This is a genomic window from Paenibacillus cymbidii (genome assembly GCF_004764705.1).
Classification (GTDB): Bacteria; Bacillota; Bacilli; order Paenibacillales; family NBRC-103111; genus Paenibacillus_AN; species Paenibacillus_AN cymbidii.
This window is the reverse complement of record NZ_SHLX01000038.1, coordinates 1-57,671: the sequence shown is the minus strand read 5'-3', so window position 1 is coordinate 57,671 and position 57,671 is coordinate 1. Positions and strand designations below refer to the sequence as shown.

Annotated in this window: 46 protein-coding genes and 3 pseudogenes (1 of these 49 running past the window's edge); 17 read left to right on the top strand and 32 right to left on the bottom strand. The window is 61.6% G+C overall.

From position 1 onward, the window contains the following. Positions 1-182, top strand: the final stretch of a protein-coding gene (locus EXY20_RS33660; RefSeq protein WP_135556817.1) for a phytanoyl-CoA dioxygenase family protein. It extends 583 nt beyond the left edge of the window; only the last 182 of its 765 coding nucleotides appear in the window; the start codon falls outside the window, past its left edge; its stop codon occupies positions 180-182. Between the two features lie 243 nt (positions 183-425). Here the strand turns inward: EXY20_RS33660 and EXY20_RS33655 are convergent, their stop codons facing one another. The 15 genes from EXY20_RS33655 to EXY20_RS33585 all read right to left on the bottom strand — a co-directional run bounded on the left by EXY20_RS33655 (position 426) and on the right by EXY20_RS33585 (position 17,214). Further along, a complete protein-coding gene (locus EXY20_RS33655; RefSeq protein WP_135556816.1) occupies positions 426-1,271 on the bottom strand; it encodes a sugar phosphate isomerase/epimerase family protein in 846 nt (281 codons plus the stop codon). 28 nt (positions 1,272-1,299) lie between these two features. Next, the gene (locus tag EXY20_RS33650; RefSeq protein ID WP_135556815.1) at positions 1,300-2,049 is read right to left on the bottom strand and encodes a phytanoyl-CoA dioxygenase family protein; all 750 of its coding nucleotides are present in this window, start codon (positions 2,047-2,049) and stop codon (positions 1,300-1,302) included. A gap of 6 nt (positions 2,050-2,055) precedes the next feature. Next, positions 2,056-3,420 (bottom strand): sialidase family protein, encoded by a 1,365-nt coding sequence (locus tag EXY20_RS33645; RefSeq protein WP_135556814.1) that lies wholly within the window; start codon positions 3,418-3,420, stop codon positions 2,056-2,058. 17 nt (positions 3,421-3,437) lie between these two features. Next, complete coding sequence (locus EXY20_RS33640) at positions 3,438-5,024, bottom strand: extracellular solute-binding protein (protein ID WP_135556813.1); 1,587 nt, start codon at positions 5,022-5,024, stop codon at positions 3,438-3,440. A gap of 127 nt (positions 5,025-5,151) precedes the next feature. Then, the gene (locus EXY20_RS33635) at positions 5,152-6,882 is read right to left on the bottom strand and encodes a sensor histidine kinase (protein WP_135556812.1); all 1,731 of its coding nucleotides are present in this window, start codon (positions 6,880-6,882) and stop codon (positions 5,152-5,154) included. Continuing rightward, entirely contained in the window at positions 6,879-8,447 is a 1,569-nt protein-coding gene (locus tag EXY20_RS33630; protein ID WP_135556811.1) for a response regulator, read from the bottom strand. Before EXY20_RS33630 ends, EXY20_RS33635 begins: the two co-directional genes overlap by 4 nt. Positions 8,448-8,456: 9 nt before the next feature. Continuing rightward, positions 8,457-9,326: a carbohydrate ABC transporter permease gene (locus tag EXY20_RS33625; protein ID WP_167859706.1), complete on the bottom strand. Its 870-nt coding sequence runs from the start codon at positions 9,324-9,326 to the stop codon at positions 8,457-8,459. Positions 9,327-9,340: 14 nt separating this feature from the next. Further along, complete coding sequence (locus EXY20_RS33620; protein WP_235886326.1) at positions 9,341-10,246, bottom strand: ABC transporter permease; 906 nt, start codon at positions 10,244-10,246, stop codon at positions 9,341-9,343. Between the two features lie 474 nt (positions 10,247-10,720). Continuing rightward, the gene (locus tag EXY20_RS33615; protein WP_135556809.1) at positions 10,721-11,524 is read right to left on the bottom strand and encodes a spermidine synthase; all 804 of its coding nucleotides are present in this window, start codon (positions 11,522-11,524) and stop codon (positions 10,721-10,723) included. A 41-nt stretch (positions 11,525-11,565) separates the two neighbouring features. Continuing rightward, on the bottom strand, positions 11,566-12,447 hold the full coding sequence (locus EXY20_RS33610) for a phytanoyl-CoA dioxygenase family protein (RefSeq protein ID WP_135556808.1): 882 nt from the start codon (positions 12,445-12,447) through the stop codon (positions 11,566-11,568). Between the two features lie 113 nt (positions 12,448-12,560). Then, positions 12,561-13,340, bottom strand: a complete 780-nt coding sequence (locus EXY20_RS33605) for a helix-turn-helix domain-containing protein (protein WP_135556807.1) — start codon at positions 13,338-13,340, stop codon at positions 12,561-12,563. Between the two features lie 36 nt (positions 13,341-13,376). Further along, entirely contained in the window at positions 13,377-14,003 is a 627-nt protein-coding gene (locus EXY20_RS33600; protein ID WP_135556806.1) for a DUF2997 domain-containing protein, read from the bottom strand. Positions 14,004-14,018: 15 nt separating this feature from the next. Further along, positions 14,019-15,638 (bottom strand): AAA family ATPase, encoded by a 1,620-nt coding sequence (locus tag EXY20_RS33595; protein WP_135556805.1) that lies wholly within the window; start codon positions 15,636-15,638, stop codon positions 14,019-14,021. Beyond that, entirely contained in the window at positions 15,625-16,227 is a 603-nt protein-coding gene (locus EXY20_RS33590; RefSeq protein WP_135556804.1) for a 4Fe-4S single cluster domain-containing protein, read from the bottom strand. The genes EXY20_RS33595 and EXY20_RS33590 overlap by 14 nt, the downstream gene beginning before the upstream one ends. Positions 16,228-16,263: 36 nt before the next feature. After that, positions 16,264-17,214, bottom strand: a complete 951-nt coding sequence (locus tag EXY20_RS33585; protein WP_135556803.1) for a hypothetical protein — start codon at positions 17,212-17,214, stop codon at positions 16,264-16,266. A 459-nt stretch (positions 17,215-17,673) separates the two neighbouring features. Between EXY20_RS33585 and EXY20_RS40545 the strand changes: the two genes are divergently transcribed. After that, positions 17,674-18,315: a 3D domain-containing protein gene (locus EXY20_RS40545; RefSeq protein WP_135556802.1), complete on the top strand. Its 642-nt coding sequence runs from the start codon at positions 17,674-17,676 to the stop codon at positions 18,313-18,315. Positions 18,316-18,497: 182 nt separating this feature from the next. Continuing rightward, positions 18,498-19,196: an ABC transporter ATP-binding protein gene (locus tag EXY20_RS33575; protein ID WP_135556834.1), complete on the top strand. Its 699-nt coding sequence runs from the start codon at positions 18,498-18,500 to the stop codon at positions 19,194-19,196. A gap of 16 nt (positions 19,197-19,212) precedes the next feature. Here EXY20_RS33575 and EXY20_RS33570 read toward each other — a convergent pair whose 3' ends face one another. After that, entirely contained in the window at positions 19,213-21,126 is a 1,914-nt protein-coding gene (locus tag EXY20_RS33570) for a M56 family metallopeptidase (RefSeq protein ID WP_135556801.1), read from the bottom strand. Further along, on the bottom strand, positions 21,113-21,496 hold the full coding sequence (locus EXY20_RS33565) for a BlaI/MecI/CopY family transcriptional regulator (RefSeq protein WP_135556800.1): 384 nt from the start codon (positions 21,494-21,496) through the stop codon (positions 21,113-21,115). Before EXY20_RS33565 ends, EXY20_RS33570 begins: the two co-directional genes overlap by 14 nt. Before the next feature lie 246 nt (positions 21,497-21,742). Between EXY20_RS33565 and EXY20_RS33560 the strand changes: the two genes are divergently transcribed. The 4 genes from EXY20_RS33560 to EXY20_RS33545 all read left to right on the top strand — a co-directional run bounded on the left by EXY20_RS33560 (position 21,743) and on the right by EXY20_RS33545 (position 27,838). Then, positions 21,743-22,969, top strand: coding sequence for an ABC transporter permease (locus EXY20_RS33560; protein WP_167859705.1), 1,227 nt, complete (start codon positions 21,743-21,745; stop codon positions 22,967-22,969). Between the two features lie 37 nt (positions 22,970-23,006). Next, on the top strand, positions 23,007-24,206 hold the full coding sequence (locus EXY20_RS33555; RefSeq protein WP_207671375.1) for an acetoin utilization protein AcuC: 1,200 nt from the start codon (positions 23,007-23,009) through the stop codon (positions 24,204-24,206). Between the two features lie 17 nt (positions 24,207-24,223). Next, entirely contained in the window at positions 24,224-24,856 is a 633-nt protein-coding gene (locus tag EXY20_RS33550; protein ID WP_135556797.1) for a GNAT family N-acetyltransferase, read from the top strand. Positions 24,857-25,126: 270 nt separating this feature from the next. Continuing rightward, a complete protein-coding gene (locus EXY20_RS33545; protein WP_135556796.1) occupies positions 25,127-27,838 on the top strand; it encodes an MGH1-like glycoside hydrolase domain-containing protein in 2,712 nt (903 codons plus the stop codon). Between the two features lie 104 nt (positions 27,839-27,942). On the opposite strand, the gene EXY20_RS33540 is transcribed toward EXY20_RS33545, so the two are convergent. The 7 genes and pseudogenes from EXY20_RS33540 to EXY20_RS33515 all read right to left on the bottom strand — a co-directional run bounded on the left by EXY20_RS33540 (position 27,943) and on the right by EXY20_RS33515 (position 36,233). Further along, positions 27,943-28,491, bottom strand: coding sequence for an NADPH-dependent FMN reductase (locus EXY20_RS33540; protein WP_135556795.1), 549 nt, complete (start codon positions 28,489-28,491; stop codon positions 27,943-27,945). 980 nt (positions 28,492-29,471) lie between these two features. Next, complete coding sequence (locus tag EXY20_RS33535; protein WP_135556794.1) at positions 29,472-31,829, bottom strand: DUF5050 domain-containing protein; 2,358 nt, start codon at positions 31,827-31,829, stop codon at positions 29,472-29,474. A gap of 103 nt (positions 31,830-31,932) precedes the next feature. Beyond that, positions 31,933-32,283: a DMT family transporter gene (locus EXY20_RS33530; protein WP_135556793.1), complete on the bottom strand. Its 351-nt coding sequence runs from the start codon at positions 32,281-32,283 to the stop codon at positions 31,933-31,935. A 2-nt stretch (positions 32,284-32,285) separates the two neighbouring features. Then, positions 32,286-32,615 carry a DMT family transporter gene (locus EXY20_RS33525; protein WP_135556792.1) on the bottom strand — a complete coding sequence of 110 codons (330 nt, stop codon included), beginning with the start codon at positions 32,613-32,615 and terminating at the stop codon, positions 32,286-32,288. A gap of 12 nt (positions 32,616-32,627) precedes the next feature. Continuing rightward, positions 32,628-32,807: pseudogene (locus EXY20_RS40760) on the bottom strand (hypothetical protein); the annotation flags it as partial. An 87-nt stretch (positions 32,808-32,894) separates the two neighbouring features. After that, positions 32,895-33,172: pseudogene (locus EXY20_RS40755) on the bottom strand (TetR/AcrR family transcriptional regulator); the annotation flags it as partial. A gap of 103 nt (positions 33,173-33,275) precedes the next feature. Next, positions 33,276-36,233 carry a fibronectin type III domain-containing protein gene (locus tag EXY20_RS33515; RefSeq protein WP_167859704.1) on the bottom strand — a complete coding sequence of 986 codons (2,958 nt, stop codon included), beginning with the start codon at positions 36,231-36,233 and terminating at the stop codon, positions 33,276-33,278. 544 nt (positions 36,234-36,777) lie between these two features. Here EXY20_RS33515 and EXY20_RS33510 point away from each other — a divergent pair. Then, complete coding sequence (locus tag EXY20_RS33510; RefSeq protein ID WP_135556789.1) at positions 36,778-37,335, top strand: GNAT family N-acetyltransferase; 558 nt, start codon at positions 36,778-36,780, stop codon at positions 37,333-37,335. An 89-nt stretch (positions 37,336-37,424) separates the two neighbouring features. On the opposite strand, the gene EXY20_RS33505 is transcribed toward EXY20_RS33510, so the two are convergent. From EXY20_RS33505 to EXY20_RS33470, 8 genes are all read right to left on the bottom strand, one after another. Then, a complete protein-coding gene (locus EXY20_RS33505; protein ID WP_135556788.1) occupies positions 37,425-37,742 on the bottom strand; it encodes an acetyl-CoA acetyltransferase in 318 nt (105 codons plus the stop codon). A 119-nt stretch (positions 37,743-37,861) separates the two neighbouring features. Then, entirely contained in the window at positions 37,862-38,200 is a 339-nt protein-coding gene (locus tag EXY20_RS33500; protein ID WP_135556787.1) for a hypothetical protein, read from the bottom strand. 166 nt (positions 38,201-38,366) lie between these two features. Beyond that, a complete protein-coding gene (locus tag EXY20_RS33495; RefSeq protein WP_135556786.1) occupies positions 38,367-39,317 on the bottom strand; it encodes a phosphotransferase in 951 nt (316 codons plus the stop codon). Between the two features lie 74 nt (positions 39,318-39,391). Beyond that, positions 39,392-40,360 (bottom strand): SPL family radical SAM protein, encoded by a 969-nt coding sequence (locus EXY20_RS33490; protein ID WP_135556785.1) that lies wholly within the window; start codon positions 40,358-40,360, stop codon positions 39,392-39,394. A 112-nt stretch (positions 40,361-40,472) separates the two neighbouring features. Continuing rightward, entirely contained in the window at positions 40,473-41,291 is an 819-nt protein-coding gene (locus tag EXY20_RS33485) for an arylamine N-acetyltransferase family protein (protein WP_135556784.1), read from the bottom strand. Between the two features lie 31 nt (positions 41,292-41,322). Continuing rightward, positions 41,323-41,796: a DUF2269 family protein gene (locus EXY20_RS33480; protein ID WP_135556783.1), complete on the bottom strand. Its 474-nt coding sequence runs from the start codon at positions 41,794-41,796 to the stop codon at positions 41,323-41,325. Positions 41,797-41,927: 131 nt separating this feature from the next. After that, on the bottom strand, positions 41,928-43,127 hold the full coding sequence (locus tag EXY20_RS33475; protein WP_135556782.1) for a LuxR C-terminal-related transcriptional regulator: 1,200 nt from the start codon (positions 43,125-43,127) through the stop codon (positions 41,928-41,930). A gap of 9 nt (positions 43,128-43,136) precedes the next feature. Next, positions 43,137-43,601, bottom strand: coding sequence for a hypothetical protein (locus EXY20_RS33470; RefSeq protein ID WP_135556781.1), 465 nt, complete (start codon positions 43,599-43,601; stop codon positions 43,137-43,139). Positions 43,602-44,018: 417 nt separating this feature from the next. Between EXY20_RS33470 and EXY20_RS33465 the strand changes: the two genes are divergently transcribed. From EXY20_RS33465 to EXY20_RS33425, 9 genes and pseudogenes are all read left to right on the top strand, one after another. Continuing rightward, positions 44,019-46,409 carry an ATP-binding protein gene (locus EXY20_RS33465; RefSeq protein WP_167859703.1) on the top strand — a complete coding sequence of 797 codons (2,391 nt, stop codon included), beginning with the start codon at positions 44,019-44,021 and terminating at the stop codon, positions 46,407-46,409. A gap of 147 nt (positions 46,410-46,556) precedes the next feature. Then, entirely contained in the window at positions 46,557-47,135 is a 579-nt protein-coding gene (locus EXY20_RS33460; protein ID WP_235886324.1) for a DUF4255 domain-containing protein, read from the top strand. 8 nt (positions 47,136-47,143) lie between these two features. Further along, positions 47,144-47,935, top strand: a complete 792-nt coding sequence (locus EXY20_RS33455; protein ID WP_135556780.1) for a hypothetical protein — start codon at positions 47,144-47,146, stop codon at positions 47,933-47,935. Positions 47,936-48,102: 167 nt separating this feature from the next. Then, on the top strand, positions 48,103-49,848 hold the full coding sequence (locus tag EXY20_RS33450) for a phage tail sheath family protein (protein ID WP_135556779.1): 1,746 nt from the start codon (positions 48,103-48,105) through the stop codon (positions 49,846-49,848). A 28-nt stretch (positions 49,849-49,876) separates the two neighbouring features. After that, positions 49,877-50,311 carry a phage tail protein gene (locus EXY20_RS33445; RefSeq protein WP_135556778.1) on the top strand — a complete coding sequence of 145 codons (435 nt, stop codon included), beginning with the start codon at positions 49,877-49,879 and terminating at the stop codon, positions 50,309-50,311. Positions 50,312-50,622: 311 nt separating this feature from the next. Further along, positions 50,623-51,000 (top strand): phage tail assembly protein, encoded by a 378-nt coding sequence (locus EXY20_RS33440; RefSeq protein ID WP_135556777.1) that lies wholly within the window; start codon positions 50,623-50,625, stop codon positions 50,998-51,000. Further along, positions 50,997-51,200, top strand: coding sequence for a DUF6760 family protein (locus tag EXY20_RS40540; protein WP_135556776.1), 204 nt, complete (start codon positions 50,997-50,999; stop codon positions 51,198-51,200). The genes EXY20_RS33440 and EXY20_RS40540 overlap by 4 nt, the downstream gene beginning before the upstream one ends. 30 nt (positions 51,201-51,230) lie before the next feature. Continuing rightward, entirely contained in the window at positions 51,231-51,680 is a 450-nt protein-coding gene (locus EXY20_RS33430) for a phage tail protein (protein WP_135556775.1), read from the top strand. Positions 51,681-51,888: 208 nt separating this feature from the next. After that, positions 51,889-57,671, top strand: a pseudogene (locus EXY20_RS33425) (hypothetical protein); the annotation flags it as partial.

Sequence of the window (57,671 nt, the reverse complement as noted above, 5' to 3'; positions counted from 1 at the left end):
TCCATTACCTGACGATCCATGGCTCGCATGTGAACCGCAGTTCGCGGCCACGACGCAACGTGTTGTTCCAATACCGCGATCCGGCCGATCCGCCGCTATACGACATCAATGTCAAGTGGGAACACAGTCCGATGGTATGCGGCTATAATCCGACGTTCCGCGAATACCCCGGCGCGCATTGACCGCGAACAGGAAGCCCGCAATGCGTTCAGGCGCATTGCGGGATAGGGCGGAACGCCCCGTCACCTCGAACTCGTCGTTCATCATAGGCCACTCGGCTGTACACATTTATTGGCTTCCTCCCGTCTGCAGACGAAACGGGCCGCCGCCGCGCGCCGATATCCACGCCAGGCGGCAGCCCGTCTCACAACCGTCGTTGCGTTTCCTTTTTCCTGCAAAGTCCCTTCGTTTGAAAGGCGCCGGCGTCAATTCTGCAGCGAGCTGATGATCAACTCCGCCGTTTTGCGCGCGCCGCCGATTTCGTCCTCGTCCAATTTCGGGATGCTTTCGATTCCCCATGCGCCGTCGTACCCGCTATCGACCAGCATGTTAATAAAATGCGGGATGTGCTGGGTCAGCTCCTGACCGTCGTCGGCGAACGCAAACGTCTTGACGTGGGTAAGTCGGGCGTAGCGGCAACAACGAACCCAGCCTTCCGCCTGGCGTCCGGGCAGCCAGTTGTACGAATCGAGCAGCAAGCCGAGCCCGGGCGTTGCTTCGAGAACGCGCACAAGCACCTGAGGGTCGGTCATCAGGCCGTAATGATTTTCCACCAGCACCTCAATGCCGCAAGCGGATGCCCGCTCGATCAGATGACGGTAGGCGGAGCTGATAAAGATCAATATCTCTTCCGTCAACTCGCGGAAATTGCCCGTATCGAAGCGCAGCTGCGCGGCGCCGAGCCGCTGCGCAATGTCGATCCAGCGATAGGCGACTTCCCTGCTTTTGTCGCGTTCCTCCGCAAGCTCCTTGTACATCGGCACGCCATCCACCGCGATGCAGCCAAATGGCAGGCCGGCCTCGTCCGCAGCTTGTTTGACCTTGGCCAAATAGTCCTCGTCCGCGGCGCTGAGCGGGTAAGGCTCGGCCGGTCCCGGTGCGGCGAGGTAAGCTTTGTCCCCCTCCTTGAGCGGGGCGAGATGCGCATTCCACGGATCGAGCTGCGTGCAGCCAAGCTCCTTGCAATCGCGAATATAGCCGAACATGTCCTGCTTGCCGCTCGCCAGCAGGCGATGAAAACTGAACGAACAAATGCCAATCTTGGTCACCACATGCACCTTCCTCGCTATTGTTCCGCCGCTACCAGCTGACGGCGCTGCCCCTTAGCACCGGCATGTTCTCCGCCGGCTCCTTCTTGCGGCCTTCGCCGAGCGGCACGGCCAGCGCATCCATGAAATGGATCGCCAGCGCGCGCCGATGCGTCCCGCTCGTATTCGCCAGCGTGCGATGCGGGGTCAGCCCATGGTGGAACATACACTGGCCCGCCTTCAGCTCGACCGGCACCGCGCCGGTTTCGTCCATGCCGACGATTTCCGCGCCGTTCGTTTTCTTGTTGGAGTAATGCTCCAGCAACGTGTGCTGCCGCCCCGGCACCACCCACATGCAGCCGTTGTCGACGGTGGCGTCGTCAAGCGCCAGCCAGCAGCTGACGACGGCGTCGGGACGGTCGACCATAAAATAGAAGTCGTCCTGATGCCACTCGATGACGCCGCCGGTATGGGGCGGTTTGTACAGCCCCTGAAACAGCACGAGGCGGATGTTCGGACCGATCAAGCTTTCCACGATGTCCAGCAGACGGGGGTCGCGCATCAGCTTGTTGAAGAGCGGATGGTGCAGGTGGGCGGAACGGATCTGGAACACCTCGGTCTGCCGCCCGTCCGCCGTTTCGCCATGGCGGGCCGACACGAGCCTGCGCTCCTCGCGCATTTTCTCCAGCGACGCCATGTACGCTTCCTGCAGCGCGATCACCTCGCCCGGCTCCAACAACCGGCCGTACTTCAAATACCCGTCACGCTTGTATGCCTCCAGCGACTCTTGATCCAGCTTCATTCGCGGTCAATCTCCTTTCGTCCGCTTCCGCACGAGCGGAGCGTACAGGCTGGGCCCTTCCGGCGGTTTCAGCTCCGTCAGCCACTCGTCCGCGATATGCCGCCCGAGCAAAAAGTGCTTGCGGTCGGGATACCACAGCATGCGACGCCCGCTCTGTTCGGTCAAACTCGTATACGTCGCCACTTCGACGCGGAACGGCTTGCCGTGATTGTGCTCGCCGTTGCGGCTCGCGCCGATCGCCACGCCGCCGGACTCGCACAGCAGCTTCGGGCCGCTGAACCAGATCGGCTGATGTGCCTCCGCCCGGTATTCCCCAACGGCGATGTACGCCTGGTGCCGGTTGAGGTTGGAGTCGCCCGGCCACGCGCCGCCGTTCGTGCGGCCGTCCGTGTTGTGGTACAGCAGCAGGAACCGTCCGTCCTCCAGCGCATAGACCGGCCCCGGCGAAACGGGATGCAGCACTTCGGCGCCGCCGTCCTCGTAGCGGAGCGGCTCCGGCTGCCGCCACGTCTCGCCGTCGTCGGCGGATACGCTGTACCAGATGCGCCCGGTCAGCGTGCGGAAGACACAGAACAGCCTGCCGTCCGGCAGCAGCACGAGGCTCGGCTCCTGCGCGAAGCTGCCCCCGTTCCCGCCCGGCGTCGGCACGCGCACGCCGTCGTCGCCCTGCGCCAGCCAAACGAGGCGCAAATCGCGCGGATGCGGGCCTTCCTCGATATTGTCGAAACGGACGAACTCGCACTGTGTCTCCTGATCGAGCCAGCCGATGCCGGTGTTTGCCTTGCGCACCGATTTGCTGGCATGGCGGGTCAGGCCGACGATCTGGCGTCCCCGCGCATCGCGGATCGGCTTCTGCCAGAAGATGAAATTGGGCGGCACCTCGGGATCGGGATGGTCCCGATTCGTCCGGTTGAACGGCACGATGCCGCCGTCCGACCACGTATGGCCGTTGTCATCGGAATATTTGCACTGCAGCACGCCGGTAATTGCCGGATGCGTATCGACAACGCCGGTGAACTTCGTGCAGAAGCAATAAATTCTGCCGCTGCGGCTGACGACGGGGAACCCCCAGCTGGCGATATGCCCGTCGTCCCGCGGACCGGCGATCTCCTGCGGCGCGCTCCAGGTCGTGCCGCCGTCGCCGCTGCGCGCCAGCGCGATATGCTGGTTCGTTCCGCCTTCGGCGGCGCCTTGCGTCCACATCGCCAGCAGCTCGCCGCCGTACGGCGCCTCGAACACGAGGAAGTGCTCGTTGTCCGCGTCGTCGCCGTCCGGTTGCTGCGGCAAGTAGACGCATACGTCCGGATGCGTGCGCTTCCATTCGTCCGAGTAGCTGAGTTGTTGCTCGTTACTGCCGGCTGCCGTATTCACGCGCGATCCTCCCAGCCTTATTTGAGGTTTTTGCCCGGATCGGATTTGTCCGTCTGAATGTCGTTGACTTCCTTGATCACCTGATCGCCGCCGGACGATTTCCACTTGGCGACCGTTTCGTCGAACAGCTTGTCGATGTCGACCTTCGAATCGAGCAAAATTTTGGTGAAGCCTTCCTGCCAGATCGCGTCGAGCTGAGCGCCTTTCTCCAGCAAGGTCGGGAACGCATAGTTCGGCCGCATATAGTCGAAGTTGATGTTTTTGGCGTACAGCTCCATTTTCTTAAGGATGGTGGCGGCGTCCTCCGGCGAAGCGTTGCCGGACCAGCGGCTCGGGCTTTGCAGCCATTGCTGCGAACGAACGAGCAGCAGACCGGTGACGGAATCGTAGTTTTTGTCGATTTTGTCCGCTGTAAATGTTTTGATCACGCCGTTTGTTTTTTCATAGTTTTTGCCCTCGACGCCGAAGTTAAAGTAATCGGAGCCGTCGGTCACCTGGTATTCGATGTATTTTAGCGCCGCTTCCGGATTTTTCGTCTTTTTGCTGATCTGAATGTTGTAGCTGTTCAGCGGGATGGCGCCCATGTTGATTTTCAGCGGCTTGCCCTGGTGCGTGATCGGATCGAGAATCGCCGATTTGTCCTTCAGGTTCGGATCGGCCTGAGGCTGCCACCAGCAGCCGGGACGGCACGCCAGCACGCCGATTTTGCCCGCCTTGAACTTGTCGAGCCCGCCTGTCTTGCCGATCGGGTAGTCCGGATCGAGCAGCCCTTCCTCGCGCAGCGAACGGACGAATTTCAGCGTTTCCTTCATTACCGGCTGAATCAGGCCGTACTCGAGCTTGTTCGGATCGCTTGCCGACGGATACCAGCCCCACTTCGCCCCGAACAGCGACGTAAACAGGTTGATGTCCTTGATGTTCATATTGGCGAAGGCGAAAGGAATCGAACCGTCGCCGCCCGGTTTCTTGTCGCGGAACGCCTTCAGCACGTCGACCAGCTCATCCAGCGTTTTCGGCTGCTGTTTGCCGACGGCCTGCAGCCAGTCGGTGCGAACGAGGAGGCCGTCGCCGACGATTTCGCCGGGATTCGGAATGCCGTATATTTTGCCGTCGTCCTGGCTCCGCATCAGGCTCCACATATAGTCGCTGTAGGCGGCTTTCAGCTTGGGGAATTTCGGCAAATAATCGTCGAGCGCGAGGAACAGCCCCGTCTTGATCAGCGCGTTGTCCTGTCCCTTCATCGGAAAGCCGAACACCATGACGTCCGGTACGTCGCCGCCGGCGATTTTCACTTGCAGCTTGGCGTCATAATCGGCTACCGGAGGCAGCTCGTACTCCAGGTTGACCTTGATGTTCTTCTCGATCAGCCGTTCGAGCTCGGAATCGGGCCGGTAAATATGCCCCGCGGCCAGCCCTTTGTAAACTTTGATCGTCGGCCAATCCTTCGGGTCGTCCGATACCGGTTTGGCGTTAGCGGATGCGCCCGCGGAAGCCGTCGGTTGTGCGCTTCCTCCGGCAGCCTCCTTCTCTTTGCCGCTGCAGCCCGCCAGCAGCACGATGACCATCAATCCCGCATACGCCGCCATTTGTACCTTGCGCAACATGCAATGACCTCCTTGTATAGGTAGTTGTCGGCGGAGCCGGCCGTCCCCGCACTACCGAAAGTATAGCCTGCCGCCGGAACGGGTCGTAACAAGGCATTCTTAAGGTTTGGCAATGCATTATTATTCGTTACTTGCCCTCGGCCAGAATCGGATGTCGCAGCGTTACCTTCCAGCCGCCCGTCTCCCGCGGGCGAATGCTCAGTCCGTAACGCGCGCCAAAAGAGAGCCGCAGCCGCCGGTCCACATTGTACAAGCCGATGCCGCCTTCGCCTTGCTCCTGTTTCGGCGGCGCGATGACGACGTCCCCGCCTTCCGGCAGGGCGGGACCGTTGTCTTCGACGGTGCAGACAAGATCGTCGCCGTCGCGCGTAACGGCGACGAACAGCTTGCCGCTGCCGTCGCGCAGCTTGTTCAGCCCGTGCTTGACGCCGTTCTCGGCCAGCGGCTGGATCGTCAGCTTCAGAAACGGCAGATGCAGCACATTGGGCTGGACAAAATAAACGACCTGGAAATTGTCGTTATGGCGTAGCAGCTCAATGTTCAAATAGTTGCGGACATGTTCGATTTCCCGCTCGACCGTCGTCAGCTCCTCGTTGTTGTTGATGCTGAACCGCAGCAGATTGCCGAGCGCCGACACCATGCCGACGATCGACGCCTCGCTCGCTTTTTCCGCCTTCCACTTGATCGAATCGAGCGTGTTGTACAGGAAGTGCGGATTGATCTGGCTGACGAGCGACTGCATCTCCAGCTTGCGCTTCCGCTCCTCGACTTGCTTCGTATGCGCGATCAGCTCCTCCATACCGGTAATCATCGTATTGTAGCCGCGTACGAGCTGGCCGATTTCGTCGCGCCGCTTGCGGAAGTTCAGGCAGCGCTCCAAGACGCCGTTCTGCATCCTCCGCATCAGCTCGCTGATATGGCGGATCGGCATCGTAAAGTTGCGGATAATGACCGCGAACAGCAACGATACGATGACGATCCCGGCGGCCACGATAATGCCCATATAGACGCGAATGTCCTCGATCGGCCCGATAAAATCGGCTGCCGGAAGCATCGCGACCAGCTTCCAGTCGTATTTGCCAAGCGGTACGGACAGCATGTAATACGATCCGTCCGCGGTCAGACCGGGCGTCTCCGCCCCGTTCCCGGCAAAATAGCGGTCGATCCGCGCCGTCTGCGGCTCGTCGGCGGAGGACAGCAGCAGCTGATGGCGCTCGTTGACGACGGACAGCTGCAGATTGGCGTATTCCGGCGGGATGACCAGCTGGTTTTTGATCATCAGCCGGGGGACGGTGACGAACATCACGCCGATTGTCCGCAGCCCCGGGTACAGTCGAATCGGCCGCACGAAGGCGATATCGCTCTGCGGGGAAGCGTAGGAGCGGAGCGCCTCGACATGCCAGAACCCGCGCCCTTCCATGCGCAGCGCCTGCTCGAACCAGGAGGCGGCGTACCCGTTCAGGGTGGCGTAGTTCGGGTAACGGGCGATGTCGACCGGATATATTTTCAGCTCGTAGTCGGTGGCGAACGTGGCCGTCAGCGTCGTCATCCGCTGGATAAAATCAAGCTCGGCCAGCCGGTCCGCCGGCGGCGGCTGCAGCAGCAGCCCACGCGCCGCCTCCGAGGCGATGACCTGCTCCGACAGCGCTTCGATGCCGTCGACAACGGCGTCGATTCGCGTTTTGTTGTAGTGCATGTTTTCGTTCAGAAAGGCCTGGGTCACTTTCTCCAGCTGCGAGCCGGCGCGGTTGAACGACAAATAGCCCACCAGCACGGAGGGCAGCGACACGGCGAGCAGCAGCAGAAGCAGCAGCTTGACGTACAGGGACGGGGTTCGGAGCCGTTGGAATCGGCTCATTTGCCGTACCGGAATTGCTTCGGCGTGACGCCGACCCGTTTTTTGAACACCTTGCCAAAATGCTGCAAGTCCTGATACCCGACTTCATCGGCGATTTCGTATATTTTTTTGCTCGACTCGCGCAACTGTTTTTTCGCCTCCTCCATCCGCATTTCCGTCGTGTAGTCGAGAAAATTTTGCCCGGTCACCTTCTTGAACAGGTGGCTGAACCAGACGGGGTGAATGTACAATTCGTCGGCCACGTCCTGCAGCGTCAGATTGCGGCGGAAATGGGCGGCGATGTGCCGTTTGGCCTTTTCGATCAGGAAGTGGTTGATGCTGCTTTTCTGGTCGGCGATGCTGCGGCTGAGCGCCACAAAATGCCGCTCCACCGCTTCCTTGAGCTCGTCCGGCAGCGCCGCCTTCTCCAGCGCTTCCCATACGGCAAGGAAGGAAATGTCATGCTTCACGCCGTACGTTTGTTCCAGCGCGTTGTGCACCTGCAGCATCCACTCCAGGCATACCTGCGCCAGCTGCCGCACGTTGGCCACGCCCGGGGCCAGCATGTGGCGGTCGATGCAGGCGCCGATCGCCGGCCGCAGCCGCTCGTCGTCGCCGGCATAGATGAGCCCGGCCACGCTCGCTTCCGTTTGGGCCGCCGGCCGGCCTTGCGGGTCGAGCGCTTCGTCGTCGGCGTACGCTACGGCGAGCTTGTTGAACAACGCCACCTTCAGCGCCCGCTGCGCCTGCCGGTACGCGCCGGCCAGCGCCTGCACCGAATACGTCGTTGCGCTTGCGCCGAAGGCGATATCGATTTTCTGGTACGTCAGCGTGTTGCTGCGGATGTCGCGGACGATCGCTTCGAGCTGCTTGCATTCGGCGATGACGATCCAGATCAGGCGGGCGTCGCTGACAAGATAGCTGCACGAGTAGGCCGCAAGCGTATCCGCCGCCACGTTGCCGACGGCAAAATGGCGCAGCGCCGCCTCCTCCTCGGAAGCCGGTGGCTCCGACGGGGCGAAAGCGGCGACTGCGTACGGCATCGTGCCGATCCAGGTCAGCTCCCACAGCTGCAACCGGTGGTACACATGCTCGAGCAGCTGCGACTTGTGCGTGCACAGGCCGAGCACGAACTTGTCCTTCATCGCCTTCGTGCCGACCTCGGCATGCTCGAGCCGGTTCCGCAGCCGCGATTGCAGCCGCGCCTCCTCCGCGATCAATTGCACGATGGACTGGAGCTTGCGCGCCACTTCGTCGCGGTCGAACGGCTTGAGAATATAGTCGATGGCGCCGGCCTGCAGACTGCGCCGGGCGTATTCGAAATGGGAATGGCTGCTGATGACGACCAGCTTTGGCCGGTAATCGGGCATGTTGGCGCGCAGCCGCTCCATCAGCTCGATGCCCGACATCTGCGGCAGCACGATATCGGTCACGATCAACGGCGGGCGCTTCGCGGCGATCAGGTCGAGCGCGTCTTCGGCATTGCCCAGCGCGTAGACGCCGTCGATGCCGGCGACCCGCGTCTCCAGCATCGACTTCATGCCCGTCAGCACTTCGTATTCGTCTTCGACAATCAGTACGTCCATCGGCGCTCCCTACCCCTTGACTGCCCCCATGACAAGCCCCTTGACGAAGAAGCGCTGCATAAACGGATACACGCAAACGATCGGCAAGGTGGCGACCATGATCGAGGCCGATTGCACATTCATCGGTTCGATGCGCATTGTCACAAAATCGAAATTATCCATGCTGGTAAAATTTTGATCGAACACGATCGTTTTGAGCAGCACCTGCAAGGGCCATTTGGTTGGCGACGTCACGTAAAACAACCCTTTGAAAAACTCGTTCCAATGGCTCACGCCGTAAAAGAGCGAAATCGTCGCCAGCACGGGCAGCGACAGCGGAACGATGATGGCGGCGAGCAGGCGGATGTCGCTGCAGCCGTCCATTTTCGCCGATTCTTCGACCTCGGCCGGCAATTCCATGAAGAAGTTGCGCATCAGCAGCAAAAAAAATGCGTTGACCAGCCCGGGCACGATCATCGCCCAGACGCTGTTGAGCAAGCCGACATTTTTGACCATCAGATAAGTGGGGATAATGCCGGCGTTAAACGTCATCACCAGCACGAGCGCGACCATAAACCAGCGCAGGCCGGGCAGCGCCCGCTTGGACAGTGCGTAGGCGGCGGGCACGGTGACGAGCAGGTTGAGCAGCGTGCCGGCGACGGTGATGAACACGGTGATCGCAAACGCGCGCAGCAGGGCATCCGTATCGAAAATATAGCGGTATGCCGCGAGCGTCACTTCCCGCGGATACAGCATGATCGGTGCGGCGTACACCGACCCGGGGGCGCTCATGGAAATCGAAAGCACGTGCACGATCGGCACTATCGTTATTATACAGGAAGCGACAAGCAGCAAATAGATGGCGATGTCGGCGGATTTTACAGGGCGGGCTTTGCGCATCGGGCGGCTCCTCTCTACCATATGCTTTTGTCGCTTGTTCTGCGGAGCAGCGCATTGGCACCGATAATCAGCACGAAACCGATCGCGCCTTTGCAAAGGCCGACGAGGGTGGCGACGCTGAACTGGCCTTTCTCCAGCCCGACCCGGTACACATACGTGTCGATAATATCACCCACGCTGTACACGGCGGGGTTGAGCAGCACGTACACCTGCTCGAAACCGGCATCGAGGATGTGGCTCAGGCTGATGATGAACATCAGCAGCAGCGTGGACATCAGGCCGGGCAGCGTGACATGGAGCAACTGCTTCCAGCGTCCGGCGCCGTCGACCCGGGCCACGTCGTACAGGTCGGGATTGATGCCGGCGATGGCGGCGAGGTAAATGATCGAACCCCAGCCAAAATTTTTCATCGCGTCGGTAATGATGACGATTGGCCGGAACATGCCGCTGTTCGCGAGGAAGTTGACGACCGATCCGTCGAACGTCTGGATGACGCTGTTGATGACGCCGGTTGGCGTCAGGAAGGAGGAGACGATTCCGCCGTACACGACCCAGGAGAGGAAGTACGGGAATGACGTGATCGTCTGAACCGACCGTTTGAACCATGACCGTCTGACCTCGTTGAGCAGCAGGGCAAAGACGACCGGCACGGGGAAACCGACGATCAGCTTGAACAGGCTGATCAGCACCGTGTTGCGCATCAGCCGTCCGAAGTCGGGATTGTCGATCAGGCCGCGCACGTGTTTGAGGCCGACCCACGGGCTGCCCGATATGCCCTGAACCGGGTTAAAATCTTTAAATGCGATCACCAGCCCGTAATAGGGCATGATCTGAAAAATGAGGTAGTAGGCGGCGGCCGGCACCAGCATCAGATACAGCCAGCCGTGCTTGCGCAGCGTCGCCGGGAATGGACGAAGCAAGCGGCCGAGCGGCTTGGCGGGCGATTCGGTGATAGGGGGAAGCAGCGCGATCTCTCCTGTCTATAGTTGATGATTCCCATCATACCCCGGCGGCGCAGGCGAAAGTATAAGGCGATCTTAAGGTTTGTCAGGGTGAAATTAGTTGAATCGCGCAAGGGAAGGCGAGGAGCGGCGCAGACGGAATTTGAAGGAGTCAAAAGCGAGGCAGGGGGGCGGCACGGTTGGGGGGAAACGAATGTGCTGACTCGACCTTGCTCGCCAAAATAACCAGTAAAAATGGCTTATTTGTGCGATTTCACCATATTCGGCGGAAATAACCAGTGAAAACAGGGCCTATTTGCTTCGAAATGCCCCAAAATCGGCTATATCAGCAAAATACCTCGTATTTTCACTGGCTATTTTGCTGAAATGGCCCTCTTTTTGCGATATAGCCAATGAAGCCTGGCTTTTTTCGCATTCGGTCGCCGCCCCCTGCTACGCTTCGTCGTCGCGGTCCGCGATCACATGACCTTGCGCCGGCACGAACGGCTGGAAGCCGGCCATCTGGCGCGGCCGGAAGTCGATCGGCCGATCGCTGCCGGCGAGCAGGACGTTGTGCACGCCGGAGCGGCCGGAAGCGCCGTCCGCCGCGAGCGCCCAGGCGCCTGCGTGAGCGAACGCGCCGCGCAGCGTCGCGAACGCGGCGCCGATCAACGGGTCGCGATGCCCGCGGCCGATCAGGTTGAGCACCACCATCCCGCGCGGGTGCAGCTTCTCGCGCGCCAAGGCAAAAAACGCCGCAGACAACAATCGCCGCGGCGTCCCTTGCTCCGTAAACGCGTCCACAATCACATAATCGAAGCTGTGCGCGCGCTGCTCCGCCAGCACGGCGCGGCCGTCGCCGACGATAACGCGGTCCGCCGCATCGTCGAAATCGAAGTCCAAGCCGAAGTGCGTCCGGCACAAGTCGACGACGCGGCCGTCCAGCTCGGCGACGATCATTCGTTTGCCGGCGAAATGGCGGGCAATCGTACCGACGCCAAGGCCGATCATAAACGCCGTTTCGAACGCCGGACGGTTAAGCTCCATCAGGTGCACGATCGCCCGCGGATACTCGAGCACGATGCGCGCCGGATCGTCCAGATCGACGGCGCCCTGCACCGCGTCGCCGGAAAACTGCAGCACGCGAAACCGCCCTTTTTGACCAAACAGTTCATTCGTATCGTATACCGCGATATCGCGGTGATGCTCGCCAGCCGTATGAAGCGGCTGCCCTCCCTGATGCCCTTGAAGCCGCATGGCAAATCTCCTTCGGGCAGCCGCGCGCGGAAGGCCGGGGGTTAAACGCCCCAGCCGGCGCGTGCGTCCGCCATCGATATGGTTGGGCTTTTGCCCCAGGCGTAATGGCCCTTGACGTCGCCGATCCAGCGCTCGTCAACCGGCTCCGACGCCAGCTGGTAACGCGTGTCGCAGCTGAGCCGGTATCGGTCGGTCGTGTTCGTGAGCGATCCGTGCATCATGAACATGCCGAAGATGAGCGCGTCGCCGGCGCGGAATTCGGTCGTTGCCCACCTGCCGCCGTACTTGTCGACGATTTCCTGCGGATTGTCGGAGAACCAGCCCGAAACATTGTCGCGGTCGACGTCCATTTGGCCGTAGGTTGCCTTAATTTTAGCAAAATGCTGCGAGCCAAGGCAAACCGCCAGCCCGCCCATCTCATACGAAATATCGCCGATCGGCGTCCACGTCGTGTAGACCTGTTTCGTGCCGCGCCCCATGTAGACCACATCGTAATGCGCGCCGGTCGAGCCGCCTTGCCCGACGCCGCGAATCCATTTGTAATCGTAGGTCAGCGACGGCCCGCCGAGGAAGCGGTCGAAGAAGCCCATCGCTCGCGGATGATTGACGACGTGAAGCAGCCCCGGCAGCCGCGCGATGTCCTGCTTGTGCACCATGAAGCCTTTGCCTTCCGCGCCGATCCGGCCTTCTTCCGTAGGTGCGTCCGGCGCAAGCCGGCCTTGCTCCTGCATCAGCGCCAGCATCTCCCGGCGCGCCTGCAGCACATCCTCGCGGTCATGGAACCCGCGGATCAGCAAATAGCCGTCCTCCGCCATACGCGCCCGCAGCGCCGCCTCGTCGCCAAGTATATCGTTGGCGTCCCGCATTTCCGTCAAGTATTTGCCGCCGAGCGCCAGCTCCACTTCGCCCATACGAATGTTCATATCGTTCGTCTCCTCTTCGCCAATGAATGGTGATCCGTTGCAATACCTTCACTATACGGGTTCGGAGAGGAAGCTGTATTTGCAGAAATCGTCCGTTTGTTTGCGCAAAACGGTCACAGGCCTTGCTCGCGCTTGCGCCATTCGGACGGCGGCACGCCTTCGTTGTGCTGGAACCAGGCGCTGAACGCATGCACGGAGGAGAAGCCGACGAGCGCGCCGATTTCCTGCAGCGTGCCTTCGTGCGACCGCAGCAGCCATTTGGCTTCGCTCAGGCGAAGCCGCTGTTGGTACTGCTTCGGCGAAGCGCCGTATGCGGCGTGGAACGAGCGCCGGAACGACGACTCCGACAGCCCGCACAACCTGGCCAGTTCGGCAATGCGCACGTCGCCGGCAAGATCGCGGCGAATCGTGTCGGCGGCAATGGAGACGGTCATGATCGGCACGGCCGGCTGCGCATGCTGCGCCACGAACAACAGCAGCAGTTCGCCCCAAACCGCCGCCGTGTGCTGCCGGTCCGCGTCGTGCCGGGAATACATGCGCAGCCAGACGCGGAACAAATCGACGTATTGCTCGAGGTCGGGCGGGGCGATACGCAGCACCGCGGCTTCGGTTGCGGAGGCGGCTTGGGCGAAGCGCGACCGCCAGGCGGCCGGGAAGTGTTTCACCTGCAGCACGCAGAACCGGATCGGCGTCAGCGAGAAGTAACGATGCGGCAAGTTGGGCGGAATCATCACCACATCGCCGCGTTCGATCGGCGCGTCCAGCGCGAGGCATTGGAAGCGGCCTTTGCCGCTGACCACGACGGAAATTTCGTAGTCGTCATGATCGTGGAACCCCAAATCCCAATTGGCTTCGCGCGAAATCATCGCGGTACCGGGTATCGTCGGCTTCACTTCGGTCGCTCCTTTGATGGGGGTGCATGCGTCACGCTAGCGGGACAAGCGCAGTACTTGAACGACACGATCTTCTATTGTCGCATTGTATTCGGGATTCCAGCTGCGTGTCAATTGCTCCGGCGTTGCGATGGCGCGCTCCAAGATGCCGCTGACATCCGTACAGGAACGGCCTTCGATGCCCCGTACTTGCTCTTCCACCGATCCGTCATTCCGCAGCGATACCGTAACCGTCTTGTTTGGATCCCCCAACGTGATGACATAGGAAAGCGAGTCGTTCGTCATCGTCATGTTCGCATTCGCGGCGATTCCTGCCTGTCTGATCTGCCTGACGGCAGCTTCGACCGTAAGCTCCAAATATGACTTTTGGACGCTGGACAGCAGATCTTGACCGATTCGGTCCAACTCCTCGCCGATATGCCTGTCGCTTTCCACATAGGGCCGGAGTCCTTCCGCCGTTTCCATGAAAAAAAGCTGGATGCCGTTGCGCTCGCCGGTCAACAGCTTGCCGATAAGCTCGCCGCCGACGCCCAATCTTTTTTGCAGCCCGGAATCGTACGATTCCCATATTCGATTCTCCGGGTTCAACCCGGCGCCCCGCATAGCGCGGAACAACATCCGTTTGTCCTGGAACGTCATTTGAAAAGTGGTGCAGTGGCTCATATTCGGCCTCCTGTCTTAAAAATCGATATTTCTTCCTACCGTAACTTCGATGCCGGTACTTTGTTTCTCTTGCTGCCCCGCGGAAAGGCTGGCGCGAACGGCGTTTTCGGCGGCCCATGCCCGCAGGGCGGCGATGTCGGCTTGGCGGATTTTGCTAAGCGGCATCGTCTGACGAATGGCTTTGTCGACATCATCCGTGATTAAATCGCGATCCGGCTGCTTGTCCGCCTGGCGAACATAAAACGATTCCAGCAGCGCCTGGTTCACGCATGCCTCGATCTCCGAGCCGGTAAGCCGAATGCCGTCTCCCCATGTCTGCTCGCCGGATACGGCAACCAGTTTGTCGATGTCGAAACGCGAGGGGAGCCGTTTGACCCGGTTCAGGTGAATGCGGAATATTTCCGCCCGTTCCTGCGCGCTGGGCAAATCGACGAAAAAGATTTCATCGAATCGTCCTTTGCGCAGCAGTTCGGGCGGGAGGCTGGCAATATTGTTGGCGGTGGCGAATACGAAGACGGGCCGCTTCTTTTCTTGCATCCAGGTCAAAATCGTGCCAAAGACGCGCGACGTCGTCCCTCCGTCCGATTGGCTGCTGCCAGGCAAGCCGGACAGTGCCTTCTCAATTTCATCAATCCACAAGATGGAGGGGGACACAGCTTCGCTCATGGCCAACGCTTGACGAATATTGGCTTCGGAGGTGCCGACGTACATGCCGAATACGCGGCCCAGGTCAAGCCGAAGCAGCGGCATTTTCCAGGAGGCGGCGATACATTTGGCGCTTAGGCTTTTGCCGCAGCCGGGAACGCCGACAAGCAGCACGCCTTTCGGCCAACCGATGCCGTATTGCTCCGCGGCAGGGGTATAGGCGGCTTTGCGGATATCGAGCCACTTCTTGAAATTATCCAATCCGCCAATCTGGTCCATATTCATTTCGTCTGTGGAGATGTATTCCAGTATGCCGGATTTGCGCACGTTTTGTTTTTTCTCTTCGAGGATAAAGTCGATATCGGCGGTGGAGATGCGTTTGTGCTTGACCAACGATTTCGCCATGCAGTTTTCCATTTCGCTTTGCGTCAGACCGAGCGCAGCGCGCCCGAGCGCGTCAATCGTAGGCTCCGAGCAATCGACGGACAGATCCCCGCGACTCGCATAGGGCTGAACAAACTGGTGAATGATCGATTTGGTTTCTTCAAGATCGGGAAGCGGCATATCGATGACCGCTACTTCTTTCTGCAGCTCGAGCGGAATTTCCAATTCCGGCCCAATCAGAATCGCATTGGAGGGCATCCCGTCGCGGATGCGTTGGGCAAGCTCCTTGAACCGCCGGACGTACACGGGAGAACTTTTCAGCGTCGAATGGAGATCGAGCCATACAAGCAGGGAAGGCTGCTCCGCCAGCTTCTCTGCCTTGGCAATCGCCGACATGAGATCGAGCGAGTCCGGTTCAACCGCCGTCGCTCCGCCTATCTTCAGTCCTTGCGTAATCGTCCATGTAACCATTCGTTTGCCCAGTCTTTCGGATATGCTGCGAATCATGTCGACCGCACGCTCTTCTTCCATTGTATGGATGCAGATGATCCCGTATCGGGCGCGGATCAGCACGTCGAGCTCGCTCAGGAACTCATCTTTTGTCACGGGCGGCTTTCTCCTTTCCCAATAGGGAAGTTAACATTTGCAGCCGTTCCGAATCCGGATACCCGGTAAGGTGTATACGGCCTTGGCGGTTGATGCCGATCTCCAGTCGCCGTTCGGGAATGAGCGCGTCAGGAGGGATGCGGCCGGTAATTTGCAGTAGTCGTTTATGGTGCCAAATGGCGGTTGATTCGGCATGAGCGACATAGGGCCCGGACAAGACCGCGTCCGCCCCGAGAATCGTTTCGCGGGCGGTTGGCGAGGTAAGAATGCGCTCGACCGTCATGCCGGTGAATAACAGCACGGTGCCGTTATGTTTTCGGCGAAAGGCACGAATCAGAGCGCCGGTTGCCTCTGCCTGTTCCAGCGGTTCTCCGCCGGATACAGTCAAGCCGTCGAGATCGGGCAGCGCGAGAGTCTCGCCCAATTCGTCAGGATCGTACGGGGTGCCAACTGGCGAGCCGGGATGGGTTTGCGGGTTGAAACACCCTGGGCAACCGAGGGAACAGCCTTGCACCCAAACGACGGCCCGCCTGCCGGGACCATTAACGGCGCTGTGAGGGTTGATCTCATGTACGTAAATGCTTGGCATCGTTCAAGATCCTCCCGCTGACATCAATCGGAATGGCTAAAAGTCTAGCACGCGCTGGCCCGAAGGGGCGGAAGCGGGAATGCCGGAAGCGGCTGCCGGATGATCATACAGATCCAATTTCCGGTGCTCGCTTGGTGCCGGCCGCTCCTGCCGGCCGCCCGACTCCGGACGATGGCGTTGCCCGGAAGCCGGAGCGAGGCGCTGAAAGGCAAGCGCATCCAGGGACTGCAGCAATTGATGGACGAATTCCTCGGGAGAGTCCTGGAAGCTTTCCCCGTGCAGCAGGAAACGAACCACGGTTTCGTCCGACAATCCGATCACGACATTCAAGCCTTGCCCTGCATTTCCGCTCGATAAGATGCCCAGCCGGTGAATGTCCCGCAGCGATACGGATATCCGTTCGCCCGATTCCGGACCGGATAGCCGAACGATCACCAGCTGATCGTTCGTGAGCACGACGATTTTATCGCCGTCCGTCACGTACGCCCACTGTTCGAAGTCTTTGTAAAGCCCGAGGACCGTTTCGTTCATACCGATAATCCCAAGCTCTTCGAGTTCGAACAGCGAGGCGTCATCGACGGGCGTGTGCAGCCGGATTCGCGGTTTGACGACGAAATGCAGGCTGTAAAGGCCGGCAGCGGCAGGCAGCAGCGTGAAGTAGACAGGAACTTCGGTGAATAGCAGCAATCCGGCGGCAATCAGGACGATAACCGCTTCGCCCGCCGTCAAATAGTGCAGCTTGTTTTGCCGCGTGAGACGATAGTACCAGAATCCTTTGCCCGGCCGGTAGACGGACATACTGCCGCGCAATTGCCGGCTGAGTTTGATGACGGCCGCAATGCTGAATAAAACGCACAACAGCGATCCTGCGCCCAGAAGCAGTTCGTCGTCGTTTAGCCACACATACGCCAGCACGCCGAAAATCGGCAGGCCCAGTGCGGAAAGAAATCTTTTCTTGCGTAGCTCCTGTGCCGATTGTTGGTCCATTGCATACACTCCTCGGATTGGAATTTGTTTCATTGCCGCTCGCGGAATTGGCGTTTACCCACGAGCGAATGCGAAAGCGCCTTCAAAACTTGACGTGCGAATCGGAATAGAAGAGCGAGCAGGGGGGCGGCAGGAAAAGGAGGAGGCTTAATGCTCTCTCCGGGCTGGGGAATGTCCCTGTAAAGCCGGATTTTAATTGCCATTCTAAATGCCTGTCGCTAAGTAAAATAGTAGTCGATTCGACCGAATTCGGCAATTTCTTTTTTGTCAAATGTTAGGGGGTGGCAGGTGATGAACGCAAGACTGGTAAAAAGTGTGGGTTGTCCATGCTTTGCTTGACATGCTAGCATTTTGGGTGCAATAGCAGATAATTCCGACCGTAGTTAAGGAGAAAGGGCGCCATGCGGCACATGCGGCCAAACGGACTCCAAACCAAACTGACCAAGGAGTGAACGATGAATGAAATGGCAATTCCGTTCGGGAAAAAAAGCGTTGCTCGGCCTGGTTCTAACGTTGTCTGTATCCGCTTTCACCATTCCTGCCTATGCGGCGGGAGCGGCCCCCGGTAATTACGTCACCAACAGCACCGATACCTTCTGGAAAATATCGCAGAAGCTTAACCTCGATTTGAATGCGCTGATGGCGGCCAACCCGTCGGTCAATCCTTATAACATGTATGCCGGGTTGACGCTGCGTCTGCCGACAGCCGCTGCGACCGCAGCAACAGCCGTTGCGCCCAATACGGTACATACCGGATCCGGTCAAACGCTCGCTTACAGCAAGGCGCTCGATATCGTCGCCACCGCTTACGACGATTCCATGGAGGACAACGGCGGCTGGGGCGCTTACGACTACTTTGGCAATCCGCTCAAGGTCGGCACGATCGCCGTCGATCCGAAAGTGATTCCGCTCGGCACGAAAGTGTACGTAACCGGCATTCGTTTCGACGGCATGCCGCAGGCGATGGTCGCCACGGCCAATGACATCGGCGGCGCGATCAAAGGCAACCGGATCGATATTTTTATTCCGGGCGCTTACGGCAACATTGACGACTTCGGGTTCCAGAATGTAAAAGTGTACGTCCTTACCGGCGCTCAGTAATCGGGCCGGCTATCTGCAAAAATACCTTGCATGCACAACCGCCGGCGCCGCGAAGGTGCCCGGCGGTTGTGCGTTTTCGATGCGCCCGGTGCAATATGATATAGTTTAGTAGAAAAGAAAAAAGCGCAAACCGGAGCGGTTTGCGCGGCGGCTTCCGCCGGAAGGGGAAGGTGAAGCAGCGGATGGACATCGTGCGGGTCCAGATCGATCGCGCGGGCTACGAAGGCCGCGCCGAAGTGGTGCGCGACATCCGGTTTGCCGTCGGCCCGGGCGAGCTGGTCGGGCTGATCGGCCCGAACGGCGCAGGCAAAAGCACGACGATCAAGGCGATCATCGGTCTGCTCAAGGATTTTGCCGGCGAAGTCCGGTTCGGCAGCGAGCGCGGACGGTACGCCTATATTCCCGAGCAGCCGATTCTTTACGAACGGCTGACGCTGTGGGAGCATCTGGAGTTGGCGGCGGCGGCTTTTGAAATGGAGGATGCGGCTTTCCGCATTCGTGCGGAACAGTTGGTGGCCAAGTTCCGGCTGCAGGAAGTCGTCCACCATCTGCCCGCGAGCTTCTCCAAAGGCATGCAGCAAAAAATTATGCTGATCCTCGGTTTCCTGGCCGAGCCGGATCTTTATATCGTCGACGAGCCGTTCGTCGGACTCGATCCGCGGGCGACGAAGGAGTTTCTCGATCTGCTCGCGGAGGAGCGCCGGCGCGGCGCGGGCGTGCTGATGTCGACGCACGTGCTCGACACGGCGGAGCGCATCTGCGACCGTTTCGTATTGCTGGACGGCGGCCGCATCGTGGCGTCCGGCGACCTCGACCAGGTGCGCGAAACGAGCGGCATGCCGGGCGCCACGCTGTTCGACTGCTTCCATGCGCTAACATAGAGCGACGGGAATGCCGCTATAGATCGGACGGCGCGGGCCGCTTGTCGGCGCGGTAGACGACGCCGTTGATGTCGATGCCGGCCAAGCGGCTCAAATCAAGCTCCCATTCCCGGAAGTTCCACCAGTGATAGAAGCTGCCGGTTTCCATGCTCTGACCGCGGCTCATGCCAAGCGGGTAGCCTTCGTCGGATATGCTGCCGCGGGAATCGTAGCTCATCTGGATGCGGCTGCCGTCCTTCAGCAGGATGGCGGCATTGACGTACAGCCGTTTGTTCCATGTTTCATAGCTGTCGTACGTTTGGCCGCTGTGGCCGGAAAACTTCCATTCGTACGGCGTCAGCACGACCGTATCGTAATAGTCGCCGTTGCCGCCGGCCGGCTCGGGATGGAACACCAAGGCGTGCGTGGCTACATTGGCAACCGGCGCCGCCAGCGTCGCCGTTGCTTCGGGCAGCGCGACGGCAAGCTCCAGCCGTTCGCCCGCGTAGTCGCGGAGGCTGGACAGCTTGCGGAATTGATCGCCGGCGGCTAGCGCGGTCATGGCATTGGTTTGCCCGGGCGGCGCCGGCTCGGCGATTTCCGCCGTAAACAGGAAGTATCTCGTGCCGTCTGCGCCCGATTCGACTTCGCGGCTTTCGCCGGCCAGCGCGAACAGCGTTTGCTCGCGATCGGCATAAACGATGCGTCCGGTCACGGTCGGCTCGGCGGGCAGCGTGCCGGTTGCGGCGATCAGCGCGTGGACGTGCCTGTCGGTAAACAGCGTGCCGGTCAGCGCCAGCGAGTAACGGTCCGTTTTTTTGATAGCGGCCGGATCGTTTATATTGTTGAGATAGCCGGCGTAGCGGGAGGCATCGGCGCCAAGCGCGCGCTCGAACAAGCCGGCCGGCGGTTTCGGATCCATGGCCGACGCGGCGAACGCCGCCGTCATGCCGGCGACAAGCACCAGCGCCAGCAGCAGGCCGGACACGGTCGTCCGTTTGAATTTCATAATGGAAATCACCCTTTCTTCGATGGCCAATTTGCTGAAATGGGAAACCAGCGGGGTTAGCCGGCTTCTCGTTTCTTCCATTCCGATCAAGGTGCGCGCATAGGACGATTTGGCCCGCTCGCCGAGCGTGCGAACGGTCTTTTCGTCGCAGGCAAGCTCGATGTCGCGATTGATCAGCCGGTACATGAGCCACACGAACGGATTAAACCAGTGCAGGCATAAGGTAAAGGCAAGCAGCCATTTGGTCAGCGTGTCGAATTGCTTAATATGGATTCGTTCATGGGTAAGCACGTGCTCCAGCCGGACGGGGTCCGCGCCGATCAGCGACTTGGGCAGCAAAATGACCGGGCGCCATATCCCGTACGTGAGCGGGGAATCGATGCGGTCGGACAACCGCAGCCGGACCGTTCGACGCAGCGGGTGTGCGGCAAGCCAGCGGCTGGCGAAGCCGTCGTCAACCGGCAGCGAGGCGGCGTATTCCTTGCGCCGGCGCACATGCGTTGCGACGAACCAGACTGCCATCGCCGCCGCTCCCGCCAGCCACAGCCACACGAATGGCGACAAGGCCGTCAGCCAAGCGGGATGGTTTGCGGATGCATCCGCAACGGCAGGCGTGTGGAAGCCGACAGCTTGCATGCTTTCGCCGCCGTCACCGTCCGAAGGCCTCGCAACAACGCCGCTGCCGGCCGGCTTCACCGTTTCGGACAACCAAACCGTCGTCAGCTTCTTGTGCGCGTCTTCCGTTGCCAGATGAAAGCCGCCGAACGCGGGGAAGGCGCTCCAAGGGACGGGCAGCGTTATCGGCACAAGCAGCCGGCAAAGCACGATCGCCCAGAGGATCAGGAACGTGCGGCGGGGCAGCCGGTGGACCGCCAGCATCCGGACGACAGCCACGATCGCAATCAGCGCGGCTGCGGAGACGCTCATGTCAATCAGGTTCATGGCCGTCCCCCGCTTCCAGACGGTCGACCAGCCGCTTCAGCCGCTCGATCTCCGCGGTCGTCAGCCGTTTGCCGTCCAGCAGCGAGGCGATCAGCCGGTCAGCGGCGCCGTCGTACATTCGGTCGATCAACTCGGCGGTTTCCGCTTGCTGCGCCTGCTCCTTCGTCACGAGAGGACGGCAGACAAAATCCGGATCGCTCCGTTCGATCGCTCCTTTGTCCAAACACTTTTTGATCACGGTGTACGTCGTCGTTTTGCTCCAGCCGATCTGCTCCTTGAGCAGTTCGGCTATACGCTTCGCCGTCGTGTCGCCATGCCGCCACAAGATGTCCAGCACCTTCAACTCGGAATCGAAAAGCTTGATCGTCATGCAGGCAACCTCCCGCCAATCATTCGTTCTACTGCAGTAGAATGATATCATTCTATCGCGATAGAACGAAGCTGTCAAGCGGCGAAGCTTTCGCAAAGCTCCCCCAAGGCTGTCGGACGCCGCCGCACAAAGGATGCGGGCCGACGGCGGCGAATGGTATAGTAGAAGGAATGGATGGACTGCCGGACAGGACTGGCAGAAGGCATGCAACGCGCGCAAGGCGCACAAGGACGGGAGGAAAACGGGATGGTGACGGTGAACGGGCTGTTTCGCCGGCGGGTCGCGGATTTCTGGCGGTTTCAGCTCGCGGTTGCGCGTTTGGTCGTCGACTGGACGGTCGCGCTGTATGTGATCGTTCCCGCGCTGGCTGCGGGCGTGTACCAATACGCGAAGCTGTGGCGGGCCGATCCCGCCTGGATGGCTCATGTGCCGCTGGCGCTGCTCATCGCCGTCCTGTACCGGTTCGCGACGGCGGGGACGGTGCGGCTGTTCGTCGAGGACGGCGACCAGTTGTTCCTGCTGCAGCGTCCGGTGTGGCAGCGCGGCGTCATGAGCCGCGGCATCGGCTACACGGCCGTCATGCACGGGTTGCTTTCCATCGTCGCCGTGGCGCTGCTGGCGCCGCTGCTCTACCAGCATTACGGCTGGCCGCTCGTAAGGATCGCGGCGCTGCTGCTGTTTCTGTGGCCGTTTCGCGTTGCCGCCGCGCTTGTCGTGCAGCTGCTGTCGGCGCGTTTCGCCGGCTGGCGCTACTGGCTGCGCTACGCGCTGCTGCAGCCGGTATTTGCGCTGCTGTTCGCGCCGGCGGCGGTCGGCTTGTCTCGCTGGCCGCTTGCGCTGGCGCTGGCCGGCTTGCTGGCGGCGGCGATCGCCGTCCGGCTCGCTCGTGTGCGGCTGCGTTTACGCGGCGCCTTCTTCCACGACGCCGACAACGAGCGCCGGCAACGGCTGCGGCTGGCCGGCATCGTGCTGCGCCAATTCGTCGAGAAGAAGCCGCGCTCGCGGCGCAAGCGGCCGCTGCTGTGGCGGCGCTCGAACCGGCTGTTCCGCAAGCGGACGCCGGCGAACGGGCTGGCGGAAGCGATCGTCAAATCGTTTTTTCGCAGCAGGGCGCAGATGGGCGTGCTGCTCCGGCTGCTGCCGCTTGGCGTGGCGGCGATGTCGCTGCCTTTTTTGCCGCTGTGGGTGAAGGGCGTCGTCTGGTTCGGCTTTGCGCTGCTGCTCGGCTATTGGCTGCGTTCGTATTGGCAGGAGATGGCGAGCGGCGAATTTGTCGGCATGTTCCGCTGGCGCCAGGCGGATAAACACGCAGCGGCGCAAAAAGCGATCGGCGCCATGCTGCTGCCGGTATTCCTGCCGATGAGCGCGGCGATCGGCATCAGTTCGCTGCCGTGGTTCGGCGTCTTCGTTACGCTGGCGGCCGGCTGGGCGCTTGCCTGGCTCGTCTCGCACGTGATGGCGCCCTGGGGGTAAAGGGGAAAGACTCTTAACGGAAAGGATGGCGGTCGCGATGGATCAAGCCGCCTTTATTTATCATCCGGACGAACTGAAGTACCGGTTCCCCGACGATCACCCGTTCAACCAGCAGCGGCTCGCGCTTACCGCCGACCTGCTGCGCAGCGCCGGCGCGCTGGCGGACGCCGACGTATTTGCGCCGCGTATGGCGACGGCGGATGAGCTGGCGCTCGTGCACACGGACGAATTCGTCCGCGCCGTTCGCGCGTTGAGCGACGTTCCGCCGCCGCCCGAATGGCTGCGGGAAGCGGACCGGTTCGGTTTGGGCGATGGGGACACGCCGTTTTTTCCGCATATGCATGAAGCCGCCTCCAACGCGGTTGGCGGGACGCTGCGCGCCGCCGAGCTGGTCATGTCGGGGGCGCGCGACCATGCGCTGCATCTCGGCGGCGGGCTGCACCACGCCTTCCCGAACAAGGCCGCCGGCTTCTGCGTCTACAACGACGCGTCGGTTGCGATCGCGCACCTGCGGAAGCATCACCAGGCGCGCGTGCTGTACGTCGACACCGACGTGCATCACGGCGACGGGGTGGAGTTCGCTTTTTACAGCGATCCGGACGTATGTACGTTCTCGATTCACGAGACGGGCAAGTTTTTGTATCCCGGAACGGGCATGGCGGCCGAACGGGGCAACGACCTCGGCTTCGGCGCCACGGTCAACATCCCGGTCGAGCCGTATACCGAAGACGAGTCGTGGCTCGAATGCTTTGAAACGCCGCTGCGCCGGACGATCGCCGGCTTCCGGCCGGACATTATCGTCTCCCAGCACGGCTGCGACGCCCACGCCTTCGATCCGCTGGCGCACATTCATTGCAGCATGGCCATTTACCGGCGGATGCCGCAAGTGATCCACGAGCTGGCGCACGCTTATTGCGGCGGGCGCTGGCTGGCGCTCGGCGGCGGCGGCTACGACATCTGGCGCGTCGTTCCCCGCGCCTGGAGCCTGGTGTGGATGGCGATGACGGACCATCCGCTGATCGCCGCCCTGGGCGAGCGGCCGGATCTGCCGCTTCCCGAAGGGTGGGCGGATCGCTGGCAGCCGCACAGCCCGGATCCGCTGCCGGCTGCCTGGCTCGACCCCGTCCAAGACTGGGAGCCGATGCCGAGACGGAGCCAGATTGCCGAGAAGAACCGGCAAGTGATGGAGCATGCCATGCTGTATCTTCCGAACCTGCAGCGCAGTCAGCCGGATTGAAGGGGGACAACCGAGCCATGGATCATATCAAAACGTTTCACTCGCTGACGATCGAACGGGAGCTCGGCAAGCTCGTCGTCGAAGGTCCCGTGCCGCCCGAACGGCTGGCCGAATGGAGCATGCACGAGCAGTTGGACGCGTTCCGCCGGCCGCCCGAGCAGTTGGAGGCGCTCGTGGAGATCGCCGCCCTGCCGGAAGGGAGGATCATCGCCGCCCGCGACGGCGACACGATCGTCGGCTACGTGACGTTTCATTATCCCGATCCGTACGAGCGCTGGTCGCAAAGCGGAATGAACGACCTGATCGAGCTCGGCGCCATCGAGGTGGCCGACAGCTATCGCAGCTTCGGCATTGGCAAGAAGCTGCTGCAGCTCGCTTTTGCCGGCCGTCAGATGGAGAACGTGATTGTCTACACGACGGAGTATTACTGGCATTGGGACTTGCGCGGCAGCGGCTTGTCCGTGTGGGAATACCGCGCGATGATGGAGCGGCTGATGAAGAGCGTCGACATGGTCTGGTACGCCACCGACGACCCGGAAATTTGCTCCCATCCGGCCAACTGCCTGATGGTGCGTGTCGGCGAGGACGTGCCGCTGGCGTCGGAGGAACGGTTCGACCGGGTCCGCTTCCAGTACCGGTATATGTATTGAGGGAATGGGGCACCCAAATACGGGCCTTCGCCGCGAAATAACCAGTGTTTTCACTGGCTATTTTCGATGAGAGTGGCGAAATGGGGGGAATAGGCCATTTTTATGGCCTATTTCTCTCCCCGGTCACCCTCATGCACCCTCCCGACATTAAAAATTCGATCATCCGGCAAAAAGTAAGCGTATCCTTTTGCCGGATGTCTCCTCTACAATGGGCTCATATGCGTGCAGGCGGCGAACCGGTGCTGCCGATCACACAGGAGGCGGGAACTTGTGCGCGACTATGACAACAACCATGACCTGAGGCTGCCGGATTGGGGGCCTTATACGAAGAAGTACATCGGGATCTCCCACATCGCCGACAAACGCCGCGGCCATCGCTTCGATCTCGGCGTGTTCCCGGGGCTGTATCGCCGGAAAGTGGACGTGCCGAACGTGCTGTGGGAATCCGGCTACCACCCCTGGGAGGCGCTTCCCGACTTGACTTATTACGCCCACCGCCACGAACTGGAGTGGAAGGACCGCGTGTACGCGGATATTTCCTTCACCGCGCGTTCCGACAAGGAGCGGCTTATTCGTGCGGAGTGCGTCAACCGCACCGGGCTTCCGCAGCAGCTCGTGCTGCACAGCGTTGCGTCGCTGCACGGCCCGCAGCTTCGCGCCCACGGCCCGGCGCTTTGCGAAGCGGTGCCCGAGCTGCCGCAGACGGCGGTGTGGACGGATGCGCTGGATTACGCAGCGCTTCGTTTCGCCAACCCGCGGCCGAGCGATGGGCTCGTCTATGACGGCATGCTGCGGGGCGAGGCGCGGGTGCAGCGATTCGTCGGCGGCTCCGGCCTCGGCGCGGGATTCGGCGCCGACGCGGGAGACAACGTCAGCTACCGGGTAGAGCTGCCGCAGGATATGCCGGATGCGGTAATGCTGCTGCGCTATCGCGTGGCCGCGGGCGAAACCGCCGCGTTCCGCGCGGAAGGGCTGCTGCAAGGGAGCGTACGTCTGCCGGGAGGCAACGGCGAGGTGCAGGTCGTTCGCCTTGGCATTGCGCCGCTGGCTGCCGGCGCGCATACGCTTGAGCTGACTGCCGAAGGAGGGGCGCCGGCCGAATTGGACGGTTTTGTAGTGGCGGCGGGGAACGAGGCGGACGAGGTGCGTTTCGTCGAAACGCCGCTCCGTCCGGTGCCGGCGCTGCTGCCCGGCCCGCTTCCGCTGTCGCTGCTGCTGCGCTACGAAGGAACGGACACTGTCTACGGCGTGCTCTGGACGGGCGCGACGGGGGAAATCCGCGAGTTTTACGCCGCTGAGCTCGACCGGTTCATGCGGTTCACCGCTCACGACCACGTGCGTTCGGTGCTGAGCGACGAAGGGGGAGAGGGGCATTTCGCCGACATTTTCCTGCGGCCGATCCCGCTTGCTCCCGAGTCGAGTCGGACGCTCTTCGGGCTCGTCTGTTGCGGTACCGAGGACGAGGTTCGCACGATGATGCTCCGGTTCGTGGAGGAGAAAGCAGCGGCGTTGGAGGCCGAGGTGCAGGCGAAGCGGACCGAACTGCAGGCCGGGCAGGTTGTGCCGGCCGGCGGCAAGTATGCGTTCGGCCAGCAATTGATGGCGGCTACGCTGGCGACGAACGTTGTGTTCCCCGTCTACGTCAGGCGCGGATACATCCGCCATTATACGCCCGGCCGATGGTGGGACTCGCTGTATACGTGGGACTCCGGCTTCATCGGCCTCGGCCTGGCGGAGCTTGACCCGGAGCGGGCCGCCGACTGCCTGAACGCGTACGTGACCGATCCGGGCGATCCGCATGCGGCGTTCATCCATCACGGCAGCATGGTGCCGGTGCAGGCGTATTTGTTCCAGGAGCTGTGGAACCGGCACCGCGACCGCGGTTGGCTGGCTTATTTTTACCCCCGGCTGCGGCAATATTATTTGTACTTCAGCGGCCAGGCGGGAGGTTCGACGACGAACCCGCACCGCTCGGGCTTGCTGCAAACGTGGGATTACTTCTACAATTCGGGCGGTTGGGACGACTACCCGCCGCAGCTGCACGTGCATCGGCAGCGATTGACGCGGGAGGTGGCGCCGGTTTCCGTCTCCTGCCACGCCGCGCGTTTCGCCAAGCTGCTGGCTTTTGCCGCAGAAACGCTGGGGCATCGCGAGCATCTTGCCGGCTACGAGGCCGACGCGGCGGCGTTCGCCGCCGCCGTGAACGAGCATGCCTGGGACGGCGAGAGCGGCTATTACGGCTATGTGCGGCACGACGAGACGGGGGCGCCGGCGGGCATTCTCCGCCACGAAAGCGGCGTCAACTACAACATGGGACTGGACGGGACATATCCGCTCGTTGCCGGCATTTGCGATGGCGCCCGGGGCGAAACGCTACTTGCCCATCTTCGCGACGGCGAACGGTTGTGGAGCCCGATCGGCTTGTCCACGGTCGACCGGCGCGCGCCGTACTATTCGTCCAGCGGTTATTGGAACGGGGCCGTCTGGATGGCTCATCAATGGTTTTACTGGAAAATGATGCTCGACTGCGGGCAGGCCGACGACGCCTGGCGCATCGCCTCCACTGCGCTGGCGCTGTGGGAGAAAGAAACGGCGGAGAGTTACCATTGCTTCGAGCATTTCATGATCGAAACCGGGCGCGGTGCGGGCTGGCACCAGTTCGGCGGGTTGTCCGCGCCGGTGTTGAGCTGGTTCGCGGCTTATCACCGGATCGGCCGCGTTACGGCAGGCTTCGACGTATGGATGCGGGACATCCGTTTCGACGAGCGCCACACGCGTGCGGAGCTGATCTGGACGCACCGGGCCAACGATATGGCGAGCCCGTATACAGTGCTCGTCTGCCTTCGGCCGGGCTTGCGCTACACCGCCGCGAGCGCCGGCGGCGATCGCGAAATTCCCGTCGTCATGAGGCATGACGGCTTGATCGAGCTGCGGCTTTCCGCAACCGACCGCGAGATGAATGTCCGCATAACGGGAGAGTGAACGGAGCGCAATTCCGAAGCGGCAGGACAACACTAAAAGCCTGAAGACCCTTTGGTCTTCAGGCAGTACCGCAAGTAACGATTGGAGCGTCTTCAAGCTGCCAATTAACGCAATGTTTTGAGCGCGCCGCTCCAGGCGAGCACTTGGTCGAGCATCGCATTGACGTTGACGAGATGAAGCTCGGCCGGCTTGAACACCGAATAGTTTTCGAAGTCGGTGAACAGCGACAGCGTCGGATGGACACGTACGTCGGCTACCAGCAGTTCGCCGAGAATGCCGCGCAGATGTTCGGCGGCGCGGGCGCCGCCGGTCGAACCGTAGCTGACGATGCCGGCGGCCTTGTTGTTCCACGGGTCGCGAGCCGAATCCAGCGCGTTCTTCAGCGCGCCTGTAATGCTGTGATTGTATTCCTGCACGATGAACACGAAGCCGTCGAGGCTTTCGAGCCTGGCCTGCCAGGCGACCAATCCCGGCTCCTGGCCGGTTCCTTCGCCGAAGAAAGGCAATTTGTAGTCGGCGATATCGACGATTTCGTAGTTGGCGTCGCCGCGTTCGTCCGCGATTTTTTTGATCCATTCGCCCACTTGCGGGCTCACTCGTCCTTGCCGCGTGCTGCCGAGAATAATGCCGATGGTAAGTTTTTCTCCTGCCATTCCAATCCCTCCGAATGATGAGTAGGTAATTTTTTTTCTGTTTCTTGCAAAATCGGCAGGAATGAGCTGCATAAGGCAGCCGTCTGATCCCGCATGAAAAACTTCCGAGTCATGTGTGGACGGGCGGTCGATCATCCCGAGTTGCTTCGGAATTAAGTTTTTCTTACTTAAGTATAGTTAATTGCAAATGAAGAGTGAAGTAGGCACTTTGAGCATACCAGGTATAGTTGAGGAAACCCGGTATACTTGCGGAAACCCGTCGCTGCAGGCATGCTGCTTGGAGCGGCGGCTTTTGGACATGCATGGGGGTTGCTTGCGGCCGACTGTTGAGTAGTATTTCCCGAAGTGGCCGAACTAATGATGGTTGGAGGCGGAGTGGGGAGAAGGTTCACAGCGACCAGATAAGCCGCAAAACCGGAAAAACCGGCTTAAACCGCTGCGGGATGTCCGGATCGGACCAGATAAGCCGGAAAAACCGGCTTAAAACGATGCCGCTGTCCGGATCGGAGCAGATAAGCCGGAAAAACCGGCTTAAACCGCTGCCGTCGTCCGGATCGGAGCAGATAAGCCGGAAAAACCGGCTTAAACCGCTGCCGCTGTCCATAACGGAGCAAATAAGCCGGAAAAACCGGCTTATATCACTGCCGTTGTCCGTAACGGAGCAGATAAGCCGGAAAAACCGGCTTATATCACTGCCGTTGTCCGTAACGGAGCAGATAAGCCGGAAAAATTGTTTCTACTCAGGTACTCACCGGCCTCGAGCGGTCCGACGAACCCCAATGAGTACCGGATCGGTGCCTTGGAACATGTAAACGGAACCCACAGCCGCTAATGGATGAAAAAACCACCAAATGAGGCGGAACATGCGAAAATAAGAGCAGCCATGGAACCAGCTCGTGAGGCGCACGGCCCCCAACCGATCATACATTTCCCGGGAAATTTGCCGAACACGGTCAATCGGTGACGATTATTGCCGGCGTTTATTCAATCGTGAACCCGCCGCCCAACGTTTTATCGGCCATGTGGTCGATATGTTCGGTGAAAGTGCCCGTTTGGCCATCGACGGTATAGGCTATGTTGGTTGGCGTCCGCAAATAGAGCTCATACCGGCCGGCCGGAACCGGATAACCGTTGGCGTCTTTTTGGTCCCATTGCAGATCCGTCCCCACGGTTGCCAGCTTATTCAGCGGAATCGCCGCCGCGGCAGGCACTTTGCCTCTCCACAGCAAACGTCCACGGTCGAACACCTGCATTTCCAGATCATGCCCGGTCACTGTCGCCGCCGTTTCGACTCCCCGGTTGATGAGCGACAAATGAAAGGCAAGCGGCTCGCCCAGCGGGACCGTTTCTACGTAAGTGCGAGGAAAGGTCAAGTTTGGGGCGACATGGACGCCGGTCGAATAAACGATATTAAACGCTACTTCGCTGTACTGATGCTCGAACGTCCAAGTACCGTCCATGATGCTCAGCGGTACGAACACAGGCGGCCGGTAGCCGGCGGGACCCCGATTCGCCGCGGCGGCGACGGCCGCATTCGATTCACGGACCTCGATCCAGGCGTCGCCCAGCCACTCGCTGCGGATGTGATACCAGTCCCCCCACTTTTCAAACGCATGAACGGCTTGCGGCGCGAGCGAAGCGACAACCGGCGAACGTTCGGAAGCGGTCGTGTGGACATCGGTTTTGGCCGACAAGTTGATGTATGCATCGATCGGCTGCAGGCTGACGACGGGCAGATCGGTCAGACGTACGATTTTACCGGAAGCGGAAGCGGCCCAAACCATGGTTTGGTCGGAGACGAACGCGCGGTCGACCGGGTCCGTTATCGTCAGCAGCAGCCGGCCCGCCTCGTCCAGCACGAACGCTCCGCCGTTATTTTGTTCGTCCGGCAGGGCGAGCAGCTTGCCGTCCACGAGCTGGACGTTTCGCAGCGGCGCTTGCAAAACGGCAGGATCGTTGCCGTTCTCCTCGACCCGGTACAGCAAATAAGAACCGTCTTCGCCGCCCGAAGTATAGAAGATGTTGCCGTCCGTTTCGGCGAACCAGGAGACAGGACGATCGGACAGCTTGCGCTCGTTCGTTCCGTCGAGACGGGAGGCGTACAAGGTATTGTCCGCATCTTTGACATAGATCAGCCGGTCGCCGGCGATCTGAAACTGGCGGACTCCGCTGTCGACGATTTTTGTCGTTTCGTTCGTACGCAGATCGATGGCGTAAATTTTGTTCAGATCGTCGCTCCGGTCCAACGAATAGCGGGAGCCGAGCGCATAAACGACGTTCCCGACAACGGTGGAGGAATAATCGTTCCCGACGCCGACGCTTGACTCGCTTACCGTGACATGTCTGCCGTACAACAGCTCCGGGTTGCCGACTGCCGTGCCCACCGTTCCCGTCTGGCCGGACGGCACCAGCGACAAATTGCCTCCGCGCGGAGGGTTGCCCATCTGCACGATCAGCGTGCCAATTGGAGTCGTTTTGAAATCGAGATAACCGCTGAACCGTTCTTCCGCTGTGCCGTCGTCCCTGATGTGGACGAAGGTGTCATGGCCCATCGTGGCGCCGCCGGAATGGTACGTCAGCCAGAGGCCGTCCTCGCGCAGCTGAAAATAAACCGCCGTCTGCAAACCGTAACCGGAGTCGACGCTGTACGTGTAGATCGTCTCCCGATTCGACGGTTGCCCGATGGGCGCGCGCACGATGCGGTTCTGCGTCCCTTCCGTTTCGGCAAAATACAGATAGCCCTTGTACAGCGCCACATCGTTCCGCGCGGCATCGGCGGGAAGACCGGCATCAAGCAGCTGCGGGTTGTGCGACTGGATGGACAACCCTTGCGCCGAGTCCCATTCGTATTCCCAGCCAAACTCGTCGTGAGCGAATCGCCACGTAAGCGGAAAATAGGTCACGTCGCGAAAGCTCAGCAGCGGATACGTTTCTTTCGTATTGTCGATCGATTGGCCGTTGATCGCAATCGCGGTTTGCGGTACGGTGGCGGTATAGCGGGAAGCAGCGTTCTTAAAGTTTGTTCGATATGGCTCGTAGGAGGAGGTTACTGCCTCCTGATCGATGCGAAGACCGTTCTCCGGCGACCAGTTCGCCTCCAGCCCGAGAAGGCGCGAGTCGTACCACGTCATCGGAAAATAAGTGATATCCTTGTATACCAGAAGCGGGTATTCCCTGGACTCGTTGTCGACCCGATGCCCGTTCAAGCTTACGTTGAAGTTCGGCAATGTCACGTTTACGCTCGTTTCGGCGGCCCCGCTTGCCCCCGCCGGAAGCAACATGCCGCAGCCCAATGCAATGATGACGGCCGCCGAGCAGCCGAGCAGCTTCTTTTTCATCCGAATCGCTCCCCGTCTTGTGAACTCTCCTAGAATAGACGTTGAAGCGGAGGGAAGGTTGCTGCCGGCGATCGATTGTGATCCTGACGGAGTACGGAAGGCGTTATGGCTCCGCCTTTGCGGTGCCGTTCAGCAGGACGATGCCCCCGATAATCAGCCCGATGCCGATCAGCGTAAGCGCATGAAACGGATCGTCCCAAACGACGATGCCGATCAGCGCCGTCAGCGCGGTGCCGATGCCCGACCAGACGGCGTAAGCCAGGCTGAGCGGGATGTAGCGCAGGCTGACGGACAAGCTGTAGAAAGCCGCCCCGAATCCGGCCACAACCCCGATGGACGGCCACAGCGCTGTAAAACCGTGCGAAAGCTTCAGCATCGAGGTGCCGCACAGCTCGGTCGCAATGGCGAAGCCCAGCGCCGTGTACCCTTTAGCCAAACGGTTGGCGTTTCGCATCGTTACGCTTCACCTCCCGCGGCTAGTCTCATGACGACGACGCCGGCGACAATGAGCGCCAGGCCGGCGATTGTTTTGGCCGTGATCGCCTCGCGGAAGACGAATGCCCCGATCAGCGCCGTTGCGGCTGTCCCTACTCCCGACCAGATCGCGTACGCCGTCCCCAGCGGAATCGATTGCAGGGCAAGCGACAAACAATAAAAGGCGCAGCCCATCCCGGCCAGCATCCCGATGCTGGGAAGCAGCCTCCTGAAGCCGTCCGACAGCTTCATCATCGTGCTGCCGAACAATTCGCTCGCGATGGCGGCCGTAAGCAGTATGTAAGCGTTCATCCGGCTGTCCTCCTATCCTTGCTCCGTCATCGACCGCAATTTGCCGATCACTTGCTGCCGCAATGCTGGGGCAAGCGTGCCGAGCCCGAACAGCTCCGCCAGCCACAGGCCGTCGACCGCCAGCCGGACGATCGTTGCGTCCACCGGGTCGATACCTCTTGCTCCAGATGCCGCTGCCACCCGGCATATTGGCTCTGCAGCTTGGCCAGCAGCTCCGGATTGGCGAACAGCGCCAACGCAAGCGCCGTGCTCAGACCGGTTTCTTGCCGGCTCTCCTCAAGTGTCGCCTCGAGGTAGGCGCGGCTCCAGCGACCCGTGTCGGCGGCAGCTTCCGTTCCCGCGGCCTTGGCTGCGACCAAGGCGTCGAATTCGTCGGCCGCTTGCGTTATCATGGCCTTGATCAGTTCATCCTTGTTCGGAAAATGGTGCAGCAAGCCGCCTTTGCTGACCCCGGCCGCTTGCGCGGCGGCGCCCGGCGTAAGCTTCTCCACGCCGTCTTTCTGGGCGATGCGAAGCGCCGCCAATACAATCGCGGCGCGTTTGGAATTGCGGTTCATATCCGTCCACCTCGGCATTTAGTATACCGTCTGGACGGTTTGTTTGGCAGTGACAGAAGAAAAGCGTCCGGCCAACGCCGAACGCTCTCTAGGTATAACCGTCTTACGGCCGATACTCGTACGCGCCGATGTCGTACCCGCTGCCGTACGGCCGCGTCCCGCCGTCAAAATCGTCGTCGACGCCAAGCCCGGATACGTCCGCGCCCTGGTCGATCGCCAGCGTCGAAGCCGCGCTCAGATGGAAATCGCCTCCCGCCGCGTTGACAAAATGCAGTACCCCGATGTCGGCATACGTCAAATTGTTAACGTGCGTCAGGTTCGTGCCCGAACCGATGATTTCGTCGCCCGGCGTAATCACGATGTTATTGTCGAACGTGTTGCCGGTCAAAGCCGTATTGTCGAAACGGATGCCGGTTTCCGTAGGGCCGATGATCGTGTTGTTGACGAAATGGTGGCCGCGCGTATCGGCGTACACCGGATCGCCGGCGTTGTCGCGGGCATCTTTGCTGAAGATGCCGTAGGACGACGGATTGACGATCACATTGTTGTAGATGAAGATGTTGCCCCAGCCTTGCACTTCGAACCCTTTTCCGATGCCGTTCGTGATCAGGTTGTTGTAGAAGCGCCCGGTCGTCCCCGGATTGATCTGGATGCCGCTCGTCTGGCCAGGCTCGTCTTCGGTGGCATAATCGTCAATGACGTTGTTGTACACCTCGACGTCGCTTACCGCGCTGCTCACCTGGATGCCGTCGCGTCCGGTCGTTTGGGTGCGGTTGTCGTAAACGCGCAACCCTTCGAGCGTATGCGGATATACCGTTTCATAAACCGTTTCCCCGACGCTGTTTTTGCATGCGATTTCGTGGCCGTTGAAGAACGTGTAGCCGATGTACATGCCTTCGCCCTCGACGTTGTGAATGTACGTATCGTGGACAACCGTATTGCGTTGGACGAAATGGCCGCGGTTGGCGCTCAAGTCGCACGTCGGATCCGATTTGAGCATCAGGCCGGCGAAGCCGCTGTCGAACGCCTCGAGATGATCGATTTCGTATTGCTGGCTCAAGCTGCCGATGGATACGGCGTTGGCGCCGCTTTTTTTGCTGCTGACGCGGATGCCGTAGGTGTATTCCGGATCGCCGGTGCCGGTCAGCCGGAAGTAGGTCGAATTCGATACGGTAAGCGCGTAGCCGAGATTGTCGTTGGCGATCAGGCTTTCGCCGTTGATGTTGGTGATGATGATCGGATGCTCGGCGGTGCCGTTGATGTCCAGCAGCTTGAGATAAGTCCGGTTGCCTTCAATGCAGAGCACGCTGCCGGGCGACAAGTCCAGATACATTTTGTCCGATTTGGTCGTGCCGGCGGTGCCGTAAAAGAACTGCTGATGGTCGGATTCGCGAATCGTTTTGGTGCACGTATAGGTCGGCGTTCCTTTCTTCAGCACGTTGGACAACGCGGAAACGTTGCCGGCCGCATCGGTCGTTTTCATTGCAAAATAGTACACCGTGCCGTTCGCGAGACCGCTTGCCGTCATCGACTGCTTCGTCCCGGAGGCGGCAGGCGCCGGCACGCCGTTTAGCGAAGTGGCGCTGCTCCAGTTATATTCGGTGATCGGCGACGTGCTGTATCGGATGTCGTAGGACGAGGCGATGCCGGTATTGTCGTCGTCTCCCGGCGCCGTCCAGGCGAATGCGATCGAGCTTGTCGTCGCCGTCACAACGCCAAGATCGGACACGGCCGACGGGGCGATCGTATCCAGTGTCGCCGGTACGCCGTACAGCACGATTTCGCCAAAATTCGCTCCGCCGTACTCCATCGTAGTCCGCACATAGCGGGATTGAAGCGGGGTCGGCGGCACATAGGAGCGCCAGGTCCGGTAGGTGTTCATATAAACGGACTGCCGGACGTCCCAATTTCCCGGCGAGCCGGTCGAAAGCGTCAAGTAGTCGACGCCGTTCGAATCGTAGATCCAGAAGTCGGTCAGAACATAATCTTTGCCCAAATCGATATAAGCGCCGGCCGGATAAGTCCCTGCCGCATAACCGGGCGTCCACTGCGTCAGCGGCGCTCCTCCCGCGCCTCCCCGCGGATCGCCGGACAGCGACTGCTCGTCGGCCATCAGGGTGGCGTCGCCGTGGGCGGATTCGTTCGTCACCATGCCGGGGCTCAGCACAATTTTGCCGGCCGCGTTCGTTGTGGCGTGTGCAACTTCGGACAACGCGGATACGTTGCCGGACTCATCCAGCGTTTTAATGGCAAAAAAGTACTCCCGGTTCGGCATCAGCTTGCCGACCGTCGCTGTTTGCGTCACGCCCGGCGCGGCCGGCTGCGGCGGACCGGCTACCGGCGTCGCTGCCGCCCAGTTCGCATCGGTAATCGACGCGGTGCTGTAGCGGATGTCATAGGACGCGGCCGTGCGCAGGTTGCCGTCTTCGCCCGGGGCCGTCCATTGCAGCTTGGCCGAGGTCGATGTCGCGGCGCTGACGTTCAACTCTTCGATCTTGCCAGGCGGCGTATGATCGGGCGGCGAGCCGTACAGCACGATTTCGTTGAAGAGGGGAGCGCCGCTGGTCATCGTTATCCGGACATAGCGGGTGAAGACCGGAGCAAGATTTTTTACGGTCTGCCACGAATTGTACGTGTTGGTATACACGGCGTCGCCTACCGGAACCCAGTTGCCGGGGGTGCCGACCGAAACGGTCAAATAGCCGACATTGTTCGCATCGTACAGGTAAACGTCCGTCAGCTTGTACGTATCGCCCAGATCGATGTAGGCGCTTGCGCCGGTGTAATGCCCCGAGGGGTTCCATTGGGTCAGCGGTTTGCAGTCGCCGCTCACGCACACGTTGCCGCGCGGATCTTCCACTTTGTCATGTTCGTCAACCATCCACGTGGCATTGCCGTAAGACGATTCGTTGACCACCATCGAAGTGTTCAGCGGGATTAACGCCGATGGTTCGAGCGCGTGGGCGCGTTGCGGCGTCAAAGCCGCCAAGCTGAGGAAATTGAGCAGGAGCGACACAAATAGCATCAAGGCTGCGTGACGCGAAAACGTTGCCAATTTCATGGACATTCCTCCATTTTCATGATTAAGGTGCGTGCGGTTGTACAGTGAAACTCCGGTTGGTCGAGCGGTGCTGAAGTTCCCGATTGTCCTCCTTTCGGCATGCGGAACTGGTCGCGCTTTTGCCGGGCGGTGGGGGAATCGCAAAGCGCTTCAAACCCAACGCCTCCCTGATAATGGAAAAGCAGCGACATTGAATACAGTGTATACTATGAAATGGGTGAAATTCTATGAGGGAGTATCTAGAAATACTGAGGGAATATACCGATTGAAGAGATTTGCAAATCGATCGGTTGAATAAAATTTTTTGACATGAAGCTTGCCAAAAATGAAGGTCCAATGGTTGCAAAATGGTTGCCGAAACGGTACGATTTCGCCATCGACGAGAAGGAGGGGCAAGCCACCTCCGGACCTTCCGACACTTCCAAGTTGCGAGGGATCATCTTCTGCGTCATGTACCTATATGCATCTGGCTCAGAAAGTCCCTTGTCCATATAAAGCCGGCCAGGGAGAAGCTGCAGTGACGAGAATCTGGAGGAAGACAGCCATGGAATATCGGGTTACCGCTGAATGGGACGATGCGTTGTGGGGAGAGGCGGAGCGCATTTACGAGCAGGCGTTTCCGCGGGACGGCAAAAAAAGCCGCGCCATCATTCGCCGCATGTTCGAACGAGGCTTGTGCCAGCTGCATACCGTCACCGAGGAGTCGGAGTTGGTCGGCATGGCGCTGACGGGCATCGACCGGCAGGCAAATGCGCTGCTGATCGACTACATTGCGGTGCGGGAGGACGTTCGCGGCAGCGGGAATGGAAGGAGGTTGCTCGATCGGATCAAACAATGGGCGCAAACGGAAGCGGGCAGCAAAGGCATCATTGTCGAAGTCGAAGCCGAAGAGACGGAGGAGAATGTCCGCCGGATCCGGTTCTGGGAGCGGAACGGCTTTCTTGCGACCGAATACGTTCATCAATATATCTGGGTGCCGGAGCCGTATCGTGCCATGTATGCGAACTTTGACGAACGGGATCGGCTGCCGGATGACGGCAAGGCGCTGTTTCGCTGCATCACCCGGTTCCACGAGCAAGCGTACCGGCGGAACGGCAAATAAGGAAGCGGCCGCGTCATGCCGCTACACGAACAACCGTGCCTTCTCGTTCGAGAGAAGGCACGGTTGCTTCGTTCGGGCAGAAGCGCGTGTTACAGCAGCGAAATGACAAGCAGATTGTAAAGCACCAGCGGCAAAATGACGTCGCCTCCGCCCGGGCCGAATCCGAACGGCGGAATAAAGCGGTTCGACGCCGGATATTGCGTAACGCGCAAGTACAGATGTTCTTTCTCGATGGCGACGATCGTTCCTTCGTGCGTCAAGCCGTCCGCCGTTTGGATCATTACCGGCTTGTGCATGTGATGGCCGCATATGCCGTGCATTTTGTCGCGAAGCTGCTGCATGGCAGCGAGATGCGCGGGATCGGCCTGATAGATGACCTGCGTCTGGCCCATGTTCGGGTTCATCATGCGTGAGGCACCTCCATATAGAATAGATAACCCATACTATGCGGATGCCCAGTTTGTGTGAATGCCCATGCCTTGGCGGCTGCGGGCAAAGTCGAAGCGGCTTCCGCGGATGCTTGGCCTTATGCGGTAAGCAGCAAGGTGATGACTAGCAGTTCGAACAGCACGAGGGTCATAATGACCTCGTCATTGTAGAAGCCCGGCGATCCAAAAAAGGGGAAAAAGCGGTTGGGTCCCGGATTTGCCGGGTACTGTTTGACTTTCAAATACAAATGGCTTTTTTCGACGCGAACGATCGTTCCTTCGTACTTTTGGCCGTCTGTCATCTCCACCATAACCGGCTTGTTCATGTATTGGCTGCAGAGCCCGTGCAAATGATCGCGATGCTGATGAATCGCGTTCAAGGATGCGGGGTCGGCCTGATAGATGACCTGCGACGGGGCATTGCCAGGGTTGATCATGCGTAAGACACCTCCATGTCGTCAGTGGGGAGAGTTTAGCAAGCCATACTCCCTTTGATACCCCATCCTATGCAGGTGCCCAGCAGGTGTGAATGCCCATGGAGGTTGCGGTGACGACGGCGCCTGTCTGCGGTGCCGCCGTCTCGCTGCAGCGATCGTCGGCGTACTAGCCGATGGGCTGCTGCAGCAGCCCATTCAACGCGGCGAACGTCGCTTGCCGCTGGTCGAGCAACTGCTGCCGGTCCCAGGCGCCGGCGGCAAGATCGCCTTCGATGACCAGCATCAGCCACGCGGTGCAAATCGCCGCGTGAGCGAAATAACCGGCGATGAACCGCTCGCGGTCGCACAACCAGCCAAGCCGCCGTCTGTGTTCCATGTAAACGGACAGCGCCTCGCTGCGCAGTTGCGGATTGGAAGGCTTCGGGTAATAGGGATGCGTCATGTCCAGCAGGCAGTACAAATCCCAATATACCGAGCCGATGTGAAGGTGCTCCCAATCCATGACGACGATGGCGCCGTCGCGAGCAAAATAATTGCCCCGATGCAAGTCGCCGTGGGTCACCACTTGCTCCGAATCGTCGCCTGCTCGCTGTACGAGCAGTTCCAGGCGGCCAAGCAGCGGCTCGGCAAGTCCGAGCTCGGCGATTGTCGCGCGCAGCTGCGGCCAACCGGCGTGAATATCCGCCAGCTTCGAAGCCAGCGACGGCTTATCGGCGTCCGTGCGGAAACGATAGGGCACCAGTGCGGCAGGCAGCTGATGCCAATTCGGAATGACGGCGGCCATATCAAGCACCAGCGGTTCGTCGTAATCGTGCGACAGCGCGCCCATATCTTCGAAAATCGTCCAGTATCGCCCCGGATCGTCATGGTCGGCGTTGGCGACGATGCGGGCATGACCGGTCGGCAGCAGGGACAACACATGCTGCTGCACCCAGGCTTCCTTGCCGAGATGCGATTCGTCCGCCAACGGTTTCAAAATATAGCTGACGGTGTGCCCGTCCTTGTTCATGTAGAATCGTTCGATCGATCTGCCGTTCCGTCTCGTGTATAGATGATCGCGCCCGGTAATTTTCGCGTCGTCCAGCGTGCCGTCCGGAAGCATCGCCGAGTGCGGCATGTTCCGTCACCCCCTGCATTGTAAACGAACGGTTAAGGTGCCTTCATTGTACTACACATCGGGAGCGATGACGACTAAAACGAAAAGGCAAGCTGGATCGGCGGCGCCGCTTCCGCGGGAGCGGGTTCGCCGGTCTTCCCGAGGACGCGGGGGCCGCCTGTATCCAGCGAAGAAAGCCCATAGCGGTCCAGCAGCTCGCGGATCGTGCGCTTCAGCGGCTCGCGGTAAGCTTCCGCCGCATACGCGGAGCCCCGGTACAGCTCGGTATACCGGGATACGAGATGCGGGTAGTATCGCTCGAGCGTCCGGAAGAACCACACTTTGACGTCGGATATGCTCAGCCGCAGGAAAGAAGCCATCACGAACGACGCGCGGCTGGAGGCCGCCATGCGGATGAGCTCGTGCAGCGCCTCTTCGCCGTCGGAGACGAGCGGAATAATCGGCGCCAGGAACACGCCGGCCGGCAATCCTTCTTCCGCAAGCGTTCGCACCGCTTCGAACCGCTTGGCGGGAGAAGGCGTAGTCGGCTCGAACTGCTTCCAGACGAGCGGATCGAGCGTGCCGATGCTGATATTGATCGATGTCAGGTGCAGCTTCCGGAGCAAATCGAGATCGCGCAAAATAAGCGGCGAACGGGTCATGATCGACACCGGGATGCGGTAGTCGGCCAGCACCTCCAGGCAGCCGCGGGTCAGCTTCGCTTGCTCTTCGATCGGCTGGTAAGGATCGGTGGCGGTGCCGATGGCGACGCGGCCGATCCGCGGCCAAATCGACAGCCCGCGGCCCCGCTTGGCGCGGACGAGCGATTCCAGCTGCCGGCGCAGCACGGCGGGGGCGCTGTCCTTCAGGAAGATGCGGTTCTGAAACGTATCGTCCGTCTCGGCGCCCAGGAAGGAATGCGTGCCCCGCGCGTAGCAGAAGCTGCACCCATGCTGGCAGCCCCGGTACGGATTGATCGACCATTCGAACGGCATCGCCGGCACGTTGACCCGGTTCAAAATCGTTTTGGCCGCAAGCGGCTCGTATCGGACTTTGCGTTTCATAAGAAGTTCACCGCGCTTCCGGCAAGGTCGTAAATTGGGAAAGTGGTTCCATCATACCAAACGTATGTTCTCTTTTCAAGTGCTGCAATTCACGCCATTGTTCTCGGCGGCATTAAAACAAGCGGACGTCCCGCTCCTCCAGAAATGCCAGCGCCTGCTCCGCCATGTTGCGCTCGATGCCGAACGTGTTCCGCAACATGCCAAGCCAATCGTCCCGCCGCACGAATTCATGCGTTTCTTCCCCGCGTTCGGTTCTGACGAACAGCTTGCGGTTCACGACGCCGAAGGCGGCGTCCGGTCGGAACAGAGTGGCGACGATGCGCCGCATGAACGGATTTTCGTCCTCGTCCCGCAGCGAGTGTGCGATGATCTCGTCAAAGTCCGCCAACATGGCCGGCCGCCATTCGATGCATTTGGCCACGAGGCTGTTCCCGTTCAGGCGCCGGTCGATCCGGTACTGATCGCCCGACAGCCGGGAAATTTCGACTTCCTCCCGAAAGCGGGTGAAACGAGGTTGTTCCTCCAGTGCGAGCGGGTCGAACAACGGGGCGCCGTAACCGACGTCAACGTAATACGAGCGGCCTTCAACTGTAACCATCAGCCCCAGATGGGTGTTGCCGCCGGTCGCGCGCACCGGGCTCGCCTGAAATCCGAGCGCCTGCAGCAAAGCGCCGAAGTGCGCGTTCAGAATATAGCAATTCCCGCCGAGCCCTTGTCCGGCGAAACGCTGCAGAAACTGCTCCGCATCCGGAAGCCAGTTCAGCCCCGTTTTCCCTAAATGCGTGTAATAGTGGAATTTGCTTATGTTTTCAAACGGGAACGTCGTCAGATGCAAGCCGATCAACCGGTGCAAATACGCCAGGCTCGGCGGCTGCCGCTCCGCTTGCAGGCAAGTCAGGTAATCATGGGCGACCGATTCGTTCATCGTCATGCAGGCTCTCCTCCTTTTTTGAACTGCCTCTTCAATGGGGCTTCAGGATCATCAGCGCAAAAATGACCAGGCACAGCGCCGACGCCCATGCGTGCAGCCAACGAACGCGGGTGTACAGGACGGATGCCTCCTGCGGCGTTTCCAAATTCCCCGGCTCGACGGCGCCGCCCTTCGCTTCCGTCTCCGCCAGCAAGCCGAGCAGCCGTTTCGATGCCGGATTGAGAAAACCGACGACCAGCACTTCGACAAGCACATAAATCGCCAGCGTGCCGACGATCCACATTTGCAGCCAGCCGCCATACGATCCCATCAGAAGCAACAGCACCCCGGAGAGCACGGCCAGCGTACCGAACAGCTTCGGAAACAGCTCCAGCCGCGTTACCGTGCGGAGCGACTCCTCCATGCCGGCAACGGACTCCCGCTTCCACAGCAGGAACGGGAACGCAAATGCCGGACCAAGTCCAACGATCGCGGATAATACATGCACCAAAACAAGCCATTTCATCGCAACACCGCCTTATGGGAATTCAAGTTTCCTTGCGTTCCCATTCTAACCGCGATGCGAGGCGGGCTTGTATCGGTAGAAATACGTATTTTGCTCGTCAAATGGAAGCGTGCAAGGCTGAAGGAAGTTGCTCACCGGCGCGGCTCGTCGTCCGCTTCCGCCGCCAGCTCTTTCTCCACGATGTAGCGGGTTAGTGCCGCCCTTGAAGCGATCTGCAGCTTCAGAAAGATGCGCTCCATATGAGTCGTCACCGTTCGTTTGCTGATATAAAGCGTTTCGGCGATCTGAGCGTTCGTACTCCCGCCGGCCGCACAGATTGCCACTTGCCTCTCCCGCGGACTGAGCGCGGTGAAGAACGGTTCGTTCATCCGTTCCCACTCCAGCCGCGCCCTCACCAGCAACTGCCCGAGCAGCGGCTTGCGATCCCGTTCCGGAACGGCCGCAGCCGCGAACACCGCTTCGCCCAGCTTGCGGGACAGCAGCTGCAAGTAGCGATCGTCGTAGCTTTCGAACGCTTCCGGCTCATCTTCCTCGCTTTCGCAACAAACGATGCCGACAAAACTGCCGTATGCCCGAACGGGAATGCCAAGATAGCTTCCCCGGGTCGGCGGTGCGGGCACCGTTGCTTCGCCGCCTTCAGGCGGTCCGGGGACGGGCCGGTCGTGCGTGCGGATCGTCTGTACGTACTTGACTTGCTCCCGCATATGATGCAGCCGGACAACCCGCGGCTCCGCCTCAATCAGAGCGGAGAGCCGCCGCATCGGCTCGAAGGCGGTTTGATCCGTTCCCGCTCCGGGCACCCCTCTGGAAGCGGCTAGCCGCATGGGCGTTTCGCCTTTGCCGGCGATCCAGTATGTCATGCGGCGCCAGCCGTGAGCATCCGCCAGCGCCGCTAGCAAATCGCCGTACAACTCCGATGCGGGCAGCAGATGGTCGGCTTCCTCCAGACATTTTCGCAAGGCAATCACCTGGAAAACCGCCACCGCGCGCAGCGGCGCCTCGTCCGGCAGACCGGCCATCCAATAGGCGGTTTGCAGCTCGTGCCGGATGGAATCGAAGCGCGGCCCTTCCGTTTCGGCGTGCGAATAGCGCAGTTCCAGCTCCCAGTGCAGCAAGTCGTTCGGATCGGCAAGCCGGAGCAGCGCATGCGGGTTTTCGCCGAGGTTCGCTGCGGTTTTGTTGAAAAACTGGTTGGCGGCGGCAATATGATCCGCATCGATCGGCCATACCCGGCTCAAGTTGATAATATTCGGCATTCCGTCCCGCGAAACGGTCAGCAGCGTACATGGCAGATTCCCTTTCAGGGCGGGGGCCAATTCAGCGGTCAGCATCCTGCGGCTTCACCTCCTTTCCGGCAAACGAACGCCGGCCTGCGGTCCGGGCGTTTGCCCGAACACGGCCGATATCTCCACACCGACGGCAAAACAATCGTTAGGACTTACTGCGTGCAGCAGCGACAGACGGGGGAATGTCCGCTCCGTCCATTCCAGCTGACGCTCCAGTGCGCTGGCATCCTCCTTGGCGAGCGGGCGATACCCGCAATAGGCGCCTTTGATCTGGTACGATTCGTTGTCGACGCCGGACGTCAGAAGCACGGCCAGCCAGGCATCCGGCCGCGCCGTGTCGTGAAGCCGGCGCCATTGGCGGCGCATGACGGACACCCAGATTCGTCCGCGCTCGCGCTCCGTCACGACGGCGTAGCCGCGACAGCCGAACGGGCGGCCGTCCGCCCCGGATGCGGCTAGATGAATAAACAGCGGCACCGGCGGTTCCAGCAACCGCTCCCATGCTTCGGCAGCGCGCATGGCGAATGCCCCTTTCCTTGGTTTGAAATCGAAATAGGGCGAGAAGCGCAAAAAACGAGCTTATCTGCCAAATAGCCAGCGAAATCATTGGCTATTTCCATGATGACTACCGTTTTTGGCAAAATAACCAATAAAACATGGCCTATTAGGAGGGCCAAGTTGACATGCGGCTGAACAGGCTGCGAAGCAAACCGCGTGTCGGTATCCTTTCCACATGCGATAGCCCGAATCCTGCCCGGTCCGGGAGCCGTGCAACACGCAGGAAATACCTTCCGCCGGCTGGTCACCCGCCGCTCCTTGCGGTACGCTTAAGATCATGAACGGTTAATGCCGATATACTTCATAAGATAAATGGTTGCCGTCCGTAAAGAAGCGTGACAACGCGCTTTCACGGATGGGAGACGCAATGGAGGACGTATGATCGACGGGAATTGGAAAAGCGGCCGAACCGCTGCGGAAGAAGAAGCGGCGGCGCGGCTGCTTGACGAAAACGGCTATTCGCACGGATGGGAACATTATGCCGACGAATTGTCGCGACTGGACACGGAGCTGGAGCTGTGGCTGCGCCGCAGCCGGATGTGGCCGGAAGGGCCGGAGGTCCCGTACGAGCCGTTCAACGGCTTGTACGTGTCCGACGCGGAGTTCGCCTTCCTCGTGCGGCAACGGCCGGCGCAGATGCCGATTCCGGCCCCGGCGGCGGCCGGGCAGCCCGGGATCGCGGCGCTGGCGGGCAAACTCGAAGGCCTGGAGCGGCGCATCGCGGCGCGGCTTGCCCGCAGCGCAGGGCGCGGGGTGTTCCTGCCGCTTCCTTACGCCGCGCGGCTGTTCCGGCTCGGCGCCTTCGAGGAGCGCTGCGTCATGCTTGCGCTGGCCGTGGAGCTCGACCGCAAGTACGAGCGGCTGTTCGGCTACATGCAGGACGACTTGACCCGCAAGTATGCGTCGGTCGACTCGGCGCTGCAGCTGTTTTGCCGCTCGGAGCAGGAAGCCCGCTCGGCTCGTGCGGTTTTCGGCGCCAAGGGCAAGCTGGCGACGTACTTCCTCCGCCGGCCGGAAGAAGGCGCGCCGCGCGCCGACTCGCTGCTCGCCCAACCGCTGCAGATCGACCGGCGCATGGTGCGTTTCCTGCTGGAGAGCGGCGCGCTCGACGCGGACATGGCCCGCTATGCGCAGATCCACTATCCCGACGCGCCGCTGCAGGAGCTGCATGTCGGGCATGCGCAGCAGCGGCGGCTGACCGGATTCATCGCGTCGCATTACGCCCCGTCGGCGTCGGCGCCGCGTCCGCTGATGCTGTACCTGTGGGGCCAGAGCGGCGCCGGCAAGAAGCTGCAGGTGCGCCATGTGTGCCGCCGCTTCGGCAAACCGCTGCTGATCGTCGATCTGAAGCGGCTGCAACTGGAGCCGCAGCCGCTGCACGAGCTGCTGGACGGCGCGTTCCGCGAAGCGCAGCTGCTGCAGGCTACGTTATGCTTCGAGCGGACGGAGTCGCTGCTGTTCGAGGAAGAGTCGAACGAGCCGGAGGAGCGCCGGCCGCCGGACGAGCGGCTGCAGAGCGAGCGCCGGCTGACCGCCTTCATCGAAGGCGTCGAGCGTTACGGCGGGCTCGTTTTTGCGCTGGCCGACCGCTACGTGAAGACGGTGCGCAAGCCGAAAACGCACCTGTTCATCGACCTCGAGCTGCCGATTCCGGACGAAACCGAACGCAGGGCGCTGTGGCTGCGTTACGCCCGGGACGCCGCTTTCGCCGGCGACGTCGATCTTGCCGTCATGGGCAGCAAGTTCCGCTTCACGCCGGGCCAGATCGCCCAGGCGCTGCAGCTCGCGCAAGGCCTTGCCGGCTGGAACGGCCAGGCGGGAAGCGCAGCAACCGCAGCCGGCGCCGCAACGGCGGAAGCTGCAGCCGCGCTGCAAGCGGCGGCATCGCCGCAGCCGGCGCCGATCGATTCGCCGACGCTGCACCGCGCTTGCTACGCGCAAGTGCAGCACCGGCTGGAGAAGAAGGCGACGCGCATCGATCCGAGCTACGGCTGGGACGATATCGTGCTGCCGGACGAGCAGAAAAGCCAGCTCCGGGCGGCGGTCAACCAGATCAAGCTGCGCAGCGTCGTTTACGGCGACTGGGGCTTCGACCGCAAGCTCGCCTACGGCAAAGGGCTCAGCATGCTGTTCGCCGGCCCGCCCGGCACGGGCAAAACGATGTCCGCGCAAGTGGTCGCCAGCGAGCTGCAGCTGGAAATTTACCGTATCGACTTGTCCCAGGTCATCAGCAAGTACATCGGCGAGACGGAAAAAAACCTGCACGAAATTTTCACCGAAGCGCAGCTCAGCAACGCGATTCTGTTCTTCGACGAGACGGACGCGCTGTTCGGCAAACGGTCCGAGGTCAAAGACTCGCACGACAAATACGCCAACGTCGAAATCGCCTATTTGCTGCAGAAGATGGAAGAGTACCAGGGCATTTCCGTCATGGCGACGAACCTGCTGCAAAATATCGACGAAGCGTTCATGCGGCGCATCAGCTACATCATCCGTTATCCGTTTCCCGATGCCGCTTACCGCGAGCGCATCTGGCGCGGGGTGTTTCCGCAGGACGCGCCGCTGTCGTCCGATGTCGATTATCCGCTGCTGGCGGCCAAGCTCGAGATCGCCGGCGGCAACATCAAAAACATCGCCGTATCCGCCGCTTTCCTCGCCGCCGACGCCGGCGAACGCATCGCGATGAAACATTTGTTTACAGCAGCCCGCCATGAACTGCAAAAAACAGGAAAGATTTTGCTGCAAAGCGATTTTGGCGAGTTCCATTAATGTGTCGTATGGCACATTTTCGCCAAATCGGCTAATTTTTCAGAGGCTGGCTATAGTCACGGAGAAGCGGAACCCGTATAATAAATAGCGTACATGAATTGACAAAATTCTGCGTATTTTGCTAATTGATATCGGAGCCGTGCGGAGGTGTTGGCGATCGGCGATTTTACGGTAATTGCAGACGTGGGAGCGTCGATTGTGAAGCTGCTTCGCGAGCAGATGACGCCGGAGCCGATTTCCCAGCCGGAACTGATCGGCATGGCTTCGCCGGCCGACAAGGGCGACTTGTTCCTGTCGCTGTATCTGTACAACATTCGCGACAACGGCGAGAACCGCCAGACGCGGATGATCGCCCGCGGCACGAGCGCGATCCAGCATCCGCCGATGGCCGTCGATTTGTACTACTGGCTGACGGCGTATTCAACGGCCGAGCTGTCGTCCCGCGCGCTGGACGAGCACCGCATTCTCGGCAGAGCGATGCAGGTGCTGTACGACCACTCGGTGCTGCGCGGTTCTTCCGTGGTAGGCACATTGGCCGACCAGAACGAGGAAGTGCGCATCGTGCTCGATACGCTGAACGGGGACCAACTGACGCGAATGTGGAACTTCTCCGACGTTCCGTATCAGTTGTCCGTCGGTTACGTCGTCGGGCCCGTAAATATCGATTCCACCCGGGTCAAAACGACGAAACGCGTGCTTGAGCGCGATTTCCGCATCGAAGGGTAGGCGAGGCGATGGAAACCGTACGGCTCGTCAAGCTCAGGAATCGGCTGTCGCTCGCCGTTCGCGTACTGGACGCCCATACTTCGGAGGCTCCCCGCCAAACAGGCGCCATTGTCGCATTGGAAGACATTGCAGCCAAGCCGGTCCGCAAGGACGACGGCTGGTACTTGTTCACGGATTTGACCGAAGGCGCCTATCGCCTGAACGTAACCATTCCCGATTACTTCCCGGAACAACTCGATATTCGCGTGAATGACGCTCATTCGATTGTTTATGTGCCGCTCAAGGCGACGCCGTCGTTCCCGTTCCGCGAGAACGACACGCTGATCCGCGTCATGTTTCGGGACGGCGAGGAGCGGCCGGTAGCCGGGCTCGCCTTGACGGCGACCGTCACGACCGAATCGTGCGCCAAGGCGCGGCTGATGCCGGAGCAGACCGAAGCCGGCGCCAGGGAGCTGACCGTCGGACAACTTGCCGGCGCTATGCTGCCGGGCGAATGCTACCTCATTCAGAGCCGCACCGGAGAAGGAGCGGCCGAGCGCTGTGAAATCGCCGAAGCGGAGGGCCGCACGGCCAAGCTCAAGGCGCCGCTTGTCCGCCCCCATGCCCGGGGCTCACTGTTGCTGCCGGTGCTGCGCACGTTTTCAAGCGAACGCGGCGAAGCGGTTATCGCCTTTCCCGGCCATCGTACCAAAGCATTCGACGTCAGGCTGCAAATTGAGGGCGCCGGCGGCCGAACGATCGAGCGGGAGGTGACGATGCGCGAAGGCGCCACCGTCAACCTCGGCACGATACGCTGGTAACGTGCCGACCTGCAGCAAGGTTACATAATTCCCCCTGTTTTAGCGGATTGGACTCGTTCAATCTTCTATAAAACCCAAGCAGAAAGGAGAGAACTGATTCCGGGTTCGCGATTTTCGCAGACTGCCTGTACAGCATCGCTCGCGCGAACGAACGGAATCGGGGAACAATGGCTGAATATTTATCGCCAGGAGTGTACGTGGAAGAGTTTGACAGCGGCGCACAGCCGCTCGAGGGCGCGAGCACCAGCACGGCCGGATTTATCGGCCTCGCGCAAAGAGGGGAAGTGGAGGGTGTTCCGCTGCTTATTACGAGCGTGGCCGATTTCCACCGCAACTTCGGCAGCTATTTGTCGGAGAACGCGTTCGGCGACTACCGATTTCTCTCTTATGCCGTGGAGCATTTCTTCCTGAACGGGGGCTCGCGCTGTTATGTCATGCGTGTCGCTCCTTCCGATGCGAAGAAGGCTCACAACCAGACGGAAGCCAACACGGAAGCGGCTGTGCTGAACATTACGGCGAAAAATCCGGGAGCCTGGGGCAACCAGGTCCGCGTCGCCGTCGTGCCGGCAAGCAAGGCCAAAACGCAAGTTTACGAAGTGGTCGGCGCGTCGAGCTATCGCGTCAAATCCAATGCCGGCTTTAACGTGGGCGACATCGTCGCGTTCGACGGCGGCAGCGGCAAACAATACAACCGGGTCGTTTCGTCGCAGGACAACATCGTCGAACTGGCGAGCCCGATCGACGGCGAAGCCGAAGACATCGTCGACAGCAACCTGCTGCCGGCCAAGGTGTTGACAACATCCGAATTTACGATGCACGTGTTCTACGGCGATGAAGCCGAAACGTACGAGCGGCTGTCGCTGAACGTGCTGGCGGCCAACCACGTGGCCAAAATGCTGTCCCGCTCCAACATCGTCATCGTTTCGGATACAAGCGGTTCCGCGGGCGACCTCGGCTTCGTTCCTCCGTTCGAGCTCATTTCCGGCCTGAAGGAAGAAGCCGGCAAGTTCCAGATCGCGCTGTCCGCAGGCAGCGACGGTTCCGCATCGAGCCTCGCGGCTAGCGACTTCATCGGCGTTGACCGCGGACCGGGCAAACGCACCGGCATCCAGTCGTTCATCGACAACGACGTCGTCAGCATCATGTCCGTTCCGGGCGTAACCGATCCGAACGTGCAGCTGTCGCTCGTGGCCCATTGCGAAAACTTGTCCAGCCGCTTCGCCGTGCTCGACGTGCCGCGGGAGAAGACGAAGGTAGCCGACGTGATGACGCACCGCAACATTTTCGACAGCAACTATGCGGCGATTTACAACCCTTGGCTGCAAGTGTTCGATCCGCTGGACAAGCGCAACATTTTCATCCCGCCGTCCGGTTCGGTCATGGGCATCTACTCGCGTTCCGACCAGACGCGCGGCGTGCATAAAGCGCCGGCGAACGAAGTCGTGCGCGGCGCCGTCGGCCTGGATTGCCAGTACAACAAAGGCGAACAGGACATCCTGAATCCGAAAGGCGTCAACCTGATCCGGTCGTTCCCCGGACAAGGCATTCGCGTATGGGGCGCGCGGACGGCATCGTCCAACGGGCTCTGGAAATACGTCAACGTAAGACGTCTGTTTATTTTCCTCGAAGAATCGATCAAGAACGGCACGAGCTGGGTCGTGTTCGAACCGAACGACGAGCAGCTGTGGGCGCGCGTACAGCGCACGATCGACGCGTTCCTGACGCGCGTATGGCGCGACGGAGCGCTCATGGGCGCAAGCCCGGCGGAAGCGTTCTACATCAATATCGGCCGCAGCACAATGACGCAGGACGATATCGACAACGGTCGGCTCATTTGCGTAATCGGGGTGGCGCCGGTCAAACCGGCCGAATTCGTCATCTTCCGCTTCACGCAGAAAACGAGAGAAGAATAAGTAGCGAATACGCTGAAAGGGGAATAGCATGGCTGGCGAACGCAGGGACCCATACCGCAATTTTAGATTTCGGGTAGAAGTGGAAGGCATTCAGCAGGCGGGCTTCAGCGAAGTGGCCGGTTACGACGCATCGCTCGCGGTGATCGAGTACCGGGAAGGCAACGAAGTGATCACCCCCCGCAAACTGCCCGGTTTGGCCAAATACGGCAACATTACGCTCAAATGGGGCGTTACCGACTCCATGGATATGTACAACTGGATGTCCGAAACGCTGCAAGGCAAAGTATCGCGCAAAACCGTCACCATCATCGCGATCAACGAAGAAGGCACGGACGTCGCGACCTGGCAGGTTATCGAAGCATGGCCGTCCAAATACACGGCACCGAACTTCAACGGCACCGGCGGCGAAGTGGCGATCGAGCTGCTTGAGCTGGCGCACGAAGGCATGACCCGTACGAAGTAAGCGAACCAGGGGAGGGGGGCGAAGGACCCCGCCTTCCCGTACAAGCGGGAAACGGTATCCGCCCGGGCAGGGCGGCATGGCCGTTTCCTCTTGTCTCTTGTTTGTCCTGTTGGCACCTGATTGTATATAAACCGATTCCTGCGATTTGAACCATCCCATTCGACAATAAGGGGCGCCAAGGTCCATTGCCCTTCCCATATTTATCTACCCATTCAGCGGATAGAGTCCGGTCGCATCCCAAACGGGATACGCGGATTGAAAAGAAGATCAACGGTTGAAGCCCGTCAGGGCAATAACGAGGAGGACCAACAATGGCATTCAGAACCGAATACGAATTCGAGCTGCCGCGAGGCTACGTGGACGAAGACGGCAATTTGCACAAACGCGGCGTGATGCGGCTGGCGACGGCGGCGGACGAAATATTGCCGATGCGCGACCAGCGCGTGCAGGCCAATCCCGGCTATTTGTCGATCATCCTGCTGACGCGGGTCATCACGAAGCTCGGCGAATTGCGGGCGATCGATACGCGTGTCGTCGAGAAGCTGTTTACGGCCGACCTCGCGTTCCTGCAAAATTTTTACCGGCAAATCAACGAAATGGAAATTCCGAAGGTGCATGCGACTTGTCCGAAATGCGAGCACGAGTTCGACGTTGAAGTGTCTTTTATCGCGGAGACGGACGGAGCATAACCGGGTACCCCATCGACAAGATTTACGAGGAAGCCGGATTCATCGCCTATTACCTGCACTGGCCTCACGATGAAATCATGTCGATGGAGCACCGCGAGCGCCGCAGATGGTGCGACGAAATATCCCGGATCAACCGCAATTTGAACGATGACGGCGGCAGCAAGCCGGAGAACGTGTTCGACGTATTCGGCAAGCGATAAGAGCCGCCGGCGAAAGAGGGAGACGTTGCCGTGGCCGTTTCAACTACCAAATACGATGTGATCGGCGCATATCGGTTCCTGGTCGAGCTGGACGGGCTGATCGTCGGCGGCTTCACCGAAGTGTCGGGCCTGCAAGCGGAAACCGAGCTGATGGAAGTGGCCGAAGGCGGCGTGAACGGCTACGTGCACCAATTGCCGAAGCGGATCAAGTATCCGCCGCTCGTGTTCAAGCGCGGCATCTCCAACTCCAGCGAGCTGTGGGACTGGTACGCGAACGCGTCGATCGGCAAGATCACGCGGAAGAGCGGCTCGGTCATCCTGCAAAATCAAGCCGGCAAGGAGCTGTGCCGATGGAATTTTTTCGAGTCTTATCCGGTCAAGTGGAGCGGACCGGATCTGAACGCCACCTCGAACGGGGTCGCGATCGAAACGCTGCAGCTTGTGCATAACGGGCTGAAGACGATTTTCAGCAAAAAGTAAACCGGCGGCGCGCCAGGGTGTGTCTGAGAACGCCGAGGGCAGCGGATTGTGCCGAATTTTCGTTCCATGCAAGGCGGTTTTGCGCAGGGGCTTACAGGAGGTAAGTCAAGCAAAGGCAACGCAGCAGGGGGCGAAAAGGCGGTGCAAGATGCCACTGAGCGGGTTTTCAAGCACGCCCTTGTCCGTCCAAGAATTGGGGGGACGATTCATGGCTCTGAAAAGGTCCGGCGGTCGTTCCTTGGGCGGACCGGGCGGCATACGAATGAAAGCCGGAAGCAAGCGAAGCGGCATCGGAGGCGGAGCCGGAGCGTTGTTGTCGGCGCAAGGCTGGCAGCGATTCGCGGCCGGCATCGCCGGCAAGTACGGGTTCGGCCGCTGGCCGTATCTCGGCGGACAGGAAATCGTGTTTCGCGAACGCGAACGTTCCACGGACAGAGCCGAATGGTTACGCTTCATGCGCCGACTGCAGCGTCAGCTGCAGCAAATGCGCGACAGCAACGCGTCGATGATCGTGACGAAGGCCGATACGCTGCACCGGCTGGAGCGGGTGATCGAACAACATTGGCACCCGGCCCCGCTGCGCCAAGCGGCGCAAACGAGTGCGGCGAATGCCGGAAGGCCGGAGGGCCGCCGTGAAGCTACGGCGCCTTCGTCTGCTGCCGGACGGCAAGGCGGTGAGCAGTTGCTGCCTCGAACGGGAGCAGCGGCGCCGGGCGTGCCGGTGGATCGGCCGGCGCCGGGCAGAGCTGACGCTGTGCAGCGTCGGCCGGAATCGCCGGCGGCGGGGCGCGCGGAGCGGACGAACGAGCCTCGCACGCCGGGCGCCGCTCCGGCCGAAGGCGATGCTTCGCCGTGGCAGCCGCTGTCTCTGGACACGCTGCGTCCGTTCGGCCAGCAAATAACCGCCCCGCGGGAAGGTTATGCGCCCGAAGGCGAAGGGTTGGCTCAGGAACGCGCGCGGGAACAGACGCAGCGCGAGGGGCGGCGGCAGGCCGGAAGCGGGACGGGGAACGGCGACCTTCCTGGTGCGTTGGCTCATGCGCCGGCGGACAGGCAGCCGGAGGCGAAGCCGTCTTCCGGCGCACCGGGCCGGCAAGGGGCAGCGGATCCGGCGAGTATGTCGGAAACGGGCGATGCGGGGGATCGGCCGGAGGCGCTCCGTCGGTCGGAGGATCGGGGGAGCGAGCAGGCCGAAGGTCGGCAGCGCCGCTCCGGACCGCTTGCGGACGAGGGACAGTTTGCAGAGTCGGCGAAGCGGCAGGAAGCTGCGCCGGAGCTGCCGGATACGGGGCAAGCGGGGGAAACGGTGGCGACGCCGCTTCCGCCGTGGACGTCCGCGACGCCATTCGGTTCGCCGCCGGCAACGGGCGAGCGGGCCCGGGATCGCCGATCTTCGGACGATCCGGCGGATGAAGCGGCGAGCTTGCCTGCCGGTGAAAGCACGGATCAACTGCCGACGGATGAGGAAAGGCCGGGGGCGGTTGTTCGGCCGGCAAGGACGTCGGCAGACGCTCGCGCGATGCGAGGAGAGGAAGCGGCAAGCGGCGAACGCCGTGCCGGAGCTTTCCCGGATGCGACGGAAGGCGAAGCGGAGCCGGATTCGGTTCATGACGCGAACGGTTCCCTGTCGGAAGCGGGTTTTGCGGGAGAAGGAGCCGGGCGGATTCAGCGCACGGCGGTTCAGTGGCCGGCGAAGCGCGGGGCGATGGTATTGGACGGCGAATGGCCGGCGGCCATTTGGCCTTCCGCGTTTGACGCCGAGGCTTGGCCGGAGCGCTTCGGCAGCCGGAGCGGCTGGAGCGCCAACCGGGCGGACTGGGGCGGCGCGCGGCTGCGCCAATGGATGGCGGCGCGTATCGGCATCCCGGCCCCGGGCGGCGTGGCTGCGGCTTCGGCCGATCCGTTCGGGCTCCCGGCAATGGCCGGAGCGGCGGGCAGTTATGCGCCGGCGGCACTGTTATATTTAGTGCGGCAGGCCGGTTCGGCGGCACCTGCCGAAGCGGTTCGCGCGCTGCTGAGCCAGGCGGTGTCCGCTCGCGACGCGGCGGCGGCGATTCGGCGGATGCAGGAGATGGCGCCAGCGGAGGCGACGGCTCCCGCATTCCGCGCGGCAAACGCGGAGCGCGCCGGGAACGGGGAGCCGCGAGGCGCCGTGTGGCTGCCGGCAACAGTCGGCGGTGCGACGGCCGTAAGCGGGCCGGCAGTAGTCGGTCGGACTGAAGATGGCGGTTCCGTCGCTGCAGGCGAAGGAACGGCTGAAGCAACAGGAATCGTCCGGCGGACGGCGCAGCAAGCCGGAGACAGCTCGCCAACCGGCATGGAATCGGCGGTTGCCGGCGGATCGACGGCGCAGCGGCCGATGCTTCGCTCGGATGTAACGGCTTATCTGGCGCTTGCCGGCGCGCCGAACCGGATGAGGGCGGGAGCGCCCGCATTCGTGTGGCGCGAGCGGCTTGCCCAGGAAGTGGCGGCAACGCTTGTGGAAGGGCGTTCCGGCTTCGCGGCGCTTGATGCGGCCCCGTCGGCGGAGGAGCAGGGCAGAACGGGTCGGCGCGGGTTTGCATCCGGCGGGTCAATGTCCGCGTCGAGGTTTGGCGCAGGTCGGCGAAGCGGCGAGGCTGCTGCGTCGTTTACGGCCGAGCCCGGTGACGGGCCGCAGGCGGAACGCGCCGGTACGGCGCTTCGCCGGCAGCCGCTGCAGCGGGAGACAGTCGCGCGGCCGTGGCAACGCAAGGCGGATATGCTGCTGCGCATGGCGGGCGGCCGGCAGTTGACGCCCGGTTCGCCGGTGGCGGTGACGCAGCGCGAACGAGTGGCGCCGGCAGATGGCGCGCCCGCAACGGCAGCTCGAAGACGCGGTGCGGAGATGAACCCGGTGCAAGATGCGGCGGTTATGGCGCCGCCTGCTGCGGGCCGGGGCGACGGGGATGAAGGAAGAACGTTCCCGGCAACCGGCAGGAGAACGGCGGAGACAACGGCGCAGCGCCTTGGCGGAAGCGCGTCGGCAGCGGAACGGGAAGCGGATCGGGACGGCCGGATGGCGGTTTGGGGGCGCGAGCCGGGTAATGCAAGCATTCGCCGGGCGTTGGCGGCAGAGCCGACAACCGGCGAAACGGGAGCCGGGCAACGCGCGCGGCGGCATCCGGCGGAGCGGCAGCTTCCCGCAGCGGGAGCGCTGCTGCTGGAATGGCTGCGGCGGACGGCAGGCTTGGCGCTGCCGGCGGACGCAATCGCGTCCGGTATGCCGGAAGAGCGCCGCCTGACGGCAAGGGCGCTGCAGGGCAACCGCGAAGGCATCGCGCTCGGCGTTCGTTTGTTGCGGGAAGCGAGGTCGCTCGTCTCCGGCTTCCCGGAGCGAACGATAACCGCAGCCGACAGCGCGGTTATGCTCAGGCGAGCGGCCGGCGACGAAGCGGCCGCCGGGTACGCTTCGGCGGCAACGGGCGGAAGCCGCGCGGGCAGGCAACGCGCCGGCGCGGCCGGCCCGGGGAGCCGCAGGCAGCAATCGCAGCCGCAGCTCGTGTGGCAAACGCTGCGGCTGTTGGCGGAGGATACGGCAACAACGCCGCGCGGCCGCAGGCAAGCCGTGCGGGAGTGGCTGCAGCAAGCAGGCGGCGGGCTTTCCGAGGCGTGGCGAGGGGCGGGCGAACCGGCAAACGCGGAAGCGGCATCGTCGAATCGGGCTGCAGCCGCTGCGGAAATACGCCGGCCGAGGCAGACGGAAGCGAATCGCAACAGCCGGATCGGCGATTGGCCAGCCGGGTTCGGGCCGGACGGGCCGCCGGTTGTCGCAGCGGGGCGCTTGCATTACACGGCGCCGGGCGAAGGGGACGAATCGTTCGCCGGTTTGCTTGGCGGCACCGTCATCCGGCGCGAGCCGGAGGAACGCGGCCAAGCGGCAAGCCGGCAGCAGCCGCTGTCGTTTCGCCGCAACAACCGGCGAACGGCGGAAGAGGCCGGCGAGTTGGAGCCGCTGTGGCAATGGCTCGCGAGCCGGTTTGCGCCGGCAGCGGAACAATCCGCCGACGCCCGCGGCCAGCGGCGGCAACGAAGCGCCGCTGCCGGGCAGTTGCCGGCCGGTTCAACCGGGGAAGGCGCACGGTCGGCCGAGGCGGAAGCGACAGCCGGCGACGAAACGGCGCAAGCGGAGTTATTGCCGCTGCTGCGCAGTGGCCGCCAGCCGGACGGCACGGGCGTCATGGACTTCGTAACGGCGCTGGCGAGGGGCAACAACGCTTTCCGCTTGGCGCTGATCGAGAAGACTGGCGCTGATACAGACGGGCGGACCGAACAAGGAAACGCGCTTGCCTGGGAAGCGCCGGAGTGGGGCGAAGCGCAGCGGCTGCTGCGGCAAGCCGCTCCGGCGATTGGTGAAGCGGATGCGGCGCCGGAGCAATTGCGCCGCACGGCAAGCGCGGCAACATGGCGGAGCGCCGTAACGTCAACCACTGCCGGCGAAACGGCAGGCGGCGGGGTCGGCTCCGCGGACGCTTCGGGCAACGATCCCGGGGCGTCCGCTGGAGAAAGGCCGGCCGCCGCAGGCAGAGCGGGGAGCGTCATCCGGCGAACCCCCGCTGGGGAAGCGGCACATGCGGCAACGGAGCCGGCGCTGCACCGGCTGCTCGAATCGTTGCAGCGGCGGCGTCAGCGCCGCATGGGCGTCATTGCTCCGCAAGCCGGCGCATCCGGCCGCGGAGCCGGTCCGGGCAGCCCCGCAGGCGGCGCGGCAGGTCGCCCCGGCGGCGGGCCGACGCAGGAACCGGCGGCGGGGCCGCTGATTCGGCGGCAGCCGCTGCCGGCGCGCGAGCCGGTTGTGCTGCGCTTCGTCGAACGGGCGCCGAGCGGCGAAGGCGGCGCCACGGCAACGGGCCGCACGGATGCGGCGGGAGCGCTGCAGCAACGCGCAGTCATGCGCCCGGCAACGCCGGGCGGCGACGAAGCTGGGCCGCTCGGCGGAGCAGGCACAACCGGCGGACGGTTGTTCCGTTCGGCGGCGGCGGAATCGCCGCTGACGCCGAGCAACGGCCGCACATTCGCCGGACAGGCGGATGCGGCAGCCGGATTCCCGCCGGCGCAGCGCGACATGGCCGGCACGTTCGGCCAGCAGCCCTTCCTGACGGGCGGTTTGCCGACGGATTCGCCGGCGGCGTTGTCGGCGGCAAGCGCCGACGCCTGGATCGATGCCAATTCGGTATTTTTGACTTATTACCGGCCCTGGAGCCAGGAAGCATCGGCTGCGTCGCAGACGACGCGCACGATGATCGAACGGCTCGCCGGGCGCGTCGTTGCTCCGGCAACGCTGCGCTCCGGAGAAAATTCGCCGGCATCTGCGGCGGCAGCGGCTCTTCGCGCAGCGGAGCTGGCTCCTGCCGCACGGGGGGCCGGCAGCGCCGCAACGCCGGGGCTGCAGCGGGCGCAGCGGCTCGGCGCTGGCACCGCGGGCGGCGCCAACGCGTCGCAGGAGCGGCTTCGCGGCAACGCTGCCATGTCGGCGGCCGCGTCGGTCGGCCGCTCGTGGAAGCAAGCGCCGCTGGTTGCGGTGCAGCGGACGCACAGCCTGCTCGAGCGGCTGATCGAGCGCATTGCCGCCGCGGTTTCGCCGCCGCGGGAAGGCGCGCCCTCAGCGGCGGCGGTCTCGCGAGCGGCCGCTGGCGACGCCGCGGCCTGGACGCCGGCGGCTCGCGTCAGCGCAAGCGCCGCCTTGTCGGCGCAAGCGCCGGCGCAGTCGCTCGGCGACGGCACCGGCACCGCCGGCAGCGTAAACGCGCCGCAAGGGCTTCGCGGCAGCGCCGCCGAATCGGCGGCGGCGGCCGGCGGCTTCTGGCGGCAAGAGCCGCTGGTTGCGGCGCAGCGGAACTTGCGGCTGGTCGAGCGGCTCGTCGAGCGCGTCGCCGGCGCGGCATCGCCGCAGCGCGCGCCGGGCGGCTCGCCGGCCACGGCAGCGGCCGCACGGGCCGCCGCAACTGCAGCCGCCGCATGGCCGGCGGCTCG

Excerpts from the sequence above, each read along its gene's own strand:
- EXY20_RS33650 (WP_135556815.1), bottom strand. The coding sequence starts at position 2,049 with ATGAAGCTGGATCAAGAGTCGCTGGAGGCATACAAGCGTGACGGGTAT.
- EXY20_RS33640 (WP_135556813.1), bottom strand. The coding sequence starts at position 5,024 with ATGTTGCGCAAGGTACAAATGGCGGCGTATGCGGGATTGATGGTCATC.
- EXY20_RS33635 (WP_135556812.1), bottom strand. The coding sequence starts at position 6,882 with ATGAGCCGATTCCAACGGCTCCGAACCCCGTCCCTGTACGTCAAGCTG.
- EXY20_RS33630 (WP_135556811.1), bottom strand. The coding sequence starts at position 8,447 with ATGGACGTACTGATTGTCGAAGACGAATACGAAGTGCTGACGGGCATG.
- EXY20_RS33625 (WP_167859706.1), bottom strand. The coding sequence starts at position 9,326 with ATGCGCAAAGCCCGCCCTGTAAAATCCGCCGACATCGCCATCTATTTG.
- EXY20_RS33615 (WP_135556809.1), bottom strand. The coding sequence starts at position 11,524 with ATGCGGCTTCAAGGGCATCAGGGAGGGCAGCCGCTTCATACGGCTGGC.
- EXY20_RS33610 (WP_135556808.1), bottom strand. The coding sequence starts at position 12,447 with ATGAACATTCGTATGGGCGAAGTGGAGCTGGCGCTCGGCGGCAAATAC.
- EXY20_RS33600 (WP_135556806.1), bottom strand. The coding sequence starts at position 14,003 with ATGAGCCACTGCACCACTTTTCAAATGACGTTCCAGGACAAACGGATG.
- EXY20_RS33590 (WP_135556804.1), bottom strand. The coding sequence starts at position 16,227 with ATGCCAAGCATTTACGTACATGAGATCAACCCTCACAGCGCCGTTAAT.
- EXY20_RS33585 (WP_135556803.1), bottom strand. The coding sequence starts at position 17,214 with ATGGACCAACAATCGGCACAGGAGCTACGCAAGAAAAGATTTCTTTCC.
- EXY20_RS40545 (WP_135556802.1), top strand. The coding sequence starts at position 17,674 with ATGAAATGGCAATTCCGTTCGGGAAAAAAAGCGTTGCTCGGCCTGGTT.
- EXY20_RS33575 (WP_135556834.1), top strand. The coding sequence starts at position 18,498 with ATGGACATCGTGCGGGTCCAGATCGATCGCGCGGGCTACGAAGGCCGC.
- EXY20_RS33570 (WP_135556801.1), bottom strand. The coding sequence starts at position 21,126 with ATGAACCTGATTGACATGAGCGTCTCCGCAGCCGCGCTGATTGCGATC.
- EXY20_RS33565 (WP_135556800.1), bottom strand. The coding sequence starts at position 21,496 with ATGACGATCAAGCTTTTCGATTCCGAGTTGAAGGTGCTGGACATCTTG.
- EXY20_RS33560 (WP_167859705.1), top strand. The coding sequence starts at position 21,743 with ATGGTGACGGTGAACGGGCTGTTTCGCCGGCGGGTCGCGGATTTCTGG.
- EXY20_RS33555 (WP_207671375.1), top strand. The coding sequence starts at position 23,007 with ATGGATCAAGCCGCCTTTATTTATCATCCGGACGAACTGAAGTACCGG.
- EXY20_RS33550 (WP_135556797.1), top strand. The coding sequence starts at position 24,224 with ATGGATCATATCAAAACGTTTCACTCGCTGACGATCGAACGGGAGCTC.
- EXY20_RS33540 (WP_135556795.1), bottom strand. The coding sequence starts at position 28,491 with ATGGCAGGAGAAAAACTTACCATCGGCATTATTCTCGGCAGCACGCGG.
- EXY20_RS33535 (WP_135556794.1), bottom strand. The coding sequence starts at position 31,829 with ATGAAAAAGAAGCTGCTCGGCTGCTCGGCGGCCGTCATCATTGCATTG.
- EXY20_RS33530 (WP_135556793.1), bottom strand. The coding sequence starts at position 32,283 with ATGCGAAACGCCAACCGTTTGGCTAAAGGGTACACGGCGCTGGGCTTC.
- EXY20_RS33525 (WP_135556792.1), bottom strand. The coding sequence starts at position 32,615 with ATGAACGCTTACATACTGCTTACGGCCGCCATCGCGAGCGAATTGTTC.
- EXY20_RS33515 (WP_167859704.1), bottom strand. The coding sequence starts at position 36,233 with ATGAAATTGGCAACGTTTTCGCGTCACGCAGCCTTGATGCTATTTGTG.
- EXY20_RS33510 (WP_135556789.1), top strand. The coding sequence starts at position 36,778 with ATGGAATATCGGGTTACCGCTGAATGGGACGATGCGTTGTGGGGAGAG.
- EXY20_RS33505 (WP_135556788.1), bottom strand. The coding sequence starts at position 37,742 with ATGATGAACCCGAACATGGGCCAGACGCAGGTCATCTATCAGGCCGAT.
- EXY20_RS33500 (WP_135556787.1), bottom strand. The coding sequence starts at position 38,200 with ATGATCAACCCTGGCAATGCCCCGTCGCAGGTCATCTATCAGGCCGAC.
- EXY20_RS33495 (WP_135556786.1), bottom strand. The coding sequence starts at position 39,317 with ATGCCGCACTCGGCGATGCTTCCGGACGGCACGCTGGACGACGCGAAA.
- EXY20_RS33490 (WP_135556785.1), bottom strand. The coding sequence starts at position 40,360 with ATGAAACGCAAAGTCCGATACGAGCCGCTTGCGGCCAAAACGATTTTG.
- EXY20_RS33485 (WP_135556784.1), bottom strand. The coding sequence starts at position 41,291 with ATGACGATGAACGAATCGGTCGCCCATGATTACCTGACTTGCCTGCAA.
- EXY20_RS33480 (WP_135556783.1), bottom strand. The coding sequence starts at position 41,796 with ATGAAATGGCTTGTTTTGGTGCATGTATTATCCGCGATCGTTGGACTT.
- EXY20_RS33475 (WP_135556782.1), bottom strand. The coding sequence starts at position 43,127 with ATGCTGACCGCTGAATTGGCCCCCGCCCTGAAAGGGAATCTGCCATGT.
- EXY20_RS33470 (WP_135556781.1), bottom strand. The coding sequence starts at position 43,601 with ATGCGCGCTGCCGAAGCATGGGAGCGGTTGCTGGAACCGCCGGTGCCG.
- EXY20_RS33465 (WP_167859703.1), top strand. The coding sequence starts at position 44,019 with ATGATCGACGGGAATTGGAAAAGCGGCCGAACCGCTGCGGAAGAAGAA.
- EXY20_RS33455 (WP_135556780.1), top strand. The coding sequence starts at position 47,144 with ATGGAAACCGTACGGCTCGTCAAGCTCAGGAATCGGCTGTCGCTCGCC.
- EXY20_RS33450 (WP_135556779.1), top strand. The coding sequence starts at position 48,103 with ATGGCTGAATATTTATCGCCAGGAGTGTACGTGGAAGAGTTTGACAGC.
- EXY20_RS33445 (WP_135556778.1), top strand. The coding sequence starts at position 49,877 with ATGGCTGGCGAACGCAGGGACCCATACCGCAATTTTAGATTTCGGGTA.
- EXY20_RS33440 (WP_135556777.1), top strand. The coding sequence starts at position 50,623 with ATGGCATTCAGAACCGAATACGAATTCGAGCTGCCGCGAGGCTACGTG.